General features: G+C 51.3%; 49 protein-coding genes (1 of these 49 running past the window's edge). 30 read left to right on the forward strand and 19 right to left on the reverse strand.

The window, feature by feature from the left end; all coding sequences use genetic code 11:
- The first annotated feature begins 336 nt into the window (after positions 1 to 336).
- The 5 genes from H9Q13_RS16965 to H9Q13_RS16985 all read left to right on the forward strand — a co-directional run bounded on the left by H9Q13_RS16965 (position 337) and on the right by H9Q13_RS16985 (position 6,272).
- The gene (locus H9Q13_RS16965) at positions 337 to 708 is read left to right on the forward strand and encodes a hypothetical protein (RefSeq protein ID WP_191185006.1); all 372 of its coding nucleotides are present in this window, start codon (positions 337 to 339) and stop codon (positions 706 to 708) included.
- Between the two features lie 72 nt (positions 709 to 780).
- Positions 781 to 1,239, forward strand: coding sequence for a hypothetical protein (locus H9Q13_RS16970; protein ID WP_191185007.1), 459 nt, complete (start codon positions 781 to 783; stop codon positions 1,237 to 1,239).
- Between the two features lie 206 nt (positions 1,240 to 1,445).
- On the forward strand, positions 1,446 to 2,723 hold the full coding sequence (gene kynU / locus H9Q13_RS16975) for a kynureninase (protein WP_191185008.1): 1,278 nt from the start codon (positions 1,446 to 1,448) through the stop codon (positions 2,721 to 2,723).
- A 316-nt stretch (positions 2,724 to 3,039) separates the two neighbouring features.
- Positions 3,040 to 5,280 carry a cation:proton antiporter gene (locus H9Q13_RS16980; protein ID WP_191185009.1) on the forward strand — a complete coding sequence of 747 codons (2,241 nt, stop codon included), beginning with the start codon at positions 3,040 to 3,042 and terminating at the stop codon, positions 5,278 to 5,280.
- Between the two features lie 44 nt (positions 5,281 to 5,324).
- The gene (locus H9Q13_RS16985) at positions 5,325 to 6,272 is read left to right on the forward strand and encodes a mechanosensitive ion channel family protein (protein WP_191185010.1); all 948 of its coding nucleotides are present in this window, start codon (positions 5,325 to 5,327) and stop codon (positions 6,270 to 6,272) included.
- Positions 6,273 to 6,331: 59 nt separating this feature from the next.
- Here the strand turns inward: H9Q13_RS16985 and H9Q13_RS16990 are convergent, their stop codons facing one another.
- Both H9Q13_RS16990 and H9Q13_RS16995 read right to left on the reverse strand, forming a co-directional pair.
- Entirely contained in the window at positions 6,332 to 6,763 is a 432-nt protein-coding gene (locus tag H9Q13_RS16990; RefSeq protein ID WP_191185011.1) for an SRPBCC domain-containing protein, read from the reverse strand.
- Positions 6,764 to 6,821: 58 nt separating this feature from the next.
- On the reverse strand, positions 6,822 to 8,171 hold the full coding sequence (locus H9Q13_RS16995; protein ID WP_394367986.1) for an alanine/glycine:cation symporter family protein: 1,350 nt from the start codon (positions 8,169 to 8,171) through the stop codon (positions 6,822 to 6,824).
- Between the two features lie 180 nt (positions 8,172 to 8,351).
- Here H9Q13_RS16995 and H9Q13_RS17000 point away from each other — a divergent pair, with 180 nt between their 5' ends.
- The 3 genes from H9Q13_RS17000 (at position 8,352) to H9Q13_RS17010 (ending at position 11,718) form a co-directional block, all read left to right on the forward strand.
- Positions 8,352 to 9,611, forward strand: coding sequence for a cation:proton antiporter (locus H9Q13_RS17000; RefSeq protein ID WP_191185013.1), 1,260 nt, complete (start codon positions 8,352 to 8,354; stop codon positions 9,609 to 9,611).
- A 44-nt stretch (positions 9,612 to 9,655) separates the two neighbouring features.
- Positions 9,656 to 10,255, forward strand: a complete 600-nt coding sequence (locus H9Q13_RS17005; RefSeq protein ID WP_317173912.1) for an alpha-ketoglutarate-dependent dioxygenase AlkB family protein — start codon at positions 9,656 to 9,658, stop codon at positions 10,253 to 10,255.
- A gap of 77 nt (positions 10,256 to 10,332) precedes the next feature.
- The gene (locus H9Q13_RS17010; protein WP_191185014.1) at positions 10,333 to 11,718 is read left to right on the forward strand and encodes an FAD-dependent oxidoreductase; all 1,386 of its coding nucleotides are present in this window, start codon (positions 10,333 to 10,335) and stop codon (positions 11,716 to 11,718) included.
- Positions 11,719 to 11,863: 145 nt separating this feature from the next.
- Here H9Q13_RS17010 and H9Q13_RS17015 read toward each other — a convergent pair whose 3' ends face one another.
- A complete protein-coding gene (locus tag H9Q13_RS17015; protein WP_191185015.1) occupies positions 11,864 to 13,129 on the reverse strand; it encodes a porin family protein in 1,266 nt (421 codons plus the stop codon).
- Between the two features lie 299 nt (positions 13,130 to 13,428).
- Here H9Q13_RS17015 and H9Q13_RS17020 point away from each other — a divergent pair, with 299 nt between their 5' ends.
- Positions 13,429 to 13,947, forward strand: coding sequence for a DUF4168 domain-containing protein (locus tag H9Q13_RS17020; RefSeq protein WP_191185016.1), 519 nt, complete (start codon positions 13,429 to 13,431; stop codon positions 13,945 to 13,947).
- Between the two features lie 67 nt (positions 13,948 to 14,014).
- Here the strand turns inward: H9Q13_RS17020 and H9Q13_RS17025 are convergent, their stop codons facing one another.
- Both H9Q13_RS17025 and asnS read right to left on the reverse strand, forming a co-directional pair.
- Positions 14,015 to 15,538: a hypothetical protein gene (locus H9Q13_RS17025; protein ID WP_191185017.1), complete on the reverse strand. Its 1,524-nt coding sequence runs from the start codon at positions 15,536 to 15,538 to the stop codon at positions 14,015 to 14,017.
- A 120-nt stretch (positions 15,539 to 15,658) separates the two neighbouring features.
- Positions 15,659 to 17,098: an asparagine--tRNA ligase gene (asnS, locus tag H9Q13_RS17030; RefSeq protein ID WP_191185018.1), complete on the reverse strand. Its 1,440-nt coding sequence runs from the start codon at positions 17,096 to 17,098 to the stop codon at positions 15,659 to 15,661.
- 305 nt (positions 17,099 to 17,403) lie between these two features.
- Between asnS and rpoN the strand changes: the two genes are divergently transcribed.
- The 4 genes from rpoN to H9Q13_RS17050 all read left to right on the forward strand — a co-directional run bounded on the left by rpoN (position 17,404) and on the right by H9Q13_RS17050 (position 21,342).
- Positions 17,404 to 18,846, forward strand: a complete 1,443-nt coding sequence (rpoN, locus tag H9Q13_RS17035; protein WP_191185019.1) for an RNA polymerase factor sigma-54 — start codon at positions 17,404 to 17,406, stop codon at positions 18,844 to 18,846.
- A 132-nt stretch (positions 18,847 to 18,978) separates the two neighbouring features.
- A complete protein-coding gene (locus H9Q13_RS17040) occupies positions 18,979 to 19,599 on the forward strand; it encodes a hypothetical protein (protein ID WP_191185020.1) in 621 nt (206 codons plus the stop codon).
- Between the two features lie 63 nt (positions 19,600 to 19,662).
- Positions 19,663 to 20,445, forward strand: a complete 783-nt coding sequence (locus H9Q13_RS17045; RefSeq protein ID WP_191185021.1) for an enoyl-CoA hydratase-related protein — start codon at positions 19,663 to 19,665, stop codon at positions 20,443 to 20,445.
- Positions 20,446 to 20,616: 171 nt separating this feature from the next.
- A complete protein-coding gene (locus tag H9Q13_RS17050; protein ID WP_191185022.1) occupies positions 20,617 to 21,342 on the forward strand; it encodes a TapB family protein in 726 nt (241 codons plus the stop codon).
- Between the two features lie 68 nt (positions 21,343 to 21,410).
- On the opposite strand, the gene H9Q13_RS17055 is transcribed toward H9Q13_RS17050, so the two are convergent.
- Positions 21,411 to 22,262 (reverse strand): hypothetical protein, encoded by an 852-nt coding sequence (locus H9Q13_RS17055; RefSeq protein ID WP_191185023.1) that lies wholly within the window; start codon positions 22,260 to 22,262, stop codon positions 21,411 to 21,413.
- 93 nt (positions 22,263 to 22,355) lie between these two features.
- On the reverse strand, positions 22,356 to 23,057 hold the full coding sequence (locus tag H9Q13_RS17060) for an ABC transporter ATP-binding protein (RefSeq protein WP_191185024.1): 702 nt from the start codon (positions 23,055 to 23,057) through the stop codon (positions 22,356 to 22,358).
- 241 nt (positions 23,058 to 23,298) lie between these two features.
- Here H9Q13_RS17060 and H9Q13_RS17065 point away from each other — a divergent pair, with 241 nt between their 5' ends.
- The gene (locus H9Q13_RS17065) at positions 23,299 to 23,877 is read left to right on the forward strand and encodes a DUF4142 domain-containing protein (RefSeq protein ID WP_224744367.1); all 579 of its coding nucleotides are present in this window, start codon (positions 23,299 to 23,301) and stop codon (positions 23,875 to 23,877) included.
- A 99-nt stretch (positions 23,878 to 23,976) separates the two neighbouring features.
- Positions 23,977 to 24,549: a DUF4142 domain-containing protein gene (locus H9Q13_RS17070; RefSeq protein WP_191185025.1), complete on the forward strand. Its 573-nt coding sequence runs from the start codon at positions 23,977 to 23,979 to the stop codon at positions 24,547 to 24,549.
- Positions 24,550 to 24,600: 51 nt separating this feature from the next.
- Here the strand turns inward: H9Q13_RS17070 and uvrA are convergent, their stop codons facing one another.
- From uvrA to H9Q13_RS17085, 3 genes are all read right to left on the reverse strand, one after another.
- Complete coding sequence (gene uvrA / locus H9Q13_RS17075; protein ID WP_191185026.1) at positions 24,601 to 27,495, reverse strand: excinuclease ABC subunit UvrA; 2,895 nt, start codon at positions 27,493 to 27,495, stop codon at positions 24,601 to 24,603.
- Between the two features lie 154 nt (positions 27,496 to 27,649).
- The gene (locus H9Q13_RS17080; protein WP_191185027.1) at positions 27,650 to 28,033 is read right to left on the reverse strand and encodes a YidH family protein; all 384 of its coding nucleotides are present in this window, start codon (positions 28,031 to 28,033) and stop codon (positions 27,650 to 27,652) included.
- Between the two features lie 98 nt (positions 28,034 to 28,131).
- The gene (locus H9Q13_RS17085) at positions 28,132 to 28,524 is read right to left on the reverse strand and encodes a DUF202 domain-containing protein (protein WP_191185028.1); all 393 of its coding nucleotides are present in this window, start codon (positions 28,522 to 28,524) and stop codon (positions 28,132 to 28,134) included.
- 188 nt (positions 28,525 to 28,712) lie between these two features.
- Here H9Q13_RS17085 and H9Q13_RS17090 point away from each other — a divergent pair, with 188 nt between their 5' ends.
- From H9Q13_RS17090 to H9Q13_RS17100, 3 genes are read left to right on the forward strand one after another with little or no spacing between them, the layout of a single operon-like run.
- On the forward strand, positions 28,713 to 31,397 hold the full coding sequence (locus H9Q13_RS17090; RefSeq protein ID WP_191185029.1) for a carboxypeptidase-like regulatory domain-containing protein: 2,685 nt from the start codon (positions 28,713 to 28,715) through the stop codon (positions 31,395 to 31,397).
- A complete protein-coding gene (locus tag H9Q13_RS17095) occupies positions 31,397 to 32,458 on the forward strand; it encodes a DUF4249 domain-containing protein (RefSeq protein WP_191185030.1) in 1,062 nt (353 codons plus the stop codon). The genes H9Q13_RS17090 and H9Q13_RS17095 overlap by 1 nt, the downstream gene beginning before the upstream one ends.
- 42 nt (positions 32,459 to 32,500) lie before the next feature.
- Positions 32,501 to 34,591 (forward strand): hypothetical protein, encoded by a 2,091-nt coding sequence (locus H9Q13_RS17100; protein ID WP_224744368.1) that lies wholly within the window; start codon positions 32,501 to 32,503, stop codon positions 34,589 to 34,591.
- Between the two features lie 106 nt (positions 34,592 to 34,697).
- Here the strand turns inward: H9Q13_RS17100 and H9Q13_RS17105 are convergent, their stop codons facing one another.
- Both H9Q13_RS17105 and H9Q13_RS17110 read right to left on the reverse strand, forming a co-directional pair.
- Positions 34,698 to 35,561 (reverse strand): LOG family protein, encoded by an 864-nt coding sequence (locus tag H9Q13_RS17105; RefSeq protein WP_224744369.1) that lies wholly within the window; start codon positions 35,559 to 35,561, stop codon positions 34,698 to 34,700.
- Positions 35,562 to 35,701: 140 nt separating this feature from the next.
- Positions 35,702 to 36,949, reverse strand: a complete 1,248-nt coding sequence (locus tag H9Q13_RS17110; RefSeq protein ID WP_191185032.1) for an ABC transporter permease — start codon at positions 36,947 to 36,949, stop codon at positions 35,702 to 35,704.
- A gap of 181 nt (positions 36,950 to 37,130) precedes the next feature.
- Between H9Q13_RS17110 and queA the strand changes: the two genes are divergently transcribed.
- On the forward strand, positions 37,131 to 38,177 hold the full coding sequence (queA, locus tag H9Q13_RS17115; protein ID WP_191185033.1) for a tRNA preQ1(34) S-adenosylmethionine ribosyltransferase-isomerase QueA: 1,047 nt from the start codon (positions 37,131 to 37,133) through the stop codon (positions 38,175 to 38,177).
- 167 nt (positions 38,178 to 38,344) lie between these two features.
- On the forward strand, positions 38,345 to 39,028 hold the full coding sequence (locus H9Q13_RS17120; protein ID WP_191185034.1) for a 2-C-methyl-D-erythritol 4-phosphate cytidylyltransferase: 684 nt from the start codon (positions 38,345 to 38,347) through the stop codon (positions 39,026 to 39,028).
- Here the strand turns inward: H9Q13_RS17120 and H9Q13_RS17125 are convergent.
- The 3 genes from H9Q13_RS17125 to H9Q13_RS17135 form a co-directional block, all read right to left on the reverse strand.
- Positions 39,023 to 39,745: an ABC transporter ATP-binding protein gene (locus tag H9Q13_RS17125; RefSeq protein ID WP_191185035.1), complete on the reverse strand. Its 723-nt coding sequence runs from the start codon at positions 39,743 to 39,745 to the stop codon at positions 39,023 to 39,025. The genes H9Q13_RS17120 and H9Q13_RS17125 overlap by 6 nt on opposite strands.
- A gap of 96 nt (positions 39,746 to 39,841) precedes the next feature.
- Positions 39,842 to 40,063 carry a DUF2795 domain-containing protein gene (locus tag H9Q13_RS17130; RefSeq protein WP_007652164.1) on the reverse strand — a complete coding sequence of 74 codons (222 nt, stop codon included), beginning with the start codon at positions 40,061 to 40,063 and terminating at the stop codon, positions 39,842 to 39,844.
- A 276-nt stretch (positions 40,064 to 40,339) separates the two neighbouring features.
- Entirely contained in the window at positions 40,340 to 41,653 is a 1,314-nt protein-coding gene (locus H9Q13_RS17135) for a DUF349 domain-containing protein (protein WP_191185036.1), read from the reverse strand.
- Between the two features lie 369 nt (positions 41,654 to 42,022).
- Between H9Q13_RS17135 and ettA the strand changes: the two genes are divergently transcribed.
- Entirely contained in the window at positions 42,023 to 43,693 is a 1,671-nt protein-coding gene (gene ettA / locus H9Q13_RS17140) for an energy-dependent translational throttle protein EttA (RefSeq protein WP_191185037.1), read from the forward strand.
- Between the two features lie 482 nt (positions 43,694 to 44,175).
- On the opposite strand, the gene H9Q13_RS17145 is transcribed toward ettA, so the two are convergent.
- Positions 44,176 to 45,744 (reverse strand): serine hydrolase, encoded by a 1,569-nt coding sequence (locus tag H9Q13_RS17145; RefSeq protein WP_191185038.1) that lies wholly within the window; start codon positions 45,742 to 45,744, stop codon positions 44,176 to 44,178.
- Between the two features lie 36 nt (positions 45,745 to 45,780).
- The gene (locus H9Q13_RS17150; RefSeq protein ID WP_191185039.1) at positions 45,781 to 46,818 is read right to left on the reverse strand and encodes a zinc dependent phospholipase C family protein; all 1,038 of its coding nucleotides are present in this window, start codon (positions 46,816 to 46,818) and stop codon (positions 45,781 to 45,783) included.
- A 114-nt stretch (positions 46,819 to 46,932) separates the two neighbouring features.
- Here H9Q13_RS17150 and H9Q13_RS17155 point away from each other — a divergent pair, with 114 nt between their 5' ends.
- The 4 genes from H9Q13_RS17155 to H9Q13_RS17170 all read left to right on the forward strand — a co-directional run bounded on the left by H9Q13_RS17155 (position 46,933) and on the right by H9Q13_RS17170 (position 51,485).
- Positions 46,933 to 47,973 (forward strand): patatin-like phospholipase family protein, encoded by a 1,041-nt coding sequence (locus H9Q13_RS17155; RefSeq protein WP_191185040.1) that lies wholly within the window; start codon positions 46,933 to 46,935, stop codon positions 47,971 to 47,973.
- A 145-nt stretch (positions 47,974 to 48,118) separates the two neighbouring features.
- Complete coding sequence (locus H9Q13_RS17160; protein WP_191185041.1) at positions 48,119 to 49,411, forward strand: MutS-related protein; 1,293 nt, start codon at positions 48,119 to 48,121, stop codon at positions 49,409 to 49,411.
- Between the two features lie 145 nt (positions 49,412 to 49,556).
- The gene (lepB, locus tag H9Q13_RS17165) at positions 49,557 to 50,636 is read left to right on the forward strand and encodes a signal peptidase I (protein WP_191185042.1); all 1,080 of its coding nucleotides are present in this window, start codon (positions 49,557 to 49,559) and stop codon (positions 50,634 to 50,636) included.
- Positions 50,637 to 50,756: 120 nt separating this feature from the next.
- Positions 50,757 to 51,485: a hypothetical protein gene (locus tag H9Q13_RS17170; protein ID WP_191185043.1), complete on the forward strand. Its 729-nt coding sequence runs from the start codon at positions 50,757 to 50,759 to the stop codon at positions 51,483 to 51,485.
- A gap of 72 nt (positions 51,486 to 51,557) precedes the next feature.
- On the opposite strand, the gene def is transcribed toward H9Q13_RS17170, so the two are convergent.
- Positions 51,558 to 52,130 (reverse strand): peptide deformylase, encoded by a 573-nt coding sequence (gene def, locus H9Q13_RS17175; RefSeq protein ID WP_191185044.1) that lies wholly within the window; start codon positions 52,128 to 52,130, stop codon positions 51,558 to 51,560.
- Positions 52,127 to 52,543 carry a Holliday junction resolvase RuvX gene (ruvX, locus tag H9Q13_RS17180; RefSeq protein ID WP_191185083.1) on the reverse strand — a complete coding sequence of 139 codons (417 nt, stop codon included), beginning with the start codon at positions 52,541 to 52,543 and terminating at the stop codon, positions 52,127 to 52,129. The genes def and ruvX overlap by 4 nt, the downstream gene beginning before the upstream one ends.
- Positions 52,544 to 52,923: 380 nt before the next feature.
- Between ruvX and H9Q13_RS17185 the strand changes: the two genes are divergently transcribed.
- The 5 genes from H9Q13_RS17185 to H9Q13_RS17205 form a co-directional block, all read left to right on the forward strand.
- Positions 52,924 to 54,609, forward strand: coding sequence for a S41 family peptidase (locus H9Q13_RS17185; RefSeq protein WP_191185045.1), 1,686 nt, complete (start codon positions 52,924 to 52,926; stop codon positions 54,607 to 54,609).
- Positions 54,610 to 54,675: 66 nt separating this feature from the next.
- Positions 54,676 to 55,875, forward strand: a complete 1,200-nt coding sequence (locus H9Q13_RS17190) for a homogentisate 1,2-dioxygenase (RefSeq protein ID WP_191185046.1) — start codon at positions 54,676 to 54,678, stop codon at positions 55,873 to 55,875.
- Positions 55,876 to 56,019: 144 nt separating this feature from the next.
- Positions 56,020 to 56,547: a hypothetical protein gene (locus H9Q13_RS17195; RefSeq protein ID WP_191185047.1), complete on the forward strand. Its 528-nt coding sequence runs from the start codon at positions 56,020 to 56,022 to the stop codon at positions 56,545 to 56,547.
- Between the two features lie 17 nt (positions 56,548 to 56,564).
- Positions 56,565 to 56,942: a co-chaperone GroES gene (locus tag H9Q13_RS17200; protein WP_191185048.1), complete on the forward strand. Its 378-nt coding sequence runs from the start codon at positions 56,565 to 56,567 to the stop codon at positions 56,940 to 56,942.
- Between the two features lie 208 nt (positions 56,943 to 57,150).
- Positions 57,151 to 57,671: the 5' portion of a DUF5916 domain-containing protein gene (locus H9Q13_RS17205; RefSeq protein ID WP_191185049.1), read on the forward strand. It continues 2,014 nt past the right edge of the window; 521 of the gene's 2,535 nt are visible here — the first part of the coding sequence; it begins with the start codon at positions 57,151 to 57,153; its stop codon lies beyond the right edge, outside the window.

Genomic DNA, 57,671 nt, shown 5'->3' on the forward strand with positions numbered 1-57,671 from the left:
TTTTACTACCTTCATACTGTGGCAGTAGGGGCAATTTACCTGGATAGTTATCTCGCACATAACTTCCTGTAAACACCCTTGCTGCCATACTTATTCCCGCATCATACATTGTAGACCACAACCCAAATTTTATATCCTACTGAAGCGAAAAGCGATCACGAATACCCGCAGGAGTATGATTCTCTTTTTGTAAACCTTAATGGATACAGGTATTCTATCTCTACAGAAAGTGGTGAGATTATAGAGAAGTGTATCAATGGCTCCTCCACCAAAAATTTCAAATTACAGACCAATGGCTTCATAAATAATTTTTATCTCCTTCATTACGATAACAACTTGTTGGTATATCACTGTGATACTGATGGAGAAGATGGGGTTAGTATTATTGAACTACTCGATCGTAAAACAGGAGAAAGTATTTTCTGGAGCCATATACCTGGTTTTAATCTTGGGCAACCCATTGTAGTTGGGGAAAAGAGTCACGTGACAACTATTGGTTTTGTGGGTAAAATTGATCTATTGACAGGTAATTACGACTGGCAATATGATGATCTTTATGATCACCAAATAGGTTCATTCAATAGTTTTGATTCTATTTCTATAATAAATGATACAGTTAAATTTATCTCAGAGCATTACATGACCAAGACAATTGACAAAGTTTTGGTAGCGAATAAATCAGGTAAGCTGTTACAGATATTAAAATGACCTGCTCTAACCACAATAAAATTTAGCTTCTCTACAGTTTAGACCAGCCCATTGTTTTTCATCAAAACCAAAATGAATAAAGACAAGAAGCCATTATATAGAAAGGTGAATACACGAGCAAGAGGTGTAAGGCACAACTTTGGGGGTGACTTTAAATATTCAAAGAACAAAAAGCGGGAAACAATTGAACAGGTTAAAGGCTCAATGCATGGTAAAAGCGAAAGAGGACTTGACTACACACCTCTTTTCAGGTTTCTCTTATCCAATGTTGGCAATGACTGGAATGAAGTGTTTAGGGAAGCAAAATCCCGTTTGGATAAGACCGATCCCATATTCTGGATAGTGGCTCTAAATGAAGATGATAGAAAGGATTTTGTACGGGTTGGAGAATCTTCCTTTTTCTCAGGAATGTATGTGGATAACGAGAATAAACTACAGCTAACAAATTCTGAACTGACGGCAAAAGAAATGACACCTTACTGTGATTGCTGCACGCACACACTAAATGGGGAAGTATTTGGGACTGAATAAAAATTGAAGCACAGCAAGGCGTATACCTTTCAGCATACACACCATACACAAACCGATAATACCAAACTACTGACCTACTGCTAAACTTGCAACACAGTAAGGTATAGCTCACATCCCAATTTCCTGTTCATTTTGTTATCTTGCGACATCATAGCGCAGCGTCTTTTGCAGGCTGTGCCTTATCATGTTATACCCGCACCAGAAAAATGAACTACCAAAATACCCTTGCCTTTGCGCAGGAACAAGATAACCTCGACCCACTCAAGCATTTCAAAGAACGCTTTTACTTTCCGCAGGTAAACGGGCAAGACGCCATTTACTTCTGTGGTAACTCGCTCGGTTTGCAGCCCAAGTCAGCACAGATGTACATTGACAACGAGATGTATAAGTGGGCCAACTACGCCGTAGAAGGTCACTTCAAAGGCGAAGAGCCTTGGTTCAACTACCATAAGCTGCTTACCGATGGCGCTGCCCGCGTGGTGGGTGCCAAACCGCAGGAAGTGGTGATCATGAACCAGCTCACCGTGAACCTGCACCTGATGCTAGTGTCGTTTTACAGGCCGGAAGGCAAGCGCATCAAAATCATCATGGAGGGCGGGGCTTTCCCATCGGACCAATATGCGCTCGAGACGCAGGTGAAGTTCCATGGCTATACCCCGGAAGAGGCCATCGTAGAGTTGTTCCCGAGAGCGGGCGAGCACACCCTGCGCACCGAAGACATTCTGCAGAGCATCCGCGAGCACGGCGACGAACTGGCGCTTGTGCTGATGGGGGGCATTAACTACTACACCGGGCAGGTATACGACATGCAGGCCATCACCCAGGTAGGGCACGAAGTGGACGCTGTGGTGGGCTTTGACTTGGCGCATGCCGCTGGCAATGTGCCCATGCAGTTGCACGACTGGGACGTAGACTTTGCCGTTTGGTGTACTTACAAGTACCTCAACTCTGGACCGGGCGGCACCTCAGGCGTGTTTGTGCACGAGCGCCACGCCAACAACCCCGACCTGCCGCGTTTCGCCGGCTGGTGGGGCCACGACGCACAGGCAAGGTTCCAGATGAAGAAAGGCTTTATACCCATGCCCGGTGCCGAAGGCTGGCAGCTGAGCAACGGGCAGATACTTCCCTTCGCTTTGCACCGCGCTTCGCTCGAACTGTTCGATGAGGCAGGTATGGCTAACCTGCGTGCCAAGAGCGAGAAGCTGACCGGCTATCTGGAGTTTCTGATTAACGATGTAAAGGCAGGAAAGGAAGTACTGGAAATGATTACCCCACGCGACCCGCAGGCCCGCGGTTGCCAGATATCCATACTTGTAAAGCAAAACGCCCGCGAACTGTTCGACAAGCTGATGGAAGCCGGCATCATCGTGGACTTCCGTGAGCCGAGCGTGATTCGGGTGGCGCCAACACCCCTTTACAACAGCTTCGAGGAAGTATACCGTTTCTCCGAAATTCTACATGCCTGTCTGGAAGGACATTGCTAAACTGCTTAAAACACTTGACACGGGGAGTCTAGTTTAAAAGCTGGCTCCCCGTTTGCTTTCAGGGCCGTTTGCTGCTACCACCAATCCCGTCATAGAGCATAGCCGCGCCTTTTTGTTTCAAGGGTTTTCGGGCTTACCCTGAATTTTATTGTTTGTGAAAATGCCTCATTAGATCTGTGACACGGGTGGCTGTATTTCATTTGTGAGATTCTGCACGCAGGCAATCATTTCTGAAGTATATTAGGAGCTGCAATGCTTTCGTTGCGTTAAACCCGTATGCTTTTACTTTCACTCCTGTAAGTAACCTCTTTTCAATATGACACATCTTCCCCATTTGGTAATGGACTTAGGGCTGATACTCGGGGCAGCCGGCATTACAACCCTTATTTTCAAGAAGCTGAAACAGCCGCTCGTGCTGGGCTATATCATCGCGGGTTTGCTGGTCGGGCCGCACTTCAACCTGTTCCCGACCATTGTGGAGGTTGAGAACATTAATGTTTGGGCCGAGATCGGAGTGATTTTTCTGCTATTCAGCCTCGGGCTGGAGTTCAGTTTCAAAAAGCTGGTAAAGGTGGGCGGGGCGTCCTCCATTATGGCAGGGGTGGAGGTGCTCGTCATGCTCTTGCTGGGCTACCTTACCGGAAAAATGCTGGGCTGGAGCACCATGGACAGCGTGTTCCTGGGCGGTATACTTTCCATCTCCTCCACTACCATCATCATCCGGGCTTTTGACGAACTAGGTGTTAAATCGCAGCGATTCGCAGGACTTGTATTTGGTGTGCTGATCGTGGAAGACCTGGTGGCGATTTTGCTGTTGGTTTTGCTCTCGACCCTGGCCGTGAGCCAACAGTTTGCAGGCACCGAAATGCTGCAGGCGGTGCTTAAACTGGCTTTTTTCCTGGTGGTTTGGTTTTTGGCCGGAATCTTCCTTATACCTACTTTTCTGCGCAAGGCCAGCAAACTGATGAATGACGAGACCTTGCTGATCGTCTCTCTCGCGCTCTGCTTTCTGATGGTGATACTGGCAGCGCAGGTGGGCTTCTCGCCAGCGCTGGGCGCCTTCATCATGGGTTCTATTCTCGCTGAAACTACCAAAGCAGAGAAGATCGAGCACTTGGTGGCTTCTGTGAAAGACCTGTTTGGTGCCATCTTCTTCGTGTCTGTCGGTATACTCATCAATCCTGCCATGATCGTGGAATACGCAGGGCCGATCGCACTGATTACGGTGGTAACGATTGCCGGCAAAATGGTCAGTATAACAGGCGGCGGCCTGATAGCGGGGCAGGGGCTCAAAACCTCTATCCAGTCAGGTATGAGCGTGTCGCAGATCGGGGAGTTCTCGTTTATTATCGCCACACTGGGCCTCACCCTTAACGTGACCAGCGACTTTCTATACCCGGTGGCTGTGGCCGTTTCGGCTATTACGACTTTCACCACGCCTTACATGATCAAGATGGCTGACCCGCTGCACCGCTCCGTGGAAGGTATGCTGCCAGAGCGTTGGAAAAAATCGCTCAATGAGTATAGTTCCGGGGCAGAAACGATCAGCACCGTCAGCGACTGGAAGACCCTGTTGCGGTCTTACGTCATCAACCTGGTCGTGTACTCAGTCATCCTGATTGCGATTGTTTTGGCGGCGGGCAACTTTCTATACCCGTTCATCACCGAAAACGTCATCAACGGGGTGTGGGGCGGCATTACAACGGTTGGGATCGCGCTGGTATTCATGGCGCCCTTCCTGTGGGCGATGGCAGTATACCACCCGCAAAAAGAAGCGCAGGGACGTATCTGGGCCAACCGCAACTACCGCAGCCTGATTATCGTGTTGGAGTTCGCACGGGTAGGTATAGCCATTCTGTTCATTGGCTTTTTGCTCAATCAGGTGCTTTCGGTGCTGGTGGCCATTGTTGGTAGTTTGCTGATCATCGGCTTGCTGGTGCTTTTCTCTCAAAAAATACAGAACTTCTATACCCGGATCGAAGATCGCTTTATGTCGAACCTGAACGCCCGTGAGATTGAGGCGGCCAGTAAAATGACGCATACCCTGGTGCCATGGGACGCCCACCTGATCAGCTTTGAGGTGTCGCCGAATGCGGTTGTAGTGGGCAAAAGCATGATTGAGCTGGAGATACGCGAACGATATGGCGTGAATGTGGCCGTGATTGAGCGCGAGGGCCGCACTATTATGGCCCCAACCCGAAACGAACGCATCTTCCCCGGCGATAAAATTTACGTATTCGGCACAGACGAGCAGGTCGACGCCTTCCGGGCCTTTATCAACGAGGAGCTTATACCTGCCCAAAACGGCGAGGCTACCCGGGAGGAGGTAAGTCTGCAGAAACTAGTGGTGTCGTCTGCCTCTGGTCTGCTTGGGAGGACCGTCCGGCAGTCGGGTGTGCGCGAAAAAACGAAAGGCCTGATTGTAGGTATAGAGAAGCAGGGCGAGCGTGTGCTCAACCCCGACTCGGAGCTGGTGATAGAAGAAGGGGACATCCTGTGGATTGTGGGCAGTCCGTGGCGTATAAAACAATTGGAAGCAGATCGAAATAGAGCTTGAATAAATGCGCCGATTCGATAAATTTAGCCTGATAACAAAGCGATATGCGCAAGATTGAATACTGGATAGAGCAGAACCTGGACCTGTCTGCGGCCACACAGGAGAGCATCGCTATGTCGCTCATAGCCTTGCTTGTGCTTTGGATTGTCAGTCGGGTGCTCTTGCGGCTGGCCTCACGCAAACAAACAGACTCCCGCAAGCTGTACCAGTGGAAAAAGACAACCAACTATGTGGTAACAGGGCTGGGTATCATCATTCTGGCCAACATCTGGTTCGACGGTTTCAAGTCCATTACCACTTTCCTGGGTATCTTCTCAGTCGGTCTGGTGGTGGTGCTCCGCGACCCGATCCTGAACATGATGGGATGGGTGTTCCTTATCTGGAAGCGCCCCTTCAAAGTGGGCGACCGCATCAAAGTGGGCCCATATACGGGCGACGTCATCGACATTGCCTTCTTCCAGTTTACGCTCAACGAACTGGGCGAGTGGGTAGACTCTGAGCAGGCCACGGGCCGCGTGGTGCATGTTCCCAACAGTCAGGTATTCACGCAGGGGCTGGTTAACTACAACTATGGCTTTCCTTTCCTGTGGCACGAGGTGCAGGTGCGGGTTACGTTTGAGAGCAACTGGCAAAAAGCAAGAGCGATTTTGCAGGAAATCGGGAACCGCTATACCGAGAAGCTGGCGGGCGAGGTAGGGCAGCGCGTGAGGAGAGAAGCGCAGCAGCATCTTATATTTTACCGAAGCTTCGAGCCAAGGGTGTTCATCAAAGTACAGGAAAACGGTATACAACTCACGGTGCGCTACCTCTGCAACCTGAATGGCCGCCGCGAAAGCGAGAACAAGATTTGGGAGGATGTGCTTACCGAGTTCTTGGCCTCAGCCGACATCCGATTTGCCTACCCAACCACCCGTTTCTACAGTGCCGCCGAAGGGCAGGAGAGCGAAAGCGAAATGCAGCGGATTGTGTCGATGCGAAAAGGGCTGGAGTAAGGACGAATGCCAGGGGAACAGTCCTGGCATTCGTCCTTCATTCGTGTTTAATTCACAAGCTATACCTTCTCACACTCCCGCTTGAGCGCCTCGTTCATCAACTGGAAACCTTTTTCGGTTTTGCTGAGCACACCGCCCATGAGCGGGACCAGAAGCCCGCTGAATTTTTCGCCATGGATAAACTTAGTGGTGTTTTCGCCCATGTAGACGAGTCGGAAGTAGTGCTCACCGTCAAAAATACCGCTTGTGCCCAGCTTGCCTTTCCAACGGAATTCTTTGTTTGTGTCGTAATTTAGGACAACAGGCTTAAAGGTCATGCCACTTCCATCCGGAGGCTGTATAAAAGTCTTCAGTCGCTTTCCCACCGCCTTTTCGCCCGCTATGGACTTGATAAAAGGATTCCAAGTGGCGTACTTCTCAAAGTCAGTAAGAACAGTCCATACCTTCTCTGGCTTCGCGGCGATTAAAATTTCTGTTTGGATGTGTTTCATGTGGCTATCAAAGACACAGTGAATTCTTAGTTAAACCCTTCCTAGATGCTCAAACTCTCTAACTCCTAACCTCCTTCACTTTTTCCGTTTCTTCCCGAAACTCTTTCATCCTCCTGAAATAGTCCCGGGCGGCAGCCATTACTTTCGGCGAGAGCAATAAAGCCGATACCATGGTAGGTATAGCCATCATCGCGTACATGCCGTCGATCAGGGCAATAACGGCCGTGATGGTAGCCGTGGCACCGAAAACGATAGTGGACACATAGAAGTAGTTATAATAGTGCTTGTACTTCGCGCCAAAAAGATAACTGAAGCATTTGGTGCCATAGTAGGAGTAGGAGAAGAGCGAGGTAAACGCGAAAATCATCACGCACACCACCAGCACGTAGCTACCGAAACCCGGCATGGCGTTGTTGAAGGCGGTGGCTGTCATGGTCACGCCGCTGGCCCCGGATGTTTGCCAGGTACCTGTCAGGATAATGGCCATACCGGTGAGCGTGCACACCACAATGGTGTCGATGAAGGGGCCGAGCATAGCCACCAGCCCTTCGCGGATGGGTTCGTCGGTTTTGGCAGCGCCGTGCATCATGGCGGCCGTGCCTATACCTGCCTCGTTGGAGAAAGCAGCCCGTCGGGCACCTGCGATAATGATGGCACCGACAGCACCGCCAAGCACGGTTTGCGCCGAGAAAGCGTCTCTGAAGATCAGGGCGAAGGCGTCAGGTATAGCGGTGTAGTTGGCAAACATGATATAAAACACGGCCAGCATGTAAAGGACCACCATGCCCGGAACCATTTTGCCGGCCACGTGGCCAATGCGCTGTATACCTCCGAAGATCACCAGCGAGGTGATAAACACGAGCACAAGCCCAATAGTCAGGTTGGTGTAGAAAAGATCGGTGGTGGTAAAACCATTAGGCTCGAGCACAACTTCGCGAATGACTTGTGTAAGCTGGTTGGCCTGGAAGATAGGCAGCGTTCCGAACAGTCCCGCTACGGCGAAGAAGGCAGCCAGCGGCTTCCATTTCTTGCCAAGGCCCGTTTCAATCACGTACATCGGGCCGCCCTCCAAGTGCCCCACACTGTCGTAGCCGCGGTACATCACCGACAGCGAGCAAGTGAAGAACTTGGTGGCCATGCCCACAAAGGCACTTACCCACATCCAGAACAGCACCCCCGGTCCGCCAATAGCGATCGCCACGGCCACACCGCTGATGTTGCCCATGCCTACGGTAGCCGCCAGTGCAGCCGAAAGCGCCTCGAAGTGGTTGATATCGCCCGGGTCGTTGGGGTCGTCATATTTGCCGCGTAGCACGTTGATGGCGTGGCGCAGGTAGCGAAAGGGCAGGAAACCCGAGTAAAACATAAAGTAAAAACCGCCGCCCATCAACAGAAGCAACAAAGGCATGCCCCAGGCGGCATCGCTAAACCAGACTAAAAAACTTTCTAATGCTTTCAATGGTATTAAAGCTGATGTTATCTGTAAATATAAGCACCCTCACCGGGAATTCCGTATGGCAGGTTGCCAAAAGCTTTCCAGTGAGCATCTTTCACAGCTGATATTGCCTTCATTTACAACACATCTCGCATGGACGTCTACATAATCGCCCTTACTATAATAGGATTAGCGGCACTGGCCATGGCCTGGATTCCAACTATCCTGGAGAAAAGCTTTCTGTCATACCCAATCCTTTTCCTGATAGTGGGCGCCATCATTTACAGCCTGCCGCTTGGTCTTCCCTTGCCAGACCCAATTTGGCATGAAGCATTTGCCGTGCACCTCACCGAGCTTAGCGTGATTATCTCCCTGATGGGCACCGGCCTCAAGATTAGGCGAAAATTCAACTGGAAGAACTGGCAGATTCCTTTTCGGCTCGTGAGCATTACCATGATTCTGTCTATTGGTATACTGGCTGCTCTGGGTTGGTGGCTGCTGGCGCTGGCTCCTGCCGCTGCTGTGCTGTTGGGTGCGGTAATGGCCCCCACCGACCCGGTGCTGGCAGAACAGGTGCAGGTAGGACCCCCCAAAGAGAAAGAAGAAGACGATGTCCGCTTTTCGCTTACGGCTGAGGCCGGGCTGAACGATGGCATGGCCTTCCCGTTTACCTGGCTGGCCGTCGTGATGGCGGTGGCAGTAGGCACCCACGAACCCTGGTTCGGGGAATGGGTATTGCGTGATCTGATTTACCGCATTGTGGCCGGTGTGGGCATGGGCTACCTGGTGGGTCGGGGACTCGCCTACCTTATTTTCTATCTCCCCAGGAAAGTAGCATTCCCTAAAACAAGAGATGGTTTTGTGGGACTGTCTGCCACGCTGGTGTCCTATGGGTTGACGGAGATAGTTGGGGGCTACGGTTTTATGGCGGTGTTCTTTACGGCCCTTACCATGAGCAGCTACGAAGAGGAGCACGAGTACCACACCGAAATGCATGACTTTGTGCTACAGGTAGAGCGCATTCTCATGGTTGTGCTCCTGATCCTGTTCGGGGGCAGTCTGGTAAGCGGGCTACTGGACTACCTGACCTGGAACGACGTATACATCGGGCTTGGCTTCCTGTTTCTCATCCGCCCGTTGACCAGTTTGGTGGCCCTGATTGGTATTAACTGTTCCTGGCGCGAAAAACTGGCCATCAGTTTTTTCGGCATCCGGGGCATTGGCTCATTCTTCTACCTGGCCTTTGCCTTATCCAAGGTCGATTTTGCGGACGCCGACCGACTGTGGTCTATCGTGGGGTTCATCGTGATGGTCTCCATTCTCCTGCACGGCGTTACGGCGTCCCGCGTGATGGACTACTTGGACTCTAGTCGCAGGAGGTTTTTTTACCGTAAGAAGAGCATCAAGCAGTAAGGCCCCGGCCAACGAGAGCAGCAGGATCAAAACCTATACCTGACGTGAAACAGGAAAACCAACGACACGCATTCACAAAACTGGAAATGCCGCAGGCCGAGGTATATTACGCGCAGCAATTTTTCACCAAAGAAGAAAGTGACCTATACCTGCAGCGGCTGGCAGAGCAAGTAGCCTGGCAGCAGGAGGAGATCAAAATGTTTGGGAAGCAACTGCCCCTGCCCCGGCTCACGGCTTGGTACGGCGACAAAGGCTATACCTACTCGGGCCTCTACAACGCTCCCCAGCCTTGGCTGCCCGTGCTGCAGGAGTTGAAGGAGCGGGTGGAGGCAGCATCAGGAGACAAATACAACAGTGTGCTGCTCAACTACTACCGCCACGGACAGGACAGCATGGGCTGGCACTCCGACGATGAAAAGTCGCTGGGGCCAGGTATAGCCTCTGTGAGTTTTGGAGGAGAGCGAGGCTTCGCATTCCGGCATCGGGAACGAAAAGACATACCTCCTGTGAAGCTGACCCTGCAACACGGGAGCCTCCTGCTCATGCAAGGCAACACGCAACGGCACTGGCAACACCAGCTTCCCAAAACCAGCCGCCCCATTGCCCCACGTATCAACTTGACTTTCCGGAACATCATTAGCTAGAGCATATTGCAGGCGGGTGTTGCCTTTCCCGTTTGGAAAGCTTTTCTTTACAAACAGGAATTCCATACTCTTGCACTATGACTATGAGAAAGAACATCACCATTATGGGAGCCGGGCTGGTTGGGTCGCTGCTGTCGCTGTACCTGGCCAAACGCGGCCATAAAGTAGACATCTACGAGCGCCGGCCAGACATGCGTAAAACTGTCCTAGATGGTGGCCGTTCGATCAACCTGGCCCTAAGTGACCGTGGTTTCAAGGCGCTAAGAGGTATAGGGATAGAGGAGGCCGTGCGCAAAGTGGCTATACCGATGCACGGCCGCATGATGCACGACGAGCAGGGTAGTCTCACCTATCAGCCCTATGGCAAAGAAGGGCAATCGATTTACTCGGTTTCTCGCGCTGGGCTCAATGCTGCACTCATGGACCTGTCAGAGCCAAATCCGGATATCACCTACCATTTTAATCGGCAGCTGCTCGATCTGGATTTGCGCCAAAGCAAGGCAACCTTGCGCAACCATGAAACAGGCAAGCTGGAGGAACTGCAAACCGAACTGCTTTTCGGGGCCGACGGCGCTTTCTCGATGGTGCGTAACGCCATGCAGAAGACCGAGCGCTACAACTACTCGCAAAGCTACCTGGAGTACGGCTACAAAGAACTCACTATACCTGCCGCGGCAGACGGCGGCTGGGCACTCGAGAAAAATGCCCTGCACATCTGGCCGCGCGGCAAGTACATGATGATTGCCCTGCCCAACCTCGACGGTAGTTTCACCTGTACCCTGTTTTTCCCTTATGAAGGAGAGCTATCTTTCGAGAGCATCAAAACCGACGACGACCTGCTTCAGTTCTTCTTGCAGACCTTTCCGGATGCCGTGCCCTTGATGCCTGACCTGGCCGAGGACTATTTCTCAAACCCGATCGGTTCGCTGGTGACGGTGAAGTGCTTTCCGTGGTCGTACGAAGACAAGGCACTGCTCATTGGCGATGCCTGTCATGCGGTGGTGCCGTTTTACGGGCAGGGGATGAACGCCGGCTTCGAGGACATCTTCGTGCTGAACCAAATGCTCGACGACTTCGATGGTGACTGGGAGAACCTGTTTAAGGCCTTTGAGCGCAGTCGCAAACCCGACGCCGACGCCATTGCTGACCTGGCCGTGATGAATTTCATCGAGATGCGCGACAAAGTAGCTGACCCGCGCTTCCTGCTTCGCAAAAGAATTGAGTCCAGAATATCGGCCCAATACCCAGACAAATGGATACCGCTCTACTCTATGGTTACCTTCACGGACCTGCCTTACTCCTATGCGCTGGAGATGGGCCGGGTGCAGGACAAGATCATGAAAAAGGTGATGAGGCACATCCAGTCGGTGGAGGACTATGACAAGCCGGAAGTACAGAAGCTGCTTGAAAGACAACTCGTAAAAAAAGAGAAGCTGAAGGGGTATAAGGCGCAGCAGGTATAGCGAAGCCCTCCAGTCTTTATGATTTTATACTGCTTGAAAATATAACCAACAGGCCTGTACAACTTATTGCTGTGCAGGCCTGTTGGTTAATTATGGGAACGCGGTACCACGTCAGGGCGAAGCGCAGTAGCGCTTGTTAAGCAATTTAAAAGTACAGTCCAAACAACACCGAAACTGTTCTGGTATCAGAATCTAACCCTTTGTTGATTCTGTTTATCACATTGTGTGAGTGGAGGTCCAGGCCCAACTCATAGCGGGCCTCCAGCGACAGCTTCCTGTTCTTGATATTGAAATATGTGCCAGCTCCGGCCATAAATCCCTGCTGATAGCTATTCACGAAATCAGGGTTGTCTTTTATGCGCTCCTCTGGATTGCTGGTGCTGGTCCTTCTTACATACTGGCGATGTTTGTAGTCACGGTGCTGAAACAGGTTAAGGAAGCCTCCTATGTTGACAAATGGCTGGATGGTCTGGCCTGCAAAGTCGTAGCGTAGCGCCGTCGTCAGCTTTACGGCTGCGAGGTCGAACTCAATTTCGTTGTCGTAGTATGTGTCGAACCAGGTATAGCTGGGCTCAGCCTGGAAGTTATTCTTGAAGTAGCGTCCTTCTACCAACAGCGACATGCTTTCATTGATCCTGGGTGAGTTTACAAGGAAGGCCAAACCAAAAGATGGGTAGGTGTTTGTGTTGAATTCGGCGTGTTCCAAGTGCAGGTAGGTCTCGTCTTTAGCGGAAAAGTTTAGCGAGGTATGGCTAAGGGCAGCCACAAAGCCAGGCTTTACCGCGAGCCATTTCTTAGACTCTTTAAAGACTGTCTGCTCTCCGGAACTGGTGCAGTTATTATACTCCTTTATCAGCCCCACCAAGTTCCGCTGGGCCAGTTTTATGCGCTCCACCTTTGTGAACACCTCATAGCAGTCCTGTGTCATGGTATTCAGCACCTGCACATGGTGGTTAATGTCCCTTTTGGCTGGTGCCCCATAGGTATTGATGTAGTCTTCCTGGGTGATGTAGAGTTTGTGCAATTTGCCTGTACCGCTAAGTTTCTCTGCGAAAAAAGTGCCATTGTACAGGTATAGACTAATGTTGCCCCGCACCAGTTCCTCCATAAAAACGTACTCGGCCGCGAGCGTATCTGCATTATCAAGAACTTTGGTTTGGAAGTTCTTGTCATTTGGGAAGCCATAGCCGGCTATGTCGTTGGAGGTATAGGTAACAGGGCCCGATTGAGCGTCTTTTTTAAAGGAAACAGTATTGGTCGCCAAAGTACTGGAGCGGTAAGTGACCTCCCCTCGGAGCGTATCGCCTTGTGATGTGATCACGTAGCCTGGTTTGTAACCTGACTGCGCTGCAGCCTGTAGCGATGCTAATGCAAGGAAGCAAAGCGGGATAAGTTTGTATAGAGTTTTCATATAAAAAGATTAGGATATAAATATATAGGTATTCGGTTTTATTAAGCTGATATTCCTAAAAAAATTTTGACAGAAACTGGCTTCAATTTTTCTGGTTTAGCTGTTGTTACAAAGGGTAGGCTTATCCGTTAAGATGGCACAATGTAAGTTCGCGGCATATTATTTGCTTAAATTAGAGACTTGGGCAGACTTCATTCCGGCCTCGAACTATTTTCTTAAATTGAGGTATAGTTTATTGGTATTCAGTACTATGCACGCTATTGTATTTATTCATTTCAATAATTTTAACCTCGAATTTTATGAACTTCATCCATAAACTGAAAGCTACTGCAGTGGCAGGGCTTGTATTAGGTATAGTATCTTTTTCAGGAACGGCCGAAGCGCAGCAGCAGAAAAAACCACCGAAGCAGCAAGCTCCAACCCAGGCTGCGCCGCAACAGCAAACGCAGGCGATCTCAGACGCAGACATTAAGCTTTTCGTGGACGCCAGCACCCGCCTGATGGATTTGCAGCAGGAAAGTGAGCAAGCCATGATGGCGATTCTGGAAGAGGAGAAACTAAGCATCGAGAAGTTCAACACACTGGCTCAGGCGCATCAGCAGCAGAAACTGGCGGAGGCCGAGGCCACTGCCGAAGAAAAAGCCGCTTTTAACAAAGCCGTGCAGCGCATGATGGAGATGCAGCCCGATATTGAGACAAACATGCAGGCGGCCATCCAGAAAGACGGCATGACTGTGGAGCGCTATGAGCAAATCATGCTGGCCTACCAACAGGACCCTGCCCTGCAGGCCAAAATTCAGAAACTGATGGGGTTGTAAGCAACAACATCAGGCATCAAAAAAGGCTTCGCTGATTGCAGCGAAGCCTTTTTGTTTTTAGCAAGTCTTAGTTTTGTGTAAACTCCAGTATTTTGAATGTTTTGCTGCCTTTGTCGAAGTAGCCGTAATGCAGCTTGTTGCCGTAGCGGTAGAGCGTTTTATAATCTGGTGTCCGCTTGAGCTCTTCCTCATAGGCCTCTATCTTGTCCTGCACGGTGGCGGCAGTGCTGTCGCTAGCCGCTTTCTCCAGTGTCTTGCTGTCCAGCACGGCCCGGAAGTAAGTACTGGTGCCCGGCCCAGAAGCCTCTCCTCCGCGTGTGTAGTACGGGTCGTAGTAATACCTGTTTTGCGGGAACATACTGTAAGAATAAGGCAGGGTATAGGCCGGTACCCAGCGTCCCGGCATCAGGTATAGGCCTCTGGAGGTCTGAATATACCTATCTGGGGTGCGCACGAGACGAGTCGGGTCGCCGTTGGCATCGCGTCGGCTAGGGGGCTCATAGGAGCCAATGGTCAGTTGCAGGGTGCTGTCGCTGAAGGCATCTACCGTAATGGCCGGCCTGCCGCTGGAGAGGTTGCGCATCACTTTGGATGTTTTCTCGATCACGCTGTTACCCGAGGAAAAAAGTGCGCTGGCTCCACGTTGGTGCACTGGCGTCGCTTTAATGGCGATTTCCTGGTCATCGGTGTAGCTGTACTCCTTGATCGGCTGCAGGATGTTAAAGTCGTAGGCCGTCAGGTTAAACTGGTCTTTGAGCAACTGCACCCGGAACAGGGTGTTCTGGTGCAGGAACGAATTGAAATAGGCCTCATTTTTATAGTCCAGTGCAGGCAAGGTCTGGTAGCTGGTTTGTCCACTGGGCCAGTCGAGCGTCAGGATCTCGGTTGTAATTTTCTTGCCTTGCTTGCGAAGGTAAAAGCCGTCAAAGACCATGAACACTTTGTCGCCACGGGTATAGATTTTGCTGCGGTGATGGCCGGCAAACACGGTACGCTCCAAATCAGGGTGTACAAAAATCAGCTCGTTGTGGCGCTCGTGCCGGCTGCGGGTACGAGGCATTTCAGCTGTCGAGAATGTCTTCTTTTCGTAAAAGGACTCGTCCAGTTCCCGGTGTAGGATGAGGTTTTCCTTCTTGTCTGTGTACAGCATATAGAAGTGCTCCGCGTCGGCAAAAGCACCCACGAAGGTTTCCTGTCGCTCTTTTTTGATAGGCGCATCGGGCATGCTCCGGAAAGTACCGGTATAGCGGTCGACGGCGAAGGGGCGCACAAACTCTTTGTTGCCGTTCACGAAGCGACTGTAGAAAACGAATTCTTGCGGTGTAACACGAGTACCCAGTATCTCAGGCTGCTGGCCAAAACGGTAAGGAATTTCCTGTGCCGCCACCACCTGGCCGGTAGGAGAGATGAGGTTGAAGTGAAGCTTTCCGCCTTGGAAGAAGTATAGGCAGACATTGCCGTCGCCATCGGCCACCGACACCAGATCTTCGGCGCGGCGTATAGGCAGGTCCAGGTTTGCGAACTCCTGCTGGGCGCGCACCTCGGGGGCGGCCAAGCCAAGCAGGAGCAGGGCTAGAATTATATATCTCATAAAATGAAGTGTATAAGGGATTTATTCCATTTAAGATAGCAAATTTCTAGCCAAACTATTCAAAAAAAGAGCCCGGCTAAGGTATAGCCGGGCTCTTTTAGGTATAAGGTATAGCTTAAATTAAAACTCTGCGTTTTTCGGCGTGCGCGGGAATGGGATCACGTCGCGGATGTTGCCCATACCTGTCACGAACTGCACCATGCGCTCGAAGCCCAAACCGAAGCCGGCGTGTGGGCAGCCACCGAAACGGCGGGTATCCAGGTACCACCACAAGTCTTCCTCTTCAATGCCTACGGCTTTCATGCGCTCCACCAGAATCTCCATGCGCTCCTCACGCTGCGAACCACCCACAATCTCACCGATGCCCGGCGCCAGGATATCCATGGCGGCCACGGTCTTGCCGTCGTCGTTGAGGCGCATGTAGAAGGCCTTGATGTCTTTCGGATAGTCCGTTACAATAACCGGCTTCTTGAAGTGCTTCTCTACCAGGTAGCGCTCGTGCTCGCTCTGCAGATCGATGCCCCACGATACCTCGTACTGGAACTTCTTCTTTTTGTAGGCAGGCGAGTTCATCAGGATGTCAACAGCTTCGGTATAGGTGACGCGCTCAAAGTCGTTGTTCACCACAAACTCCAGCTTCTCGAGCAAGGTCATTTCCTGGCGCTCGTTCTGCGGCTTGGCTTTGTCTTCCTCCACCAGGCGCTGGCCCAGGAACTCAATGTCCTCGCGGTTTTGCTCCAGTGCGTAACGGATGATGTACTTGATGAACTCTTCGGCCAGGTCGGCGTTCATTTTGAGGTCGTGGAATGCCATCTCCGGTTCGATCATCCAGAACTCAGCCAGGTGGCGGGCCGTGTTGGAGTTCTCAGCACGGAAGGTCGGTCCGAAGGTATAAATATCGCTGAAAGCCATGGCTGCCAGCTCGCCTTCCAGCTGGCCAGAAACGGTCAGGTTAGTAGCCTTGCCGAAGAAGTCTTCCTCGTAGTTGATCTTGCCATCTTCGGTGCGCGGCAGGTTATCGAGGTCGAAGTTCGTTACATGGAACATTTCGCCGGCACCCTCTGCGTCAGAAGCCGTGATGATCGGGGTGTGCATGTACACAAATCCCTTCTCGTTGAAAAACTTATGCACGGCAAAAGCCAGCGTGTTGCGCACGCGGAACACCGCCCCGAAGGTGTTTGTACGGAAGCGCAGGTGGGCGATCTCACGCAAAAACTCCAGCGAGTGGGCCTTCTTTTGCAAGGGGTAAGTCTCCGGATCGGCTTTGCCCAGTACCTCGATGGTGTTGGCCACTACCTCGAAGGCCTGTCCTTTGCCTTGCGATGCCACCAGTTCGCCCATGATGGCCACAGCGGCACCGGTCGTTACGTCCTTCAGAGCCTCCTCACCAAACTTCTCGGCGTCGGCCACTACCTGCAGGTTCTGTATCGTAGAGCCGTCGTTCACGGCGATAAAGTTCACAAACTTGTTGCCGCGCTTGGTGCGCACCCAACCCTTCAATAATACCTCTTTGCCTACCTCGGCACCAGTCAACAGTTCTTTTACTTTCGTGCGTTGCATGTGTATGGTTGTTATAGCGTATCAGGATGTAAGATATCAAGATACAAGACGAAATCAATTCTTACTAGTTATTTTTAGGGACTTCAAACATCACAAGCGCCACACGCAGGCAAAACAAGGTACGCTGCAACTAGGGCGAAGCCGGCAAAATTAAACCTAAAATGTCTTGTGTCTAATGTGCTGCTACTTGTCTCTGTTTTAAAATCCCTCAAAGTAACGATATTTTAACCTTTTTTGTAAATGCGAGTAAAATTATCCTAAATTTGAAGGTGCACTAACAGGCACTGAAATCCACTTTTATTACTATGCAGCGACTCGATTTAAGGCAACTCTTATCCCAGAAGTTATCGCCGCAGCAGATACAATTTATCAAGCTGCTGCAGATACCTACTGTTGAGCTCGAAGCGCGCATCAAAGAGGAGATGGAGGTGAACCCGGCACTCGAAGAGGGGCGCGAGGAGCCAGAGAACGAGTATAACGAAACCGAAGAGTACGAAGGCGAGGAAGACTACGGCAAGGACGAGATCGACATCAACGACTACCTGAACGACGATGAGATAAGCGGCTACAAAATGCAGGGCGACCGGGGTGGCAGTGATGACGACGACCGTGAAATGCCGATTGCCGTCACCACCTCACTAACCGACAACCTCCTCGACCAGCTTGGCTTCCTGGATCTCGACGACAAACAATACAACATCGGCATGCAGCTGATCGGTAGCATCGACAGCGATGGCTACATTCGCCGGGAGCTGAGCTCTATAGCCAACGACCTTGCCTTTTCGCAGAACATCATGACAACGGAAGAGGAGATTGAGCAGGTGCTGCACATGATCCAGACGTTTGACCCGGCAGGTATAGCCGCCCGCGATCTGCCGGAGTGTTTGCTGCTGCAGTTGGACCGTCGTGAGCAGGACGAAACCACGCAACTGGCCGAGCGCATTATCAAGGAGTCTTTCGAGGAGTTCACCAAGAAGCATTACCAAAAGATACAAAGCAAGTTTAGCGTAACGGAGGAGGAGCTGAAAAAGGCCATCGACGTTATTATCAAACTCAACCCGAAGCCAGGCGGCAGCGGTGCCGGCATGACGCGGGTGCAGTACATCATACCGGATTTTATCCTGACCAACGAGAACGGGCAGCTGCAGCTATCGCTCAATTCACGCAATGCCCCGGATTTGCGCATCAGCCGTTCCTATGCCGACATGTTCGACGCCTACGACAAGTCGGACAAGAAGGACAAGAAGCTAAAGGAGACCGTAACTTTTGTGAAGCAGAAGCTCGACGCGGCCAAGTGGTTCATCGATGCCATACGCCAGCGCCAGAACACGCTGCTGCGCACCATGGAGGCTATTATCAAGTACCAGCACGAGTTTTTCCTGGAAGGCGACGAGAGCAAGCTGCGGCCTATGATTCTGAAGGACATTGCCGAGGAAATAGGTATGGACATCAGTACTGTGAGCCGCGTGGCCAACAGCAAGGCCGTACAGACAGAGTTCGGCATTTACCCGCTCAAGTACTTCTTCTCCGAAGGTATAGCCACCGACTCCGGTGAGGACGCCAGCAGCCGCGAGGTAAAGCACATCCTCAAAGAGATCATCGACAAAGAGAGTAAGCGCAAGCCGCTTTCGGATGAGAAGATCGAGAAGATGCTCAATGAGAAGGGCTACAACATTGCCCGCCGCACTGTGGCCAAATACCGGGAGCAGCTCAACATACCGGTAGCCCGCCTGCGCAAAGAACTTTAATCGTTGAATGGTTAAATTGTTAAAAGTTAAATTGTTGATTGCACGATTCGTATAAGTCACGACATGTCACCCCGAAGCTATACCTTCCAAACTTTCTAACTCTTAAACTCCCAAACTCTCTAATTCCCAAACTTGAACCGCTCCCTTGCCCGTCTTTTGTCAGTTGCATTTCATCCGCTGCTGATGCCTACTTATCTGTTTGCCATCATCCTCTATTTTCTGCCGACGGCTGCGGTTTCCCTGCCGCCTCAAAGCCGCTGGATTGTGTTGAGCATGATCTTTTTTACCACCTTTATTATACCTGGCTTGGGCGCGTTTGTCATGTTCCGGACAGGCTTTATCGATTCGTATGAGATCGATAGGCGGGAGCAACGCAGCAAGCCCTTGCTTTTCACCGGGCTATGCTACGCCGTTACCACCTACCTGCTGCAGCAGGAACCAGTCTTCGACCAGCTATTTTTCTTTGTGATGGGCATTGTCGCGGCCTCGGTTTTCCTGGCTTGGTTCGTGTCGTTTTTCTGGAAGATCAGTGCGCATGGCATCGGGCTGGGCGGGGCCTTCGGAGTGCTGCTTTTGCTGGATAGGCTTATGCCCGATGCGCAGTTGCTTATACCTATCGTTGGGGCCATACTGGCGTCAGGGGCGGTGATCTCGGCAAGGCTGGCGCTCCATGCGCACACGCCGGCGCAGGTATACGCGGGATTCGGAGCGGGGCTGCTGCTGGTGCTCATTGCCGGAGGCATTGCGCTGTAGCCGTTTTTTGCTCTTAAGGCGATTATCTATACCTTTGGTTATCTACAAACTTAACAAGAAACCATGACCTACGAGTGCCTGCTATATGACGTACAGGATGGCATCGCGACCATCACCCTCAACAGACCAGATGTTTTCAACGCCTTCAACGACCAGCAGAGCTACGACCTGCAGGATGCCCTGAAGCAGGTAACCCGCGACGATAGCGTGCGTGTGGTGGTGCTGACAGGCGCCGGCAAGGCCTTCTGCTCCGGTCAGGATCTGAAAGCGATCGCCAACGCCGATAAGCGTGACCTGTCTGAGTCGCTGGAGAAAAGGTATAACCCCATCATCCGGGCGATGCGCAACCTGCCCAAACCGATCATCTGTAAACTCAACGGTGTGGCTGCCGGTGCCGGCTGCTCCCTGGCCCTGGCCTGCGATATGGTAGTGGCTTCCACGGCTGCCAGCATGATCGAGGTGTTTGTGAACGTGGGTTTGGTGCTCGACTCTGGTTCTTCTTTCTTCCTGCCACGTGTGGTGGGATCCTTGAAGGCTTTTGAACTGAGCACCCTGGGCTCTAAAGTAAGCGCAGAGGAAGCCCTGCAACTGGGTATGGTGAACCGTGTGGTGGCACCAGAAGAACTGGACACAGCCGTTGCCGAACTGGCTGCACGCTATGCCACAGCACCTACCAAAGCCATCGGGTTGATGAAGAAGATGCTGAATAAGTCTTTCAACTCCTCTTTGGACGAAATGCTGGACTACGAGGCCTACTGCCAGAAAATTGCCGGCAACTCCGCTGATTATAAAGAAGGCGTAACTGCCTTTAACGAGAAGCGCAAACCACAGTTCAGAGGAGCTTAATTCGCTATACCTGATACCTACAGCAGCCGGGCCTTGTGCCCGGCTTTTTTTGCCCTGTGTCTAGGGTGATTTACCAGCACCATCCATACCTTCACTCGGATTTGTCCCCAATGCGGGCAAGCCAAAACAGCTATCTGTATCTTTATAAGAGCAATCAAACAGTTTACTGATATGAAGAACGGATACTTTCTACTCACTATTATGCTGCTGTGGTTTGTAATGGCCATACCTGCGGCAACCATTGCCCAGGACTGCAGCGGCTATCTGCTTTTGGCTGAAAATGCCGAGTACGAAATCCTGAACTACAACCAGCGCGACAAACTCACCGGGAAGGTAATGTACAAGGTCACTGATGTGCGCAAGCAAGGCGATAAATCAGAGGCCACCATCCACACCAAAATGTACGATGACAAGGGCAAGCTGGCGAGCGAGGGCAGTTACCAGGTCGGATGCGAGAGTGGCTCTATCTGGATAGACATGCGCTCACTCATGAATCCGGAGATGATGGAGGCCTATAAAAATATGGAGATCAGGATGGAGGGTGACCACATGGACTATCCTGCTACGCTCAGCCCTGGGCAAAAGCTCAAGGACGGCAGCTTTACCATTAATATAGTGGATAAAGGCAGCGGGCAGAATATAAGCACGATCACTATGGCGGTAACTGACCGCACCGTGGGCGAAAGGCAGCAGCTGGAGGTGCCGGCCGGAACTTACCAAGGCTTCAAGATTAATCAGCAGATGGAAATGCAGACGCGTGCCATGGGGATGAAAATGCCCGGCACCCGCATGCAGACAGTCGAGTGGTTTGTGCCCGGCACAGGGTGGGTGAAGTCAGAATCGTACCGTAACGGAAAACTGGTATCGTACAGCGTGCTCAACAAAATAACCAAGTAATGCGCCGGAATGAAAAAGGCCTGCAGGAGTAGCAGGCCTTGATGCGGTTTATTTCGTGATCTGGACAGTTATTGTAAGTCAATCAGTTTAGAGCGACCATTCACTGTTAGCTGTGCAATTTTGTCGCATGGTTCGCCGCCTATCGGGTCAAAGTCAAGTTCGATAGTATAGCCCCGCTCAGTGGTGGTTTTGACTTTGCCCGACACGAAATGGCGTATGCATGGCAAGGTCATAACCCGCTTGAGAGGTTTTTCAATGATGGTGTTGAAAGCTACCCCACGTCGGTTCGTTCCCTCCGATCTGCCCGTGATCAGGTAGACATCATCAGACATTTGCCAGGTGCCGCCGCCTGCTATACGCTCTATAGTCCGATCGGCACTCCAGTTGAATGTACCTTTAGGCGTCGTGATGCTGGCCTTCTGCACCGCCACGTGCATTTTGTCGCTGTTTAGGTAGGTCTTGGTTTTGGTGCCGGTAATCTTGTTGTCGTTTACATGGTAGTCTTGCAGGGTAATCGTGATGGTAGAGCCTGCTTTAAAACGCTGTCCCGTGAACACTGCGATGATCTTGCCTCGTCTGCTGCGACCGTCGCGCCCCACACAGTTCTCGGTTCCGAAGTCGATTACAAGCGTGCGGGTGTTCGCATTGAACGAGCGTGTGGCACAGGCAGGAAAACCTTCCGCAGAACTGGACAGCTGGCCGTTTGACTGGTAATCCTGGCTGTTCAGCTGGTAATCGCCATTGACGGATTCTTCGGCAAAACCATCTGCCGTCGAGAATTCCATCTGAGCCAGCATGTCGACCTCGATGGTCTCTGTGTCCAGTTCAGGGTCGTTTTCATTGTCTTTCTGGCAGGCGGAAAACAAGAGCAGGCAAGGTATAGCCAGCCAATTCAAACTTTTGAGATACGTGTTTTTCATGAAATTTGCAGGTATGGACTATGATTCAATTGTGTATAGCATGAGATCAAATAAATACTTAACGCAATATATAGCAAGTAAATTATAACATCATCAGAAAGAATAACCGATTCCGAAGTTGATATGAGGCGAGGGCACCACAACAATAACAGCGTTCTCGTCGGAGTGCAGTACATGCCCGATGATGTTTTGCTCGATAAGGTCGGCGCCGTTGGTTGCTTTGGCGAACTTAACGCGACCTCCCAAGCCAGCAGAAATCTCGGTGGTGAAGTGCCGTCCCAACTGAAATTGCCCGCCCAAATGGTAACTGAGGTCCAGGGCATGCTGGTATAGCCTGCCCACAAAGCGGAAATCCGGATCGTTGGGAGGAACCTGTGGCAGCTCAAACACATTGCGCTCAAACACCACAAACCGGTAACTGAACATCGGGCCATGAAAGAAACCGAAGGGTGCTTTTTTCTTTTTGGAAGTATGGTAGCGCTGGCTCATCCGGATCCCGATTCCCATGGCGTCTTTCTCCTCAGGAGGGCCCCATCCCTCGCCCTTAAAATGACTTTTGTAGAGGTAGCTCAACCCAATCTCGTTGCTGATTCGGGGCGAACGAACTTTCTCATACGAAAGAAAGATTTCCCCATAGTGTAGCGGATGTATTTTTAGTATCTTGTCGTGGTCGCGGTCGATGCTCCGCATTTCTTCTTTATCCTCTTGCTCGGCCGTTTGGGCATGAGCGAGAGAGCAAATACAGGCAAGCAGCAGTATACCTGCAAGCCGGAGCACTGGGTGTGGTCTATTCATAAAGCAGCATCTGACGAGTGAGTTTTTATTCTGGTTTATAGCGGTTTACGTTCTATCTAGTTTTGTGGTGATGTAGTAGCTTGGCCTCTTGACCGGCCAAAGCGCAAACAACGGCAGGTGATACCTGCTTAAACATAAGTACATCCTATATTAAATGCTGTTAATATAACTCCATAGGATTTGGGGCGTATATCAATTTGTTCAAGCTATTATTATATAAAACTAAAAAGAAACCACGACTATGAAAAAAATTGCAACAACAGGATTAATGGCCTGCGCCTTTTTATTCGGCACAATAGCCTGTAACCAAAAAACTGACAGTGTAGAAGAGGCCCAGGAGGCCACCGAGGAGCGCTTTGAGGACACTGCAATGGAAGACCAGCGTGAAGACGCGGCAGAGTTTATGACCAAGTCGGCCAGCAGCAGCATGATGGAAATAGAGGCAAGCAAGTTGGCACAGCAAAAGGCTACCAACCCGCAGGTAAAAGAGTTTGCCAACATGATGGTGAATGACCATACCGCAGCCAGCAAAGAGATGCGCGAATTGGCTACCAGCAAGAACATCACAATGCCAGACAGCATGAGCAGCGACCACATGGACCACGTGCGTGACTTGCGTGACAAGACAGGCGCTGACTTCGATAAAGCCTATTTGGACCGCATGCTGAGTGCGCACGAAAACGATGTGGAAAGATTTGAGGACGTGGCAGAGGACGCCGATTATGAGGATGCAGAGGTAAAGGCTTTCGCAAGCAAAACCCTGCCAAAGCTGCGCCAGCACCACGAGCGTGCCAAGCAGATCAGAGACATGTTGAAATAAGCCTCAGCCTTTTTGACTGATATTACAGCATTGTATCCCGTGCTGATAGTAAGCATCTGCAGTTTTCGCTGCAGATGCTTGTATTTTAAGAACAAGTGTATGACAAGCAGATTGACTACATACGCAGCCTGTGCGCTGCTAATGCTGGGTAGCTTTGGCTGCGCCGGCGACGATAGTATAGAACAAGCGGCAGACCAGAGTACGCAGCAGTTTGAAGCAGCCGGCGTGCAGGGCATGAAAAACGATGCCCTGTTTATGGCAGAAGCGGCCAGCGCCAACATGCTGCAGGTACAGTTAGGCGAACTGGCGCTTGAAAGGGCCGTAAGCCCGGAAGTGAAGGAAATGGCCCAGGAAATGACCGCAGGGCACAGGAAAGTGGTCGAAGATCTGGAGAATATTGCCGTACAGGGCAACTTTGTACTACCGACTATGCTGGGAAGTGCCCATCAGAAGGTATACGATGAGGTGAGTGGCGAGACAGGTATAGGCTTTGACCTGGCCTACATCAAACGCATCCGCGAAGAGCATGAGAGCCTCTTGGACCGTTACGAAGACATGGCGGAGAATGCAAAAGACATGGATGTAAAGCAATTCGCATCGAAGCAATTGCCGCTCCTGCGACAACACCTGCAAAAGGCTGAACAACTGGAAGACAGAGTGGGAGACATTTAAAAAAACCGCTACCATTGTTTGGTAGCGGTTTTTTATCTGTGTCTATACCTGTTAAGCCTGTCCGTTCTCCCGGTAGTGGCTGGTCTTCAACTCCTCTTTCAGGAAACGGGCGGTATAGCCCTTGCCTTTTTTGGCAACATCCTCCGGTGTGCCGGCCGCCACAATGGTGCCACCGCCCTCACCGCCTTCCGGCCCGATGTCGATGATCCAATCGGCGATCTTGATCAGGTCCAGGTTATGTTCAATGATGAGCACCGAGTTGCCTTTATCAGTGAGCTTGTGCAGTACCTCGCTTAGGTGCTCAATGTCCTGGAAGTGCAGGCCAGTGGTCGGCTCATCCAGAATGTAGAGTGTCTTGCCAGTGTCCTTCTTCGACAGTTCCGTGGCTAGTTTCACACGCTGCGCCTCACCACCCGACAGGGTGGTGGCCTGCTGGCCGAGGGTGATGTAGCCCAAACCTACCTCGTTTAGTGTCTGAATCTTGCGTAGAATGCGCGGCTGACTCTCGAAAAACTCCACAGCCTGCTCCACGGTCATATCCAGCACATCGGTAATACTCTTGCCCTTGAAGCGTACTTCCAGCGTTTCGCGGTTGTAGCGTTTGCCTTTGCATACTTCACAAGGCACATACACATCGGGCAGGAAGTTCATCTCGATTGTGCGCATACCCGCACCTTCGCAAGCCTCGCAGCGGCCACCTTTCACGTTAAACGAGAAACGGCCTGGCGTATAACCCCTGATTTTCGCTTCCGGAAGCTGTGCAAACAGTGTTCGGATGTCGGTGAACACACCGGTATACGTAGCAGGGTTGGAGCGTGGCGTACGGCCAATCGGTGACTGGTCTACCTCGATCACCTTGTCGATGTGCTCCAGACCTTCGATCTTTTTATAAGGCAGCGGATCGCGTTTGGCCCGGAAGAAATGCGTGTTCAGGATTGGGTAGAGTGTATCGTGTATGAGCGAGGACTTGCCGCTGCCCGATACACCGGTCACGCATACCATTTTGCCAAGCGGCAGCTCCAGGGTTACGTTCTTCAGGTTATGACCTGTAGCACCTTTGAGTTTTAATACTTCGCCTGTACCCGCTCGCTTTACACGCGGCACTTCTATACCCCGGCGGTTGCTCAGAAAGTCGGCAGTGGTGGTGCCGGCCTTCATCATATCCTCCGGCGTGCCAGCGGTTACCACCTGCCCCCCGTGTATACCTGCGCCCGGTCCTATATCCACTACATAGTCAGCCTGCAGAATCATGTCCTTGTCGTGCTCCACTACAATAATAGAGTTGCCCAAATCGCGGAGGTCCTGAAGGGCTTTGATCAAACGCTCGTTGTCGCGCTGGTGCAGCCCGATACTTGGTTCATCCATGATGTAAAGCACGCCCACCAGCTGCGTACCGATCTGCGTGGCTAGTCGTATTCGCTGACTTTCGCCTCCCGAAAGTGTTTTCACAGGGCGGTGCAGGCTCAGGTAGTCCAGCCCCACATCCAGCAAAAAGCCGATGCGCTTGCGAATTTCTTTCAGCAGTTCGCGGGCAATCACGTTCTGGCGTTCGTTCATGCGGTCTTCCACACCCTCAAACCAGGCGGCCAGTTTGTTGATGTCGAGTACGGACAGTTGCCCTATGTTGGTGTTGTCGATCTTGAAGTGCAGCGACTCTTTTTTGAGCCTATACCCATTGCACTCGGGGCAAGTAGTGGTCTGCGCAAAGTCTTCTACCCAGCTGCGGATGTTATCTGAGTCAGACTCCATCTGGTTTTTGAGGAAGTTGACTATCCCCTCAAACTCCACCACATAGTTGCCTTTTTTGGTGTTTACCTCAAGGTCTTCATCCAAACCGTATAGCAACACCTTCAGCACATCCTCCGGCAAATCTTTGATCGGCGTCGAAACCGACACTTTGAAGTGCTTGAACAATGCCTCGATCTGCTTGAAGATCCAGATATCGCGGTACTCGCCGAGCGGCGCTATACCTCCACGGCGGATGCTCAGGCTGTTGTCAGGTATAACCGACTCTTCGGTGATCTCTTGTATCTCACCTAAGCCGTTGCACACCGGGCAGGCACCGTAAGGCGAGTTAAATGAGAAGGAGTTAGGAGCCGGATCGTCATACGCTATACCTGTGGCGGGGTCCATGAGGTGGCGCGAGAAGAAGTGTGTCTTGTCAGCATCTGCGTCCAAAATCAGTACCGTGCCCTTGCCGTGTGTGAGTGCGTTCTGGATAGAGCCCGACAGGCGGAAGCGGTCTTCCTCTTTCACCACGATCTTGTCGATCACAATCTCAATGTCGTGGATCTTATACCTGTCCACCTGCATCTTTGGGGCGATCTCGACTAACTCACCATCCACACGGGCACGGATAAAGCCCATCTTGCGGATTTGCTGGAACAACTCGCGGTAGTGGCCCTTACGGCCTTTCACCACCGGGGCCAGCACGACAATGCGCTTGCCATCGAAGTTCTCAAGAATGTGGTTGACGATCTGTTCATCGCTTTGGCGCACCATTTTCTCACCGGTCTCGTAGCTGAAAGCCTCGGCGGTGCGTGCCCAGAGCAGACGCATGAAGTCATAGATCTCGGTGATGGTGCCAACTGTGGAGCGTGGGTTTCGGCTGGTTGTTTTCTGCTCAATGGAGATTACTGGCGACAGGCCTTCAATCTTATCCACATCGGGACGTTCCAGTCCGCCCATAAAGGAGCGGGCATAGGCCGAGAAGGTTTCCATGTAGCGGCGCTGCCCTTCGGCATAAATGGTGTCGAAAGCCAGCGAGGACTTGCCCGAGCCACTAATGCCGGTAAAGACAACCAGCTTGTAGCGCGGCAGCTTGATGGAAATGTTTTTGAGGTTATGTTCGCGGGCGCCGTATACTTCTATCTGCTGGGTTTCTCCGTTTTCGGAGAAGGCAGCGGCGGTGCCGGTCGTGGTTTCTTGCGCTTGGTTAAAAGCCATTCAGGAATGCTTGATTTTAAATAGCAAAGGTATAAAAATATCAGCGCTTTGCTGTTGCAGAGTGCTAACCTATCTTAACAGTAAACGGCAGTAAATGGTTTAGCAGAAGCAGGTTTGTTTGAGCGGAGGCAAAAGCCGGCAAATGGAGCGGCGATCAGTCGATGTTGCCGTAGTTGGATGTCTCTTTTTCATGAACCGTGTCGTAGTGCTGGCTGGTATGGGAGTTGCACTTCCGCTGGCTTTTGATATTTTTTTGCTTGACCAGGTATCGCGCAAAACTGTAGATGGCCAGGAGCAGTCCCAGCGCCATCAAGAAGAGGCCCAATAGCTGCATATAAGTGCGTTCTGAGAACTTAATGGCAGCAAAGCCCCCGGCTATCAGTGCTATGGCAGTGCGCAGGTAGGCCATTAAGGTTCGCTCGTTGGCAAAAATGGTGCGCTGTATCGCCGTCAGGTCCCGAATCTCCGAGTTTTTCTTTTCCTGCTTCTTGATCTTCTTCTTCAGTTTCCGGATTTCTTCCTGTTCCTGCTCAGACATAGTCCGTTCTTTTTCCTAAAATATACGAAACAACAAAGAAAAACGCGTAAAGAAGCCAGGCAGGGTGACTACAATAGAGACATTGACGGAAGGTGAAATTACCGGAGACCGCCTAAGTGGTCATGAATTGCCTCGTCCTGATTATGTGCCCGCTCGTGTTCGTGGCTCGTAGGGTTGTAGTCGCGGTGGTGACCTTCAATGATTTTCTGTTTGTAACGGTACCTGACAAAGCTGTAAATACCCAGAATGATACCAAAGGGTATCAGGATACCTCCTATAATCTCCAGGTATAGATCATCCGATAGCTTTACGGCAAAGAAGCCGCCGACAGAAATTGTCATAGAAGTGCGCAGGTAGGCCATCAGCGTGCGTTCGTTGGCGAAGATGGTGCGCTGCGCGGCCATGTAATCCCGGATCTCATCGTTCTTCTTCTCCTGGATCTTTAGCTTCTTCTTGAGTTTTCTTATCGTTTCTTTGTCAGTCTCTACCATGGCGTGTTGTCTCTTTTAAATATACGTTTCGGATGAGGCAAAGTAGGCGTTTAGGTATAATATAGGATGTTTGATAACTCCTGTTTTATATTTCAATGTTAAAACTATATATTGCTATGTTGCAAATTCAGCCCCTGATATTTTGACGGAAAACTGATGCACAGAAACGCCGATTCCGCTACTACCGAATGAGAAGATTTTACCGTATTGTTTTGCTCTCCGCTCTTGTGTTGCTGGCTGGTAACCTATGGGCTCAAAGCTCAGATCAGCTATACCTGACGGTCAATTATCAGAACAAGCCCTTACAGGAAGTGCTGCATGAACTTGAAAAGCAGCATGGCCTCCGGATATTTTACCAACCAGAATGGGTGGAGCAGGTTCGGGTCACACAGACATTTGAGCGGGAGCCGCTTCCCAACGCTCTGAGGCAATTACTTGAAAAGGCACAGCTCTCTTTCGTATTTTATGATAGCCAAACAGTTTTGCTGGTCCCATTGTCGGCTGCGGGCTTGTTTCAAATTGATACTGCCAGTACGGGGGCTGTTGCAGGTATAGCTGGCATCGGCAGAACGGTGACGCTGAGTGGCAATGTGCGAAACGCTAAGACAGGCGAGCCTTTTATCGGGGCAACTGTCCTGCTGGAAGAGGCCCAAAAAGGGATAGTGGCAGATGAACGGGGCTTTTATACGCTAACAGTTCCGACTGGTGACTATACCCTGCGTATCAGGGCCGTAGGTATGACCGAAGACAAAAGACGCGTACGGCTGCAACAGAGCAAAACCATGAACGTGGAATTGTTTGAGGTGAGCAATCAGCTTCGTGAGGTGCAGGTGTCGGCCAAGGCCCCTGACCATAATGTGGAAAGCCTGGAAATGGGCGTGGCCCGACTCTCCATACAGGAAGTGAAAAAAATGCCGATGTTCATGGGTGAGGTGGACGTGGTGCGCAGCGTGATAGCCCTGCCCGGCGTAACGACAGTAGGAGAGGGGGCCTCCGGTTTCAACGTGCGGGGGGGCAGCATCGACCAGAACCTGGTGTTGCAGGACCAGGCACCGCTTTTCAGCTCTTCTCACCTCTTCGGTTTCTTCTCGGTTTTCAACCCCAACATGGTGAAAGATGTCACGCTATTCCGGGGCGGTATACCTGCGCGTTATGGCGGCCGCATTTCGTCGGTGCTGGATGTGGAACTAAAAGAAGGAAATAAGAAAGTCCCTATTTTGAGCGGAGGCATCGGCCTGCTGTCGAGCCGCCTGATGGTGGAGGGGCCGCTCGTGAAAGACAAAGCCTCTTTTGTGATAGGCGGTCGGGGCGCCTATCCGGGTCTGGTACTGCGCTATATGCCCGATAAGTCGATACGCGACAGCGACGGCTATTTTTATGATTTCAATGCCAAAGTAGGGTATATGCTTAGTGACAAAGACCAGTTCGTGGCATCCGGTTACCTGAGTCGCGACGGCTTTCGGTTTGGTGCTGACACCACCTATACCTGGGGCACGGCCACCGGCACCGTGCAGTGGAACCATACCTTCAGCGATAAGCTCTTCTCGACGGTAACCGGCGTTGTAGGCGACTATGATTATGGTGTGCGTGCTGAAACTGTTCCGTCCGACTTTAGTCTCGACTCCGATATCCGCTACAAACTGCTGCAAGCGCACTTTAGTTACGAGCCATCTGTGCAGCACAAGATCGGCCTGGGCGCTTCTTCCTCCTGGTACAATTTCAACCCCGGCGTACTTTCACCAAGCTCTGAGCAATCCAGTTTGCTGGCTATCAGCATGCCGCGCGAACGGTCCCTGGAATCGGCCCTATACCTGGATCATGAATATGCTTTCAGTCCAAGGGTGTCGGTCGCTTATGGCCTGCGCTATTCTGCTTATTTCAACCTGGGCCCGGGCGATGTATATGTCTACAACCCGGAAGTGCCAAGGCGTGAGTCTACTATCATCGATACGCTTAACTATGCCAATGGCGGCTTGATACAGCAGTATAATTACCTTGAGCCAAGGGCCTCTGTGCGGGTGAGCCTGGGTAAGAACAGCTCTGTCAAACTGGGATACAATCGCATGGCGCAGTACATTCACCTGATCTCCAACACGACCGCTGCCTCTCCCGTGGATATCTGGAAGACCAGCAACCCGTACCTCAAACCGCAGATAGGCGACCAAATAGCGCTAGGGTTTTTCAGGAACATACAAGATAACTCAATAGAGTTTTCGGCAGAGGCCTACTACAAGAAACTGCACAACCTGGTGGAGTACAAGGATGGAGCGCAGTTGCTTCTGAACAGCACCCTGGACGCTGATCTGCTGCCGGGCGACGGTAAGGCTTACGGATTGGAACTAATGATGCGCCGCAGAGGGAAGAAACTAACCGGCTGGGCCAGCTATACCTATTCCAGGTCACTGCGCCGCGTAGATGGCCCGACTCCCGAAGAGAAGATCAACAATGGCAACTACTTTCCGTCTAACTTCGACAAGCCGCATGACCTCACGCTGGTGTTGAATCAGCAGCTGAGTCGCCTGGTGAGCTTCTCGGCTAACTTCACCTACAGTACCGGCAGGCCCATCACCTACCCGGAGTCGGTCGCCATAATAGATGGGCTGCTGATGGTAAATTACAGCGAACGCAACCAGCATCGCATACCGGACTACCACCGCCTGGACCTGGCCCTGGTGATTGACGGAACCAACAAACGAAATGCCAACTGGGTGAGTAGCTGGGCATTTTCGATATATAACGCATACGGACGCCAGAATCCGTACTCGGTATTCTTCAAGGCCAGTTACGGCGGCACCGTTCCGCAGGCTTACCGGCTGTCTGTCATAGGCTCAGCGGTGCCGGCTATCACTTACAATTTCAAGATAACAAAATAATGCAGGGAAGAACACGACACAAAAGCTGGTTGTGGGCGCTGCTGCTCACTTTCCTGAGCCTACAGGCTTGTGTGGAGCCCTTCGAGCTGAAAACCGGTACCGGAAAGCGATCGTTGGTGGTGAGTGGCATGGTAACAGACCAGAACCAGCCGGAGCTGAACAAAGTGACCCTCTCCTGGACCGAGCCTTTTGACGGGGAGACAAAGAAAGTGTTGAACGAGCCCGTGTTGGGGGCCAAGGTTACGCTACAGGACAACCGGGGCAACAGTATGCAATTGACAGAGGGTGCCCGGGGAGTTTACACACTTTGGGAAGATAATTTCCGGGTAGAGCAGGGCAGGGTCTATTCGCTCAGTATCAGGCTACCCGATGGAAGGGAGTATGCATCAAGACCTGAATTGCTTCGCCCGGCGGTGCCCATCCAAGGTATAGGTTATGAGTTCAAAGAGTTCATTAACATAGTCCGAAACTCGGCAGGTGTGTTAATTGAGCGCAGATCGATGGGGTTTGAAGTAAAGGCACAGGTGCAGGACCCTACGGAGCGCGGCAATTACTACCGCTGGGACACAGAAGGCGTTTTTGAGTATTTCTCAAATGTAGGGGATCAGCCTATACCCTCACAGTGCTGGGCCAATGTGGGAAGCGTCAACACCAAGGCTGTAGCTGCGGATGACCGCCTTGTAAATGGTAGGTTGTTCGAGCAGCCTGTAGCAGTAGTGCCTGCTGACATCCCTACCAAATACCGCATCAAAATACGCCAATATTCTCTCACCGCAGAGGCTTACGAGTTTTGGAGATTGTTAAATCAGCAGCAGTCCAGCGTGGGCAGCATCTTCGACCCGCCTCCGGCACGAATCAACGGCAATGTGTTTAGTATAACGAATCCTGAAGAACAGGTCGTCGGTTATTTTAACGTTTCTTCGTTTACTGAACAGTTCCTGATGATCAACCGGTCGACTTATGCTCCCTTCCCAGGATTGCCTTATGAGTTGCCAATAGGCGATTGTCGTTACTTGGGGCTGTACCCGAATGTGACTGTAGAAAGACCAATTGGATTCTAGGCCAAGGGCAGAATATTGATGCAGATTCTAGCAAATTACCGCATGAAAAAACTAACAAAAATACTTTGGCTGTTGGCTATTACGCTGCTGAGCAATCCAGTGCTCGGGCAACAGCGGCAAGTGGATGTAGCCGGAGCAGCCCAGGTGCAAATGCTGTTGTCCGATGAACAGGTGCGGCTCGTGCATAGTCAGCCCTGGTACGCTGCTGGTGAAAGGCTCTGGTATAAGGCTTTTGTCAACCGCAACTCCTCAAACCCTCCAAGCAAGGCACTGTATGTCACGCTACTGGATGCCAGGGGAAACACCATCATCAACCAACGCCTGGTCGTGGAGGAAGGTATGGCTAACAGCGACATAGAGTTGCCGAAGGAGCTGCCATCAGGGAACTATACCTTGGTTGCGGCCACCAACTGGATGAAAAACTTCAGCGAAAAGCAACAGTACCGGGAGCAATTACTCATTGTCAACCCTCGTGAAGTAATGGCTTTACGGAATATAAAAGCAAATCACAAACCTCTGCACGTTCAGTTCTTCCCCGAATCTAATAGTTTGCTAGCTGGCAAAACATCCAGAGTAACGGTGTTGGTGACAAATGCGGCAGGTATAGGTATAGCCGCGCAGGGCACGGTAACAGACTCAACAGGAAGAGCCGTTGCATCCTTCCGAAGCGATGACACAGGAGTTGGAGCTTTTGAGTTGAAGGCGGATCTCGAGCAAGCATATGTGGCGCAGGTACAAGCCGAAGGCTACCAGACGCTGCGTGTCGCCCTGCCAAAGGCAAAGCAAAATGGGTTGGCATTATCGGTAACAGAAAAAAGCAACACAGGTATAAAGGTCGATGTGCGCAGCACCATGCCTTGGGCTTATACCTTGTTGGCAGAAAGCGGGGGCAAGGTATACTTTACACACAGTGCGAAAGGGACAGGAGAAGTGACCGTGCCTTGGCAGGAAAAACCGGGCGAGGCGGTCCGGTTGATGCTGCTTAACCCGGGTGGCCTGGTAGAGGCAGAGCAATCGGTTATGTATCCAGGCATAGCACCCGCACTGCAGGTAAGCACTGATCGCAGGCAATATGGAACACGGCAGCAGGTCTCGGTTACGCTGCAAGGTATACCACAGGCTGTGACCGCAGCGGTGGCTGTAGCAGCTCAGCAGGCAGATTCCCACAGGCCCCTGGCCGGCAATCCGGTAACAGGAGGAAATGCTGGTGAGGGCAGTCAATTCCTGGCGCACACAGCTGACGAAGGATTGTGGCAGGATATTCTGCAAGGGAAGAAAGAGGGTAGTCATGCGCGGGAACCTATCGTAGAGCCTATCAGTCGAGCAGGTATAGCAAGGCCTTTTATCAGCAGTACTTTCGTTACCCGCACCGATACAGCTTTTGTGCAGGCCTTACCACCGAGTGTGGTGGCATACGCGCAGAAAATCCACACCTTAGCTCACATCAACGAAATATATGGGCTAACTGAGCCCCACGCACCAGCCATATTACCCCGGCTGCCTGCCGACCGTGTCTACAAACTAGATGACTACATCGCTTTCAACAATGTGGAAGAGGCCATAAAGGAAGTGACCACAAACATTAGAATGCGGAAGAAAAAAGGAAGACAGACAGTGCGCCTGCTTTATGTGGCACCGGGTACGAAACGGATGATGAAGCAGGAACCGCTATACCTATTGGATGGCGTGATCGTGGACGGTATGGAGGAGATGCTGGCACTCGACCTGAACGATATCGCCTCGATTGAAATAGCCTGGTCTGAAGAAAAACTATATGCCGGCAACCTGGGTCAAATGGTGGACAATGGCATGTTTGCCATTTACACAAAGAGCGGCGAAGCCAGAGAACAGCTAAAAGAGAAAGGGCTGCCAATGCTTTATGAGCAGTACAACCTGCCCCAAAATTTTATCTCCCTTTCCGGTATACCTGGGGAGGGTGGGCCATCTACCCCGGATTTAAAGCAATTGATTTTCTGGGAGCCGACATTGCACTTGGGGCCGGATGGCAAGGCCAAATTTACTTTCTATACCTCAGACGAAACGGGCACTTTTAGGGTAAAGGTACTAGGGCAGACTGCCGAGGGCATACCTGTTAGTGGGGAGGCAGAGTTTGAGGTGAAGCTTGTGAACTGAATCAATCAGAGAGCTATGTTTGTAGCGTCTATCCTCCGGTAACAAAAAACAGAAACGCCTGCTGTACCAACAGCAGGCGTTTCTGTGTAACGAAAATACTCCGTGATTAAAAGTTCGGAGACAGCAGGTATTTGCTGTAGAACTCGTCGATTACTTTTACGGCTTCTGTGGCGTCGTCCACGATGTGGATCAGGTCCATGTCCTCCGGGCTGATGTTGCTTTCCATCTTCAGCATGACATCCTCCACCCACTTAAACAGGCCTTCCCAGTACTCGCGTCCTACCAGCACGATCGGGAATGCGCCGATCTTTTTGGTCTGGATCAGGGTAATGGCTTCGAACAACTCATCGAGCGTGCCAAAGCCGCCCGGCATCACGATAAAGCCCTGCGCATACTTCACGAACATCACCTTGCGGACAAAGAAATAGTCGAAATTGATGAGCTTGTCAGAGTCGATGTAGATGTTGTTGAACTGCTCAAAAGGCAGCTGTATATTCAGACCAACGGATTTGCCGCCCTCCGAGTGAGCGCCTTTGTTGCCGGCCTCCATAATACCCGGACCACCGCCCGTGATCACGCCATAGCCATGGCGCACTAGTTTGGCTGCGATCTCCTCGGCCATAATGTAGTACTTGTGCGTGTTCTTGGTACGGGCTGACCCGAAGATCGAAACACAAGGGCCGATCTTGGACAGTTTCTCAAATCCTTCCACAAACTCCGACATCACCTTGAATATCTGCCAGGAGTCGGCAATCTTGATTTCGTTCCAGTCTTTGTCTACAAACGCCTGTCTGATCTTGATGTCTTCTTCAGATGCTGGCGGAGCCGTTATCTGGCCGTTCTCACGGAGGTCGGTTATTGATTTTGCTTTATTCTCGTTAACATCCGGGTTAAGGATGGTCTGCCCGCTGCCGCTGTTGTGCGACTCGTCGTTGAGCTTGGTCTTGCTTGTTTTTCTAAGCTTTGTCATAATAATTCTTCGTCTTCTTCAGGAGGCAGGCCTCCTGCGGCACACTCACGTTGAGGCGCCTTCTTCAGGTTAATAAATAATTTTAAGGGTGTGTCTGCAGCGTGGAGAAGAGAACTATGCAGTCACGGTTGTGTTTTTTCTTATTTGGAGCGAATCGCAATCACCGGGTCTAAATTAGAAGCGAGCACCGCCGGGATGATGCCCGACAGCATACCTATGACCGCCGATACGCCTAGTCCCAGTATAATGTTTCCAACAGAGAGCGACACCTTCATCATATCCTGCGGAATGAGTGTGAGCAGGAAAACCAGCAGGATGCCGATACCGCCGCCAATAATGCTCAAAAACACCGACTCGAACAAGAACTGAAATAAGATAAAATAGTTTTTGGCTCCCAATGATTTTTGTATGCCGATGATGTTGGTGCGCTCTTTCACAGATACGAACATGATGTTGGCGATCCCGAAGCCCCCGACCAGTATCGCAAAGCCGCCAATCACCCAACCTGCGAGCCCGACCACCTGAAAAAACCCTGTTACGGCTTGGGTGGCCATTTCGGGCCGGTTAATGGCGAAACTGTCTTCGTCGCGTGGCTTGAGTCCTCTGATGTTGCGCATCATGCCCCGCAATTCGTACTCAAGCTCCAACAGGCCCTGGTCGTCTTCCCGGCCTTTTATCGCGATAGTGGAGCCGATACCGTTAGGCCCCGTTGCATACATTTTGCTGAAGGTTGCATAAGGTATAACCCCCATCTGGTCGAAGTTCGGCATCCCAAACATACTCTCGCCCTGCTGTTCCATCACCCCGATCACGGTGAACTTATGGCCACTCACCCGAACTTCCTGCCCAATAGCAGGTTGCTGCGGGTATAGCGTATTGGCCACCTCATATCCAATAATCATCACATTGCGGGCGGCGTCTACCTCCTGAGGAATGAAGTAGCGGCCTTCTGCAACGGGTATCTCTGTTACTTTGTTGTAGTCGTAAGACACCCCGATCAGGCCCGCGTCGCGGAAGGTGTTGTTGCGATGCTTGAACACGTTGCGGCCTTTGTCTGCAAAGATAGCCACACCGGCGTCATTTGTCAGGTTGCGGTCCAGCAGGCGAAACTCGTGCACGTTGGGCTGCGGTCGGTTAAAGTACTTCCACCAAGGGTATTCGCCTCCAAAACTCCAGGGCCACTTCTGAACGTATAGTACCCGGTCGCCGATGAAGCTCATGCTGTCGCGCACGTTGCGCTCCAGCGAGTCTACCAGCGTAAACACCGAGATGATCGCAAAAATACCGATCGTGACACCCAACAGGGACAGAATCGTGCGAAGCAGGTTAGACCGGAGGGCCTGCCATGCGAAGCGGAAACTTTCTACTATTAGGCGCAGGTATATCATAGTTGGGTATGGAACAAAGTAATTTTTCTAAAAGTAATAATATTTCGGGCAAACTAAGTAAATTTGCACCTCGATTTTTTGTTGTAAATAGGAAAAGCCTGCCTATTTTTTCCGGGTAACCCGTTTAAAGACCCGATGGGCCAATTTTAGCCAGCACGATTTATACCGTAATATAAAAAGTATGAAATTATCAGAATTTAAGTTTGACCTCCCTGAAAGCCTGTTGGCCACACATCCAGCCTCAAACCGCGACGAGTCCCGCATGATGGTCGTGCACCGCGACACAGGCAAGATCGAGCACCGGGTATTCAAAGACATCCTGGAGTATTTTGACGAAGGCGATGTGATGGTCGTAAACGATACGAAGGTATTCCCGGCCCGCCTCTACGGTAACAAAGAGAAGACAGGCGCCAAGATAGAAGTGTTCCTGCTCCGTGAACTGAACAAGGAGATTCACCTGTGGGATGTACTGGTTGATCCGGCGCGTAAAATCCGCGTGGGCAATAAGCTATACTTCGGCGACAGCGACCTGGTAGCGGAGGTAATCGACAACACCACTTCCCGTGGCCGTACCATCAAGTTCCTGTTCGACGGACCGGACGAGGAGTTTTACAAGACGATCAACGACCTGGGCGAGACTCCGCTTCCGAAATACATCAAGCGTGAGGCTGAGCCCGAGGATAAGGAGCGTTACCAAACGGTATACGCCAAGAACGTAGGTGCCGTAGCGGCTCCAACAGCCGGCCTGCACTTCACCAAAGAAGTACTGAAGCGCCTTGAAATCAAAGGGGTGGATGTGGCTCCGCTTACACTGCACGTTGGACTCGGCACTTTCCGCCCGGTAGATGTGGAAGACCTGACCAAGCACAAGATGGACTCTGAGAATTTCTCTGTGCCTGCCGACACCGCCGAGATGGTAAACAAGGCATTGGATAATAAGAAGCGTGTGTGCGCCATTGGTACCACGACCATGCGTGCGCTGGAGTCTTCGGTATCGGCAAGCAACCGCCTGAAGCCCAACGAGGGCTGGACAGACCGTTTCATCTTCCCTCCATACGATTTCAAAATCGCGAACGCACTGGTAACTAACTTCCACATGCCAGAGAGCACGCTGCTCATGATGACAGCCGCTTTCGGTGGCTACGAACTGGTTATGAAAGCCTACGAAGAAGCCGTGAAAGAGAAATACCGTTTCTTCAGCTACGGCGATGTAATGCTGATCCTCTAATCTGTGTGAGGTATAAGATTTAGAAAAGCCCCGACTCCAGAAGTCGGGGCTTTTTGCTTTATATTTGCGGGAGCTGCCAGGTATAGTCGGCTATACCTAGACAAAGCCTATACCTTATAAAAACCTATACCTATACCTATCAAGGGGAATATGAAATCGAGGGGAATATGAAACCAAGTCTGCCACAGTATGCCATCATCGTAGCCGGGGGCACCGGTAGCCGCATGCAGCGCGACCTGCCCAAGCAATTTATCCAGTTGGCCGGCAAGCCCATTCTCATGCACACCATCGAGCGGTTTTATGCTTTCAACCCCGACATCCGGATTGTGGTGGTGTTGCCTGAAGACCAGCTACAGGTATGGAAAGAGCTTTGCAAGGAGCATGGCTTCCATATATTTCACCTGACGGTGGCAGGAGGCAGCACCCGTTTCCAGTCTGTGAAGAACGGGCTGGGCTTAGTGCACGGGGAGGCTGTGGTGGCAGTGCATGACGGGGTGCGCCCATTCGTGACGACAGAAATTATAGCCGAGGCATTTGAGGTAGTCGGAGAAAAGGGAAGCGCTGTAGTGGCAGTCTCTCCCAAGGATTCTATCAGAGAACTGACGGAAGAAGGCAGCCGGGCTGTACCGCGTACCAGGTATAAGCTGGTGCAGACGCCGCAATGTTTCCGGGCTAGCATACTGCAAGAGGCCTATCAACAATCAGAACAGGATTACTTTACCGATGACGCCTCTGTCGTTGAAGGTATAGGTATGGCCATCACCTTGGTAGAAGGGAGTTACGCTAATATCAAGATCACCACACCGGAGGATCTGTTGCTTGCAGAAGTGCTCATGAAGCAAACGCTATAGTCTCGGCCTGCCAGCCTCCAGGAAATCCTGGTTTTGCTGCACCGTTTCCGGAGAGATAGGCTCCAATACAGGGTTAGGTTTGGATAGGTTGAGCAGGAAACCCTGCAGGGATAGCAGGTTGTGTAGGTCATGTGTTATACAGAACACCGTTTTGCTTTGCACCTGTACCCACTGTTGTAAAAGATTGAAAACCCTTTTTTTGTAGTACACATCCAGTTGCTGCGTGGGCTCGTCCAGCAATATGATAGTGGCGTCCTGCAGCATGAGTTGTGCCAGCCATACCATCTGCTGCTCTCCCCCAGACAAAGTCGTGAAATCCTGCTCCTGCAGGTGCGCCATCTCCAGTTGTGCCAGCGTGGCGGCAGCCCGGGCATAGTCCTCGGAGTTATAGTTGTCAAAAAAACTTTTCTTCCGGAACAGGCCCATTACCACCAGGTCGATCACCTTGATGGAGAAGGAAACGATATTTTTTTGGGGAAGGTAGGAGAGGAGCCCAGAGGAAGCAGCGTGGCGGATGGAGCGCAGGTCTTGCTGCTGCACCAGAATCTCACCTGTATAGTCAATCTTATGCTGGAAAGCTTTGAACAGAGTTGTTTTGCCGGCTCCGTTATGCCCAACGATCGCTACAAATGCCGGGGTAGGCACAGAAAAAGAAAGGTTGCGGATCAGAGGACGATGCCCATAACCCGCAACCAGATTTTTTACCTCAACGATCAAGCGCTATTTAATTACGAATCACAAATTGCAAATTACGAATCGTTGAGCCAGCTCCTAGTGACATTCTTAATTCGTAATTATAAATTCGTAATTCTATTAGTACTCGTCTTCGTTAAACATGAAGTCTTCCTTGGTAGGGTAATCAGGCCAGATCTCCTCGATGTTCTCGTACGGCTGACCGTCGTCTTCCAGCGCCTGCAGGTTTTCTACTACCTCCATAGGGGCGCCTGAGCGGATAGAGTAATCGATCAATTCGTCTTTAGTAGCTGGCCAGGGTGCGTCCTCCAGGTATGATGCTAATTCCAGTGTCCAATACATAGTATGTTTCTCCTTAACTTAATGGCTTTTAAAAAATAGTTTGCAAAAGTATAAATAAATATACAAACTAAAATTTTTTTGAAATATTTATTGCTTTTTGTGACCGTTTTTACCAAAACAACGCAAACAAGCTGCAAATGTTCATTTTGATACAAGTTTTTTAGATGCCTCAAATGGCCCTAATCCGCCAATGAAGGCTTATAGGTAAATATAAAAAGCGCCTGCTGTATAAACAACAGGCGCTTCCCTAAATTACATAGTGAAATCTATATTTTTCTATTTACTGCTGGTACTCAACTGCTCCTGGAACATCTCGATCAGGGCTTGCTTGGTTTTGATCTTGCGGTTGAAGTTGCGGATCTTGCCCTGCAACATGCTGCGGAACGACTCATTGCTAGGTGTGTCGCTCAGTTTGTCAAGGTTTGTTTCCAGTATCTCAAGTTCCTGTCGGTCAGACTTGATAAAGTCGCGCAGGGCATTGATACGGGCATGCAGGCCATCTTCGTCGCTATAGGTTTCGTTAGAGCTCTGCTGCCGCTTGCGTATGTAATGCTCCAGGCTGCTCATCTCAAACACCCGGTCACACGCTTTGATAAAGCGCTCCCAAATGGCGTCCGAAACGTCGGGGCGCACCGGGCCTACCTTCTTCCACTCCGCCTGTAGTTCTTTGGCGCGCTTCACGGCATCGTTGAGGCTGTTTTGCTGCAGCAGCTGCTCTGCCTGGCTCACCAGGTCCTGCTTCTTCTCCAGGTTAGTCTCGTAGTACTTGTCTTTCGACTCCGTTTTCTCGTTGGTGATCTTTACTTTCAGGCGCTCAAAGAAATGGTTGTGGGCTCTCCTGAAATCGGTCCAGAGTTTGTTGGTGGTAGCCCGTGGCAAAGAGCCGCCTATCTGCTTCCACTGGTTCTGGAGTTCTTTTAGCTTGGCTGTGGTTACTTCCCAGTCTTCGGAATTTTGCAATGCAACCGATCTCTGTATAAGGTCTTTGTACCGCTCATAAGTGCGGTTCTGCATTTGCTTCTTGTCATTGAAGAAAGACTTCTTGCGCTCAAAAAAGGCCTCGAGCGCTGTCTTGAATCGCTCTTCAATCTCTTCGGTCACATCCTTCTCCACAGGGCCTGTCTTGATCCAGGTCGCCCGCAGATCCTTCATTTTATCAGATGTTTCCTTCCAGTCCACGCTGTTCTGTAGCGCTTCTGCCTCCTGTATCAGTCCGATCTTTAAAGTAAGGTTCTTTTCGCGGTTAAGTTTTATGGTTTCGTTGATCTCTTCCTCTGCTTTGCTCAGCGTATGAAAGATTTCCTCGAAATTGCCCAGGGCGTCGTAGTTGCCCACCTGTTCTTTCATGTGCAGCACTTTCATCAGGAAAGAGCCTTTATTCTCAGAGGTTGCAATACGTTCCAGCAGGCTATTCACCTTTTCGCTGAACATATGGAAACGCTTAGCAAAGTATACCAGCGAGTCCTCTTCTGATTCTTTTACTTCACCTACCTGTCGGTCCGGGTAGTTCATAAAAGCCTTTAACCATACTTGCTGGTCCTGAATAAAGCCATACTTCCTGGCTTCTTCCAATAGATCGTTGTTTTCCATTTAAGGATCGGGTTATAATCGGAACATAAAGGGAGATAGATGCGCAAATTAAACTAACCTTAGCATACGCAAGTCGAATGGATGCGTTTGCCGGGCTGCGTTTAGAACAGCCGCCACAAAGCGAAACCCAATTGGCCTGGCGCTAAGGCAAGTCTGTGCGGACTTCTCCCATACAGTTTTTCTACAAGTTTAGTGATTTCAAAGCACTTTTGTGAACCATAAATGCATGAATTTTTCCGATATTTGTATTTTAGGGCATAAATAGTTGGCAAACGACACCCTGGTGTACTGCCCGTACACGGGATGTCGACCTGACATACGTACAAAAACGGTTGCCTTTATGCAGCATTTAATTGATATACAGCGACTATGAGTAACGAAACGATTATTTTCTCGATGGCCGGGGTCAGCAAAATCTACCCGCCTCAAAAGCAAGTACTGAAGAACATTTATCTGTCATTTTTCTACGGAGCCAAGATCGGCGTACTGGGTCTGAACGGTTCGGGTAAGTCCAGCCTGCTCAAGATCATTGCCGGCGTAGATAAGGAGATCCGTGGCGAGGTGGTCTGGTCGCCGGGCTATACTGTGGGCTACCTGGAGCAGGAGCCGCAGCTCGACCCAACCAAAACCGTGCGTGAGGTAGTGGAAGAGGGCGTGAGCGAAGTGGTCGGCTTATTGAAGGAATTCGACGAGATCAACATGAAGTTCGCTGAGGAGATGACCGACGATGAGATGAACAAGCTCATCGAGCGGCAGGGTGAGGTGCAGGAGCGCCTTGACCAGCTGAACGCCTGGGAACTTGACAACCGCCTGGAGCGTGCCATGGATGCCTTGCGCACACCGCCCGAAGAAGCCGTGATCGGTAACCTGTCGGGTGGTGAGAAGCGCCGCGTGGCCCTGTGCCGCCTGTTGCTTCAGGAGCCGGACGTGCTGCTGCTGGACGAACCTACCAACCACCTGGACGCCGAGTCGGTTGATTGGCTGGAGCAGCACCTGCAGCACTACAAAGGCACTGTGATTGCCGTTACCCACGACCGCTACTTCCTCGACAACGTAGCCGGCTGGATTCTGGAACTGGACCGTGGCGAAGGTATTCCGTGGAAAGGCAACTATAGCAGCTGGTTGGAGCAGAAAGCCTCTCGTTTAGCCAAGGAAGAGAAGACGGAAAGCAAGCGCCAGAAAACGCTACAGCGTGAGTTGGAGTGGGTGCGCATGGCGCCAAAAGCCCGTCATGCCAAGTCGAAGGCCCGTATCAGCCAATACGACAAGCTGGTTGGCGAGGAAGCAGCCAAGAAGGAGGAAAAACTGGAGCTCTTTATACCTGACGGCCCACGTTTGGGCGCCCAAGTGATCGAAGCGCACAACATCAGCAAGGCTTACGGTGACAAGCTGCTGTTCGAAAACCTGAATTTCTCCTTGCCGCAAGGTGGCATTGTGGGTATCATCGGACCGAACGGTGCGGGTAAAACCACTTTGTTTAAGCTGATAACAGGCCAGGAAAAGCCGGATGCGGGTGAGTTTACAGTGGGCTCCACCGTGGAGATATCTTACGTAGACCAGGAGCACGCTAACCTGGACGCCAGTAAGTCGGTGTTTGAGGTAATCTCAGGCGGAACGGAACACATGATGATGGCCGGTCGCCAGGTGAACTCACGTGCCTATGTGAGCAAGTTTAACTTCTCGGGCGGCGACCAGGAAAAGAAAGTGGAGAAGCTGTCGGGTGGAGAGCGCAACCGTGTGCACCTGGCCATGACCCTGAAAGAAGGCGGTAACCTCTTGCTGCTCGACGAACCAACCAACGACCTGGACGTGAACGCGATTCGCGCCCTGGAAGACGCGCTGGAAAACTTTGCCGGTTGCGCCGTGATTATTTCGCACGACCGCTGGTTCCTGGACCGTATCTGTACGCACATTCTGGCTTTTGAAGGTGACTCGCAGGTATACTGGTTTGAGGGTAACTACACTGATTACGAAGAGAACAAGAAGAAGCGCATGGGCGACGTAGAGCCAAAGCGTATCCGATACAAGAAGCTGGTATAGCACTGATTTGTCAGCATAAGCACGGGTTTCGCCCTGCAAAAGCCCCGTTAGTCGAAAGATTGACGGGGCTTTTTCGTGTCACCCCTGCTTCTTGAACCGCCCAAACTGGCCTTCTGTGTGCCATACACCTACTTCAGGGTGCATTTGAGAATGCAGATACGGCTGACATCGCAGCCTAAGGCACCGTATGAGAAAAGTGAGTGAATATTAACAATTTAGAGTAGTTTTTCGTAAAAAGAGTAACTGACAGCCAAAGGTTTAAAATGTTGTTTAATGTTTAAAAGGTTGTCAACCATGAAAAAACTCTACTATAATGATGATGAAGCATTAGCTTATCTGCTAATAGCTGGTTATTTCGCCCTTGTAAGTGTTATTGCAGTAGCCGTGTCTTATTAACAGGCTACGTTAACTTAAAAAGTAAAAGGCCATACCTGTCAGGTATGGCCTTTTACTTTTGGTGTCTGCTGCTGTAAGCTAGGGCTTTACTTCTTCCTGAATTTCAACTCGTCAAAGTGAAAGTCAGGGTTGTTAGCGTCGAGGCGCATTTCGGCGATTGTGCCATCAGGGCCCACGATGAAGCGGACACGGGTTGGCGTCAGGAGGGCGAAGTTGTTCTTCCATTCCAAGTCAAAGATGTCGTGCTGCCAATGGCTGAGTTTGCCGCCCAGCGCAGGAGCAGGGGCGAGCTGCAACACCAATTGCTTGTTCTGCACGGTAATAGTGGCGTCGCCATACAGCGGACTGTTGTAAGTGCCGGCGTAGGCTTCCAAGTCCATCGTAGGTTTGCTTTTGCGGGGCTTATCTTTTGGTTTCTTATCGGCTGCCTCTTCCTGTGCTTTGCGGGCCTTGGCCATGTTGTCGAGCGTAAACTGGCTCCAGTCGCGGCCGTTTTGCACGCCCAGGAACTGATCCAGGGTATAGTTGGCCAGCGGCGACATAATACTGCTCATGCTGTTGGTCAGGATCACGATACCCAGGTTCTCCTCTGGAACCAGCACCGTGCGGCTGTTCATGCCCTCGTGGCCGCCGCCATGGGCCAGCACTTTGCGGCCCTCATAATCGTTCATCATCCAGCCCAAGCCAGCGGCTGAGAAGTGCGTGGAAGGCACGTTGGTTTCTGTTTGCTTGGAGACTGGCAGTGCATTGTGAGCCGTCCACATGGTGCGGCTGGCGTTTTCACTGAAAATCTGCTGACCCTTGTAAGTGCCACGATTAAGCTGCAGGCGCATCCACTGGGCCTGCTGATTCACGCTGGTGAAAATGCCGGCAGCCGGATTCCAGTTATCCCAGGCAGTGAAAGTGGTGGGGTAGGGCTTGTGTTTTTCGTCGAAGCCATGTGGCGAGGCGATATTCTGTTTCCCTTTCAGCTCGTTCACGGAGGTATAGGAGCGGCTCATGCCCAGCGGTGTAAAGAAGCGCTCTTTAATAAAAGCCTCCCAGGTTTGACCCGTTACAGCCTCGATCACCTCGCCGGCTGCAATGAACATGAGGTTGGAGTAGCCATACCCGTCACGGAAACCATAGGCAGGCTCGAGGTGACGGACACGCTCCAGAATCTCGCGGCGGCTATAGGTGGTGTTGTACCACAGCAGGTCGCCGCTGAATGTTTTGTAACCCGCACGGTGACTGAGCAAATCCTTGATATTCAGGCTTTGCGTGACATAAGGGTTGTAGAGCTGCAGGTATGGCAGGTATCTGGTTACCGGGTCGTTCCAGCTGATCTTGCCTTCGTCTACCAGGATGCCCAGTGCGGCAGCGGTATAGGCCTTGGAATTGGATGCGATGCCAAACACAGTACTCGCGTCAACCTGTCCGCCGGCTTTTAAGTCACGCACACCGTAGCCTTTGGCGAAGATCACAGAGTCGTCCTTCACAATGGCGATGGCCATACCTGGCACGTCCCAGTCTTTAAGGGCTTTCTGGTAATAGGCGTCGAGTTTGGAGAGATCTGGGGTAGTTTTAGAGGTTGAGGGCTGTGCTGTGGCCTGCAGGGTGAAAATAGCCAGCAGGAGCAAGAGCCAGCCCTTGGTTGGGGTATAGTTCAGGTTCATGATGTGAGTGTTAAGATCAGGGCAAGATAGGAAATTTTATATCCTTTCTAAAACAAAGCCGTGCTGCTCCTTGCCCAGGTATAGCGGCTGACGTTCCAGGCGTGTTTCTCCTTCTTCCCTTGGCTTGTGCGGACCTTGTTCGTACTCTTTCTCCTCCATTTTGAGTCGTTGCCGTTCTTCTTCGGAAATATCGGAGGCCAGCATCCGCAGGTCGGGTTGGCCGGCGTCTACCCAGGCAGTGTACCAGTAACTAGCCACAGTGTGGATGGCCAGGCGCATCTGCCGCTCTACTTGCCCGTTCAGCCGCCGGTGGTATGCTTCTGAAAACTCCCTGGAATATACCCGGTTCGTCACATTTCCCCGCACTTCATAGCTATACTTCTTGTCTTCGTCAAACTCCCGGGTGAGATCCCGCTCAAAGCGCAGCACCGAGTCGAGCGCCAGGTGGGCGCTGGCTACCAAGTCCCAGGCTTTGAGTTGCGGCTGCTCGATGTAGGTGGCTTGCCCTACAAAGAAGTCGTAGTTGTCGGAAAGCATTTCGGGCAGGCGGGTTTCCCAGAAGGCATGTATACCGCGCTGGCCCGTCAGTTGCCCGTTATAGTTGTGCGTGGTGTGCAGCGGCACGCAGGCATCGGCAATGTAATGGCCCATGTCTGCCGAAAGCCGAAGGATACGGTCGAGGTCACGATCTTTGAAAGCCTGTGTGAGCTGGAACTTCATGCGGTTGATGTGCCAGGGCACAATGCCGTGCGCCATCAAAGTGTCTTCGCCGTACCTTTCCACGGCCTGTTGCCAGAAGCGGGGCATCAGGTATAGGGCGCTGTCGCCGTACACGTCCAGGTCGATGTAGTGGCGCGGTGCCTCGCCTGCCACAGCATACCTGCGGCGGTCGGGGTTCACGGCATTCTCGGTGATGTAGCGGATGTGCTTTTTGTAGAAACCCACCATCTCGGGCGGTAGCGTAAAGACAGCCAGCCGGTTGATGCGCTGATGCGCGAAAAAGCCCCAGCTATACCCAGTGAGCGGGAGCAGGATGGTAAGGAGCAGCAGGACAGCGATTTGTCGGAAAGCCATACCTGCGGTGTACGGAGAATTAGGGAATTTGTATATTGTGAGAAGCTTACTCTTCTCTTTGCAGATATCTGGAAAGGAAAAGGTTAAAACGGATCATTGAGCCGAAGATTCAGAATGGTACACTTTTTAAGGATAACAGCGATTCTATGCCTGTTTTCAGGCAAGGTTTATTCACAAGACTGCGACATCAGAAACCTTGCCTTTGAGGGTGCGGGTATTCGGGGGATCGCGTATGCGGGTGTGATTGACGTGCTGGAGAAAAACGATAGGCTAGGGCAGGTGCAGAAAGTAGGAGGAACATCAGCCGGAGCCATTACCGCATTAATGGTCTCTTTGGGGTATACCTCAACAGAAATAGCAGATTTGATCTCATCCACGCAGTTCAGGAAGTTTAACGATGGGCGTTTTATGTTTCCGGGCGGTATAGCCAGAATGAAGAATCTGTATGGTTGGTATCGGGGCGACAGGTTCACGGAATGGACTGCAAAAATCATAGAGGCGAAAACCGCCAATCCGGACATCACCTTTGAGGAACTTAGCTCCTTAGGATACAAAGACCTCTACATCACAGCGACATCCTTAAACCAGCAGAAACTAATCGTTTTCTCCAAAGAGAACTATCCAAACATGAAGGTGAAGGACGCGGTTAGAATATCGGTTTCTATACCCCTCTACTTTAAGGCGGTGTTTATTGATAGCCAGGGAGCTGTTCACAAGAAGCCAAATGCAGGGCAAAATCTGGATGTTGTGGTTGATGGCGGTATCATTGGGAATTTCCCCATCACCATATTCGACAGCATTACCACGGACTCAGCGAATAATCAACATCGGGTTCCTAATTTTCAGACGATAGGGGTAAGAATAGATTCGGATCAGCAAATCCAGCATGATGCCGATTCAAGAGAGTTAGCGCCAATTCAAATCCGGAACCTGAACGATTACATGTCTGCCCTCTATATTCTGGTGATCGAAAACCTGAACAGGCATGAGTTGACCGATGATGACTGGGCAAGAACTATTTCAGTTTCATCGGTTGGGATAAGCCCTAGAATCAAAAGAATGTCAAGAGAGGAGAAAGAGCGCCTGATCCAAAGCGGAAGAGACTATACCATGAAGTACATGAGTGCCAATTGCGGAACGCTGGTCAAACCTTAGTTGTAAGCCAGAAGAGCGTGCTATAGATTAGAGTTTTGGAAGCCCGAGTGTTTCAAATAAAATTATTCACCTGATCATATCCGGGCATAAGTTTAACTGCTTAATCGATAAGACTTACAGCTCGCTAACAGTATATCTGAAGCCAATGATGCATGTACAGGATTTGAAGCTTGAAGAAGACGTACTTCCGTTTTTTGATTACACCAACAATGAGCAGTCCGCGTCTCGCTTGCTGCAAATGCTCAAAGTGGTGCCTTCAACGGAAGCGCTGGTGAGGGAGCGGCAGGCAATCACGCAGGGAATGATCGAAAACTGGAATGTACTGGAGCAACTTAACTACAAAAGGCTTGACCTGCGAGAGGTTTATGCCCTTTTAGAGGATATGGCTTCAAGGAGGTTGGCACTGGATGATGGTAAGCTAGCGGCATCATTTAAGCTTATGGTATTTGAAACAGAGCGAAATAGGTTTAGGTCGCAGACTGTTCAGATCGTGTTGATGCTTAACGGCATTCAAAGGCGCTACCTGGCGCAGCTGGATGTGTCAAAGTTTCCTGAAAGCTTTCGCAAGAGACTGCAAAGCGCTTTTAAGTTTCTGAGCAGGCTCAGGCTGGAAGCTAATGCAGCACTTATCAGCGAAAACCGCTTCACCATACCCCGGATTGTTGCTTTTATGAAGCAGCTTCAGCAATTGGATCCAGCCGATATCAAGCACTTCTGGGACTTCTTTTTCTCCTTTGAAGCCTATTGGTCTATAGCAAAGGGTACACTAACTCATAGCTTCTCGTTTCCAAGCTTCAGCAGCGGTAATTTCAAAATACAGGACTTTTATCACCCAATCGTAAAAAGCCCTATCAGCAATACATTGGAGCTTGATACTTCTCAAAACGTGTTGCTGCTTACAGGGCCCAATATGTCAGGGAAGTCTACCTTGCTGAAAGCCGTGGGTATTTGTGTATACCTGTCGCACGCAGGATTTACGGTACCTGCCGCGGCCTGCACAACTCCCTTCTTCCATTCTATTGCCATCGCCATCAACCTGAACGACAACCTGCGCGACGGCTATAGCCATTTTATGACCGAGATAGAGCATCTTAAAGCAGTTTTAAAGGTGACAGAAGACGGTTGGAAGTCCTTTGCCGTGTTTGATGAAATATTCTGGGGAACCAACATGGATGATGCGCTGGAAATCACCAAAACGGTCGTAAACGGGCTCACAAAATTTCAGGGCTCCTACTTTCTGATCTCCACGCACCTGCTGCAGTTGGAAGAACAATTGGACCGCAACAGTAGCGGGAATGTCAGGAAATGCTACATCGAATGCGTGTTGGAAAATGGCTTGCCAAAGTTCTCTTATACTCTCAAAGATGGCTGGTCACAGCTCAGGATAGGGCGAATTCTTTTTGAAAAGGAAGGTTTGAATGAACTGTTGAAGAACTGACTTAAAAGTATAAAGTAAGTTCTGTTAAGGGGGCTTAAGCTGAGGGCTAACGCTTAACTTGTATGCTCAATAATTTTTTCTAACAAAACACAATCTATCCCATCTGCCGACTGTTATAACATAGTAAACCTACTATGCTTTAACTATGCACCTGAAATTTTGGGAAAAGCCGAAATCTACTCCTGCTAAAAAAAGCGCCCTGCGCGAATGGGGAAACGCCCTGATGTTTGCCGTGGTGGTGTCCACCCTGTTTCGTTGGGCCACGTTTGAGGCCTATGCTATACCTACCTCCTCCATGGAGAAGTCGATGCTGGTGGGCGACCGGTTGTTTGTGAGCAAATTGCATTACGGTTCCCGCACCCCCATGACGCCGCTGCAGGTGCCGCTCACGCACCAGACCATTTGGGGCACGGCTATACCTGCCTACTCCGACGCGCTGCAACTTCCGGCATTCCGGTTGCCCGGTTTTTCTAAGATCAAACACAACGACCCCGTGGTTTTCAATTTTCCGGACGAGGCGCAGCACCCCACCGACCTGCGCACGCACTACGTGAAACGTTGTGTAGGTATAGCCGGCGACTCGATCGAGATTCGCGGCAGGCAGGTATACCTGAACGGCCAGCCGCTCGATAACCCAGAGCAAATGCAGTATGCCTACTTTGTAACCACGAGCAAGGTGCTGCAGGAGAGATTCTTTAAAGAGCGCGATATCACCGATGTATACCCGGTGCAGGGCGGCTACGTGCTGCATACCACCGCGGCCAAAGCACAGGCGCTGGCCTCGCTCAATGTTATTGACCAAGTGGAGCTACAGCAGATGCCAGTTGGGGAGGCGGAGCTAGGTATATTCGGCAGCCACAACTGGAACCGCGACCACTACGGTCCGCTGTACATCCCGAAGCAAGGTGCCACAGTCGCCATCACCCCAGAAACGCTGCCGTTTTACGAGAAAATCATTCTGCGCTACGAGCAAAACGAAAACGCCGAAGTACGCAACGGTCGGCTATACCTGAACGGCAAGGAGGCGAAAAGCTATACCTTCCGGCAGAACTACTACTTCATGATGGGCGACAACCGACACAACTCCCTCGACTCGCGCTATTGGGGATTCGTGCCGGAAGACCATGTGGTAGGCAAACCGGTTTTCGTATGGATGTCGTTGGATGAGAATGCCGGGCTGCTCGAGAAAATGCGCTGGAGCAGGCTGTTCAGTTGGGTGGAGTAATACTTGGTAGGTTATTTTTTATATAGGTTGATTTTAGTGAAATTGACAGGTATTTATTCGTGCTCCTGTACACTTCGCAATCTAATGAAAACAAAACTTTACGCTTTTACAATACCATTTTTGTCAGCCCTCTTAATTTGCTGTGCTAACGTCAATGCCCAGCAACTGCCCGACAATAGCCTCCCGCGACCTAAGAATCACTTCAGCTTTGGCCCAAAAGTAGAGGGTAATCAACTGCAATTGCAAGTTGACCAAGTAGTGGCTAACAAGTACTACATCTACAATTCCGACGACCAATACCAAGGCTATAGGCTGGGGGTATTTGGCCGCGTGGAAACAGGAGGGAAATATGTGCAGGCTGAGCTGGGGTATTTACATAATACAGCGTTTGTGCAGTTCGTGAACCTGAACCCTGACGAGGACAAGAGGGAAGGGGTGATGTATGTTTGGACACATACCGGCCCTGTTTACGATTTTCGCAGAATCGATCTTACAGGCATGGCCGGCTATAAACTGAACAGGTGGCTGCATGTGCAAGCCGGAGGCATTGTGGCTTATCAGTTTTACGATAAATCTTATCGAGTTTCTGAGGAAGAATATGACAAATGGCCGATGATGGAGAACGATCGAATCTGGATGGATTTTCCTTTATTCTATAACCGGTGGCTGCTCAGCGGTAAAGTAGGTATAAGCACAGAGTTAGGGCGGTTTATTCTGGACGCGAACTATGAAAGAAGCCTGACCAATGTTGGTAGTAAAATCAAGTACAAAGAACAGGAGTATCCATTACGGCAGCGAAATTATCTCTTCCAAATAGGTATAGCCTATAAACTGATCGACCTGAAATAGTCGTTCTTACAACCAAAAACGCCTGCCACAATCCATGTAGCAGGCGCTTTCTATTATAAGGAAGGTATAGCGTTAGCGCTTCTTGCCCACCGTTGCTGGGAACCTCATGCGGTAGTCCGCATCTACTTCGCCTTTCGAGATTTTGGTGAGCTTGTTCTTGATCAGGCGCTTCTTCAGGCCAGACAGGTGGTCGGTGAACAGGATGCCCTCGATATGGTCGTACTCGTGCTGAATCACACGGGCCGTCATGCCATCGTAAGTGTCGGTGTGCTCGTTCCAGTCCTGGTCGAAGTAACGGATCACGATGCGCTCGGGGCGGTACACCACTTCGCGCACGCCCGGTATGCTCAGGCAGCCTTCCTCGAAGCCCCATTCCTCGCCGTCTTCTTCAATAATTTCCGGGTTGATAAATGCCTTTTTCACGCCTTTGCCTTCGTCGCCCTCGTCCATCATCGGCTCTGAGTCGATCACGAACAGGCGGATGCCCTTGCTGATCTGCGGGGCGGCCAGGCCCACGCCGTGCGCATGGTACATAGTCGTGAACATGTCTTCAATCAGTTCGTTCAGGCCTTCGTAGTCCTGCGGGATGTCCTGCGCCGGCTCCTTTAGCACCGGGTCGCCATAGGCGGTAATTGGGTAAATCATATTGCTTTGCTTTCTAAATACGACTGTAAAATAATGGCGGCGCTTACGCGGTCCACGGTGCCTTTGTCCTGGCGGTCCTTCTTCTTGAGTCCGCCGGCCAGCATCGCTTTTTGCGCCATGCTGGAGGTAAAACGCTCGTCCACGGTGTGCACCGGTATAGCCGGAAACTCCTTCTGCAATTTACGCACAAAGCCGATCACGTGTGGCGTGGCATCGGTGGCCTCACCGGTCAGGCGGCGGGGCATGCCCACCACAATGGCTTCTACGGGCTCGCGCAAGGTATAGGCTTTCAGGTAAGCCAGCACATCTTTGGCATGGATGGTCTCTAAAGGGGAGGCGATGATCTGCAGCGTGTCTGTCGCTGCCAGCCCTACCCGCTTGTTGCCGTAATCTATACCCAGAATTCTTGCCATAGTGCCGTGGCGCTCCACCCCGTCAACCGGCAGGGTATGGCGCTTATCCATTAAGACGCAAAGTTAAAGGATTTAATCCGGATTAAAAGAGTGCTACCCCTTGGCAGTGCCATTTGTCGGGTTGCTGCCATACCTGTTGCACAGGCAGGCACCATGCCATAATACAGGAATGCAGGATGTGGCAAACCGGGTGAAAAGCATTATTTTCTACCAAAATGGAATAAAACCCGACTAAGGCTTTGTTTAAAGAATAACAAGCTGTGCTACACACAGGTATACTTTATAAGAGGGATATGATAGCGGACATTGAATATTTATCTGGATAAAGCTGTACAAAAGCGCCCGCTTAGCTTTATATTTAACCGTTTTTAGAGATCGAGATGAGCGAAGAAACCAAACCCAGCCACGAGCAGGAACCCGCCCGACCAGCGCAGGACAAGCCCCGGAACAGCCTGTTTCAGGTACGCCTGCCCCTCTACATGGCCATGGCCCTCGTAGTTGGCGTGCTGATAGGCGCTAATACCTTTTCCCCTTCCGACAGCAATCCGCAGAGCACAGCCAAGGCTTATCTTAAGTTTCGGGACATCCTAAGCTACATCGACCGCGACTACGTGGACACCGTGGATACCGAAATGCTGACCGACCACGCTATCACCAAAATGCTCGAAAAGCTGGACCCGCATACCGCTTATATACCTGCGGCCGACCTGGCCATGGCCCGCTCTTACCTCGAGGGTGACTTCGAAGGGATAGGCGTGGAGTTCAATATCTTCAAAGACACCATCTATGTGATTACCCCGCTGAGCGGCGGTCCGTCGGAGGCGGCCGGTATAATGGCAGGCGACAAGATCATTAAAGTGAACAGCGAAAAGGTGGCAGGTACGGGCATCAACAACGAAGGGGTATTTAAGCGCCTGCGTGGCCCAAAAGGAACTACCGTGAAGCTGGAGGTGCTTCGCAAGGGCCTCAAACGCCCATTGGATTTCACGATCACCCGAAACAAAATCCCGACTGTGTCGGTGGACGTGAGTTACATGGTCAACAACAACACCGGTTACATTAAAGTAAGCCGATTCGCCTCCAATACCTTTGAGGAGTTTAAGCAGGCTATGGCAGGGCTTAAGAAGAAGGGCATGCAGCAACTTGTGCTGGACCTGCGGGGCAACCCGGGAGGCTACATGGACCATGCCACCCGCATGGCCGACGAGTTTATCGCCGGCGACAAGCTCATTGTGTACACCGACGGCAAAGGCACCCGCTACGATTCCAAACTGTTTGCCCGCACCCGCGGCGATTTTGAGAATGGCGCTGTTATCGTGCTGCTCGACGAGGGTAGTGCATCCGCCTCCGAGATTGTGGCCGGCGCCCTGCAGGACAACGACCGCGCCTTGATCGTGGGCCGTCGCTCTTTTGGCAAAGGCCTGGTGCAAATGCCGATCCCGCTCAACGACGGCTCTGAGCTGCGCCTGACCATTTCGCGCTACTATACGCCTAGCGGACGCTCTATCCAGAAGCCTTACGTGGCTGGCACCGAGGACTACCAGAAAGACATGTTGCACCGCTTCGAAAACGGCGAATATTTTCATCCGGATAGCAGTTTGTTCGTAGACTCGCTCAAATACAAAACCAGCAAAGGCCGTATCGTGTATGGCGGCGGCGGCATCATGCCGGACGTGTTTGTGCCGCGCGACACCACCGAAATATCGGAGCTGCTGAGCCAACTGTACAGTAAGAACGTAATCCGGGAATATGCGCTGGGCTACTACAACGACCACCGCAAAGACCTGGAGAAAATGCCGCTGGACCGTTTCCAGAAATCCTTTCACGTATCAGAAAAAATGCTGCAGGACATGCTGCGCCTGGCGGCCCGCTCGGAAGTGAAGTACGATGAGGCGCAGTTCAAACGCTCTAAAGAGCTGCTGCGTAACAACCTCAAGGCATTTATTGGCAGAAGCGTCTACGGCAATTCGGGGTTCTTCCCTGTTTTGCATGAGAAGGACGAGGAGTTTCAGGAGGCGCTCCGCCAGTTCGGCCAGGCACAGCGTCTGGCCAAAGGAGGCGTTTAACAAATCAGTATACAAGAAAAGGCGCCCGGCAGGGCCGCTTTTGTGAACCATAACCAAAGAGAAGGAATGGCTTATTATCACAGATTAGGCACAATCCCGCACAAACGGCATGTGCAGTTCAGGCAGGAGGACGGCAGTTTGTACGCAGAGCAGTTGGTGGGCACGCTGGGTTTCAGTGGTCTGTCGTCGCTGCTTTACCACAGGAATCCGCCAACGCGCATCACCCGCATCGAGGAGCCTATACCTTACGCACCTAAAAAAGCCGAAGGTATAAAGCTGGCGCCGCACCACCTGCGCACCCTTAACCTGACCACAACTGGCGCCGATTACCTGGATGCCCGCAAGACTATGATGCTCAACGGCGATGTAGCCATCAGCATCTGCAACCCTTCGGAGCGGAAAATGAACTACTACTACAAAAACGGTCAGGCCGATGAGGTGGTGTTTGTGCATGAGGGAAGTGGGGTACTGCTGTCGCAAATGGGCAAGCTGGAGTTCCGCGAGGGCGACTATATCGTGATTCCGCGTACCATCATCCACCAGTTTCATTTCAACGACGGGCCGGTGCGCCTGCTCATCACCGAGTCGTTCAGCCCGATCGAGACACCGCGTCGCTACCGCAACCATTTCGGTCAGCTGCTGGAGCACTCGCCGTTCTGTGAGCGCGACATCCGTGCGCCGCACGAGCTGATCGAGTACACCGAGGGTGGGGAGCACTTGGTGCAGATCAAAAAAGACGGCATGCTGCACCAGTATTACTACGATTTCAGTCCGTTTGACGTGGTGGGCTGGGATGGCTACTTTTATCCGTATGCGCTCTCCATTTACGATTTCGAGCCCATCACCGGCCGCATTCACCAGCCACCTCCCGTGCACCAGACGTTTGAGGCGCACAACTTCGTCATCTGTTCGTTTGTGCCGCGCTTGTTCGATTATCACCCGGAGTCTATACCTGCGCCATACAACCACTCCAACGTGGACTCGGACGAGGTGCTCTACTACGTGGCCGGAGACTTTATGTCGCGCAAGGGCGTGGACAGGGCCTCGTTCACGGTGCATCCGGGCGGTATACCGCATGGTCCGCACCCAGGCACCGTAGAGGCGAGTATCGGTAAGAAAGAGACACATGAGTATGCCGTGATGATCGATACCTTTAAACCGCTATACCTGACCGAGGAGGCTGTGGGGCTGATGGACAAGAACTACCCGTTGAGCTGGCTGGAAAATGGGCCGGACACGACCCGCGCCGCCGACATGTTTGACTAGGGTTTCCATACTCTCGATCATTTTTACTAATTTTGCACCCTGTGCAGGCAAACAGGAAGAGCAGCCCACAAAGCTGCTCTTCCTGTTATTGCTTTCCAGGTCTTTAAATAAATAAAAGAGAGTACATTACATTTTACCGTTTTTATGAAGCAATTACAACTGGCAGTGTTCGTGCTGCTTGCCTTTTTTGGAACATCCTGTGATAAGGTAGACGACCTGCTCACGTTCTACATTAACCAGGAGGAGACCATCCGTGTCGAGTCTAACTTCCCGATTGGCATCGTAACGCCGCTGTCGCCTATACCTGTTACCACAAACTCTGAGGAGACGTTCAAAAACAACAAGACGCGTGCCGAGCTGGTGAAGGACGTGAGCCTGAACAAACTCACGCTGACCATCGCCGACCCGGCCGGCGAGAACTTCGATTTTCTGCGCAGCATCGAGATTTACCTGAGCAGCGATAAAGGCGGCGAAACCAGAATCGCTTACCTGGACGAGGTGCCAAAGGGCTTAAAATCCATTGAGCTCAAGTCGACCAACGCCAAGCTCGACCAGTATATCAAAGGAGAAACCTATACCATCCGGACCAAGGCCGTCATAGGAAAGCCCATCACACGCGATATTTCCATTAAGGCCGCCATGCGCTTTAAAGTAACAGCAGACCCTATTTAATTATGCATACCTTATCAATGAGAATTTCAGAGAGTAACAAGCTGGAGAAGATCATCATCGTAGGCGACCGCGTACTGATCAAGCCGAAGACCTCGCGGGAGCAGACCAACAGCGGCTTATACCTGCCGCCTGGCGTACAGGAAAAGGAAAAAGTGCAGGAAGGCTACGTTATGAAGGTTGGTCCGGGCTATCCTATGCCGACCGATTACGGGTTCGACGATGAGCCCCTGGGAGAAGAGCAGGAGGCCGTGCGCTACCTGCCGCTGCAGTCCAGGGAAGGCGACCTGGCCATCTACCTGCAACGCGATGCCATCGAGATCAACTACATGGGGGAGAAGTACTTCATCGTGCCACAGTCGGCGGTGCTGATGCTGGTGCGGGAGGAGGATTTGTAACAGGCCCTGTTTCTCAAAATTTGGAGAGCGCTATACCTGCAGGTCAGGTATAGCGCTTTTTTGTTGACCCATTCATAGATAAATCCGGCCTGTTCACCCCATCACACTGCATGTTAGCAGTAATTTCGGACAATGAAGCAACCATTGCCGCCTGAAGCTCATCTATTCTATACCTTTGTTACTACGTTCACTATTGCCAAAATAATCTATGAATCAATTTTTACCGAAACCTGCGATTGTCTTGAAGGCTGTCTTCGCATTGGCTGTGCTGTTGCAGCAGCAGGTGTGGGCACAGGAAAAGAAAACCCCGGTTACACCTCAGCAAAAGCAACTGCAGGCGCTTCGCATCACAGAGCCTCTCAAAATCGATGGTAACCTGGACGAGCCGATCTGGCAGCAGGCCGAGATTGCCACCAATTTCATTCAGAACAGGCCGAACCCCGGTCCGCCCGAGGTGCATCCCACGCAAGTGCGCATTCTTTACGATGACGATGCCATCTATATCGGGGCTATCATGCAGGACGTGTCGCAGGACAGCATTTTAAAGCAGCTGGGCAAACGCGATGATTTCGGCAATACGGACTTTTTTGGTGTGTTCTTCGATACCTACAACGACCAGATCAACGGCTTCGGCTTTTTCCTGACTCCTGCCGGCGTGCAGCTCGACGCCCGCTACTCGTCCAATGGCGAAGACTTCTCCTGGAACGCGGTGTGGGAAAGCAATGCCAG

Source organism: Pontibacter aquaedesilientis, assembly GCF_014773225.1.
Taxonomy (GTDB): Bacteria; Bacteroidota; Bacteroidia; order Cytophagales; family Hymenobacteraceae; genus Pontibacter; species Pontibacter aquaedesilientis.

Bases quoted from the DNA above. Each gene is read 5' to 3' on its own strand.
- H9Q13_RS17055 (WP_191185023.1), bottom strand. From the start codon at position 22,262: ATGAAAAACACGTATCTCAAAAGTTTGAATTGGCTGGCTATACCTTGC.
- H9Q13_RS16970 (WP_191185007.1), top strand. From the start codon at position 781: ATGAATAAAGACAAGAAGCCATTATATAGAAAGGTGAATACACGAGCA.
- H9Q13_RS17185 (WP_191185045.1), top strand. From the start codon at position 52,924: ATGAGCGAAGAAACCAAACCCAGCCACGAGCAGGAACCCGCCCGACCA.
- H9Q13_RS16985 (WP_191185010.1), top strand. From the start codon at position 5,325: ATGCGCAAGATTGAATACTGGATAGAGCAGAACCTGGACCTGTCTGCG.
- H9Q13_RS17145 (WP_191185038.1), bottom strand. From the start codon at position 45,744: ATGAACCTGAACTATACCCCAACCAAGGGCTGGCTCTTGCTCCTGCTG.
- H9Q13_RS17015 (WP_191185015.1), bottom strand. From the start codon at position 13,129: ATGAAAACTCTATACAAACTTATCCCGCTTTGCTTCCTTGCATTAGCA.
- H9Q13_RS17135 (WP_191185036.1), bottom strand. From the start codon at position 41,653: ATGGAAAACAACGATCTATTGGAAGAAGCCAGGAAGTATGGCTTTATT.
- H9Q13_RS17045 (WP_191185021.1), top strand. From the start codon at position 19,663: ATGACCTACGAGTGCCTGCTATATGACGTACAGGATGGCATCGCGACC.
- def (WP_191185044.1), bottom strand. From the start codon at position 52,130: ATGATTTACCCAATTACCGCCTATGGCGACCCGGTGCTAAAGGAGCCG.
- H9Q13_RS17060 (WP_191185024.1), bottom strand. From the start codon at position 23,057: ATGAATAGACCACACCCAGTGCTCCGGCTTGCAGGTATACTGCTGCTT.
- H9Q13_RS16995 (WP_394367986.1), bottom strand. From the start codon at position 8,171: ATGCCTTTGTTGCTTCTGTTGATGGGCGGCGGTTTTTACTTTATGTTT.
- H9Q13_RS17070 (WP_191185025.1), top strand. From the start codon at position 23,977: ATGACAAGCAGATTGACTACATACGCAGCCTGTGCGCTGCTAATGCTG.
- H9Q13_RS17025 (WP_191185017.1), bottom strand. From the start codon at position 15,538: ATGAGATATATAATTCTAGCCCTGCTCCTGCTTGGCTTGGCCGCCCCC.
- H9Q13_RS17100 (WP_224744368.1), top strand. From the start codon at position 32,501: ATGAAAAAACTAACAAAAATACTTTGGCTGTTGGCTATTACGCTGCTG.
- H9Q13_RS17160 (WP_191185041.1), top strand. From the start codon at position 48,119: ATGATGCATGTACAGGATTTGAAGCTTGAAGAAGACGTACTTCCGTTT.
- asnS (WP_191185018.1), bottom strand. From the start codon at position 17,098: ATGCAACGCACGAAAGTAAAAGAACTGTTGACTGGTGCCGAGGTAGGC.
- H9Q13_RS17195 (WP_191185047.1), top strand. From the start codon at position 56,020: ATGAAGCAATTACAACTGGCAGTGTTCGTGCTGCTTGCCTTTTTTGGA.
- H9Q13_RS17190 (WP_191185046.1), top strand. From the start codon at position 54,676: ATGGCTTATTATCACAGATTAGGCACAATCCCGCACAAACGGCATGTG.
- H9Q13_RS17150 (WP_191185039.1), bottom strand. From the start codon at position 46,818: ATGGCTTTCCGACAAATCGCTGTCCTGCTGCTCCTTACCATCCTGCTC.
- ruvX (WP_191185083.1), bottom strand. From the start codon at position 52,543: ATGGCAAGAATTCTGGGTATAGATTACGGCAACAAGCGGGTAGGGCTG.
- H9Q13_RS16990 (WP_191185011.1), bottom strand. From the start codon at position 6,763: ATGAAACACATCCAAACAGAAATTTTAATCGCCGCGAAGCCAGAGAAG.
- H9Q13_RS17130 (WP_007652164.1), bottom strand. From the start codon at position 40,063: ATGTATTGGACACTGGAATTAGCATCATACCTGGAGGACGCACCCTGG.
- H9Q13_RS16980 (WP_191185009.1), top strand. From the start codon at position 3,040: ATGACACATCTTCCCCATTTGGTAATGGACTTAGGGCTGATACTCGGG.
- H9Q13_RS17080 (WP_191185027.1), bottom strand. From the start codon at position 28,033: ATGTCTGAGCAGGAACAGGAAGAAATCCGGAAACTGAAGAAGAAGATC.
- H9Q13_RS17105 (WP_224744369.1), bottom strand. From the start codon at position 35,561: ATGACAAAGCTTAGAAAAACAAGCAAGACCAAGCTCAACGACGAGTCG.
- H9Q13_RS17200 (WP_191185048.1), top strand. From the start codon at position 56,565: ATGAGAATTTCAGAGAGTAACAAGCTGGAGAAGATCATCATCGTAGGC.
- H9Q13_RS17050 (WP_191185022.1), top strand. From the start codon at position 20,617: ATGAAGAACGGATACTTTCTACTCACTATTATGCTGCTGTGGTTTGTA.
- H9Q13_RS17085 (WP_191185028.1), bottom strand. From the start codon at position 28,524: ATGGTAGAGACTGACAAAGAAACGATAAGAAAACTCAAGAAGAAGCTA.
- H9Q13_RS17110 (WP_191185032.1), bottom strand. From the start codon at position 36,949: ATGATATACCTGCGCCTAATAGTAGAAAGTTTCCGCTTCGCATGGCAG.
- H9Q13_RS17155 (WP_191185040.1), top strand. From the start codon at position 46,933: ATGGTACACTTTTTAAGGATAACAGCGATTCTATGCCTGTTTTCAGGC.
- H9Q13_RS17120 (WP_191185034.1), top strand. From the start codon at position 38,345: ATGAAACCAAGTCTGCCACAGTATGCCATCATCGTAGCCGGGGGCACC.
- H9Q13_RS17090 (WP_191185029.1), top strand. From the start codon at position 28,713: ATGAGAAGATTTTACCGTATTGTTTTGCTCTCCGCTCTTGTGTTGCTG.
- ettA (WP_191185037.1), top strand. From the start codon at position 42,023: ATGAGTAACGAAACGATTATTTTCTCGATGGCCGGGGTCAGCAAAATC.
- H9Q13_RS17065 (WP_224744367.1), top strand. From the start codon at position 23,299: ATGAAAAAAATTGCAACAACAGGATTAATGGCCTGCGCCTTTTTATTC.
- H9Q13_RS17095 (WP_191185030.1), top strand. From the start codon at position 31,397: ATGCAGGGAAGAACACGACACAAAAGCTGGTTGTGGGCGCTGCTGCTC.
- lepB (WP_191185042.1), top strand. From the start codon at position 49,557: ATGCACCTGAAATTTTGGGAAAAGCCGAAATCTACTCCTGCTAAAAAA.
- H9Q13_RS17000 (WP_191185013.1), top strand. From the start codon at position 8,352: ATGGACGTCTACATAATCGCCCTTACTATAATAGGATTAGCGGCACTG.
- queA (WP_191185033.1), top strand. From the start codon at position 37,131: ATGAAATTATCAGAATTTAAGTTTGACCTCCCTGAAAGCCTGTTGGCC.
- rpoN (WP_191185019.1), top strand. From the start codon at position 17,404: ATGCAGCGACTCGATTTAAGGCAACTCTTATCCCAGAAGTTATCGCCG.
- H9Q13_RS17020 (WP_191185016.1), top strand. From the start codon at position 13,429: ATGAACTTCATCCATAAACTGAAAGCTACTGCAGTGGCAGGGCTTGTA.
- kynU (WP_191185008.1), top strand. From the start codon at position 1,446: ATGAACTACCAAAATACCCTTGCCTTTGCGCAGGAACAAGATAACCTC.
- uvrA (WP_191185026.1), bottom strand. From the start codon at position 27,495: ATGGCTTTTAACCAAGCGCAAGAAACCACGACCGGCACCGCCGCTGCC.
- H9Q13_RS17010 (WP_191185014.1), top strand. From the start codon at position 10,333: ATGACTATGAGAAAGAACATCACCATTATGGGAGCCGGGCTGGTTGGG.